General features: G+C 33.2%; 51 protein-coding genes, 1 riboswitch and 2 other annotated features (1 of these 54 cut by a window edge). Of the genes, 37 read left to right on the top strand and 14 right to left on the bottom strand.

Going from position 1 to position 57,671, the window contains the following annotated elements; translation table 11 throughout:
• Positions 1-36, bottom strand: the 5' end (the start) of a protein-coding gene (argS, locus tag J0J69_RS09185) for an arginine--tRNA ligase (RefSeq protein ID WP_237252580.1). Its footprint begins 1,626 nt before the window's first position; the window shows 36 of its 1,662 coding nt (coding positions 1-36); the start codon lies at positions 34-36; its stop codon lies off the left edge, out of view.
• Positions 37-41: 5 nt separating this feature from the next.
• Positions 42-476, bottom strand: coding sequence for a YwiB family protein (locus J0J69_RS09180; protein ID WP_237252582.1), 435 nt, complete (start codon positions 474-476; stop codon positions 42-44).
• Between the two features lie 428 nt (positions 477-904).
• Here J0J69_RS09180 and pulA point away from each other — a divergent pair, with 428 nt between their 5' ends.
• Together pulA and J0J69_RS09170 are read left to right on the top strand one after the other, a co-directional pair.
• Complete coding sequence (gene pulA / locus J0J69_RS09175; RefSeq protein WP_212725873.1) at positions 905-3,970, top strand: type I pullulanase; 3,066 nt, start codon at positions 905-907, stop codon at positions 3,968-3,970.
• Between the two features lie 160 nt (positions 3,971-4,130).
• Entirely contained in the window at positions 4,131-6,047 is a 1,917-nt protein-coding gene (locus J0J69_RS09170; protein WP_212725228.1) for a YgiQ family radical SAM protein, read from the top strand.
• A gap of 194 nt (positions 6,048-6,241) precedes the next feature.
• On the opposite strand, the gene asnS is transcribed toward J0J69_RS09170, so the two are convergent.
• Entirely contained in the window at positions 6,242-7,633 is a 1,392-nt protein-coding gene (gene asnS, locus J0J69_RS09165) for an asparagine--tRNA ligase (protein WP_055241362.1), read from the bottom strand.
• A 235-nt stretch (positions 7,634-7,868) separates the two neighbouring features.
• Positions 7,869-8,092 (bottom strand) — a binding site (T-box leader).
• A 583-nt stretch (positions 8,093-8,675) separates the two neighbouring features.
• Between asnS and J0J69_RS09160 the strand changes: the two genes are divergently transcribed.
• The gene (locus J0J69_RS09160; RefSeq protein WP_212725874.1) at positions 8,676-9,242 is read left to right on the top strand and encodes a Maf family protein; all 567 of its coding nucleotides are present in this window, start codon (positions 8,676-8,678) and stop codon (positions 9,240-9,242) included.
• Positions 9,243-10,140: 898 nt separating this feature from the next.
• On the opposite strand, the gene mnmE is transcribed toward J0J69_RS09160, so the two are convergent.
• The 4 genes from mnmE to rpmH all read right to left on the bottom strand — a co-directional run bounded on the left by mnmE (position 10,141) and on the right by rpmH (position 12,871).
• Positions 10,141-11,499: a tRNA uridine-5-carboxymethylaminomethyl(34) synthesis GTPase MnmE gene (gene mnmE / locus J0J69_RS09155; protein ID WP_055243406.1), complete on the bottom strand. Its 1,359-nt coding sequence runs from the start codon at positions 11,497-11,499 to the stop codon at positions 10,141-10,143.
• Between the two features lie 111 nt (positions 11,500-11,610).
• The gene (gene jag / locus J0J69_RS09150; RefSeq protein ID WP_055243405.1) at positions 11,611-12,222 is read right to left on the bottom strand and encodes an RNA-binding cell elongation regulator Jag/EloR; all 612 of its coding nucleotides are present in this window, start codon (positions 12,220-12,222) and stop codon (positions 11,611-11,613) included.
• A gap of 117 nt (positions 12,223-12,339) precedes the next feature.
• Complete coding sequence (gene rnpA / locus J0J69_RS09145; RefSeq protein WP_055243404.1) at positions 12,340-12,681, bottom strand: ribonuclease P protein component; 342 nt, start codon at positions 12,679-12,681, stop codon at positions 12,340-12,342.
• A 55-nt stretch (positions 12,682-12,736) separates the two neighbouring features.
• Positions 12,737-12,871: a 50S ribosomal protein L34 gene (gene rpmH / locus J0J69_RS09140; protein ID WP_006784010.1), complete on the bottom strand. Its 135-nt coding sequence runs from the start codon at positions 12,869-12,871 to the stop codon at positions 12,737-12,739.
• 429 nt (positions 12,872-13,300) lie between these two features.
• Here rpmH and dnaA point away from each other — a divergent pair, with 429 nt between their 5' ends.
• Complete coding sequence (gene dnaA, locus J0J69_RS09135) at positions 13,301-14,647, top strand: chromosomal replication initiator protein DnaA (protein WP_212725875.1); 1,347 nt, start codon at positions 13,301-13,303, stop codon at positions 14,645-14,647.
• A gap of 180 nt (positions 14,648-14,827) precedes the next feature.
• Positions 14,828-15,964, top strand: coding sequence for a DNA polymerase III subunit beta (gene dnaN / locus J0J69_RS09130; RefSeq protein ID WP_055243402.1), 1,137 nt, complete (start codon positions 14,828-14,830; stop codon positions 15,962-15,964).
• A 588-nt stretch (positions 15,965-16,552) separates the two neighbouring features.
• Here the strand turns inward: dnaN and J0J69_RS09125 are convergent.
• Both J0J69_RS09125 and J0J69_RS09120 read right to left on the bottom strand, forming a co-directional pair.
• Entirely contained in the window at positions 16,553-17,812 is a 1,260-nt protein-coding gene (locus tag J0J69_RS09125) for an ABC transporter permease (RefSeq protein ID WP_055243401.1), read from the bottom strand.
• Complete coding sequence (locus J0J69_RS09120; RefSeq protein WP_055304572.1) at positions 17,802-18,701, bottom strand: ABC transporter ATP-binding protein; 900 nt, start codon at positions 18,699-18,701, stop codon at positions 17,802-17,804. The genes J0J69_RS09125 and J0J69_RS09120 overlap by 11 nt, the downstream gene beginning before the upstream one ends.
• Before the next feature lie 315 nt (positions 18,702-19,016).
• On the opposite strand from J0J69_RS09120, the gene mnmG reads away from it, so the two are divergent.
• The 17 genes from mnmG to J0J69_RS09035 all read left to right on the top strand — a co-directional run bounded on the left by mnmG (position 19,017) and on the right by J0J69_RS09035 (position 36,145).
• Positions 19,017-20,897 carry a tRNA uridine-5-carboxymethylaminomethyl(34) synthesis enzyme MnmG gene (gene mnmG, locus J0J69_RS09115; protein WP_212725876.1) on the top strand — a complete coding sequence of 627 codons (1,881 nt, stop codon included), beginning with the start codon at positions 19,017-19,019 and terminating at the stop codon, positions 20,895-20,897.
• A 59-nt stretch (positions 20,898-20,956) separates the two neighbouring features.
• The gene (gene rsmG, locus J0J69_RS09110; protein ID WP_212723671.1) at positions 20,957-21,670 is read left to right on the top strand and encodes a 16S rRNA (guanine(527)-N(7))-methyltransferase RsmG; all 714 of its coding nucleotides are present in this window, start codon (positions 20,957-20,959) and stop codon (positions 21,668-21,670) included.
• A gap of 116 nt (positions 21,671-21,786) precedes the next feature.
• Positions 21,787-22,608 (top strand): nucleoid occlusion protein, encoded by an 822-nt coding sequence (gene noc / locus J0J69_RS09105; RefSeq protein ID WP_055243397.1) that lies wholly within the window; start codon positions 21,787-21,789, stop codon positions 22,606-22,608.
• Positions 22,609-22,682: 74 nt separating this feature from the next.
• A complete protein-coding gene (locus J0J69_RS09100; protein ID WP_201023086.1) occupies positions 22,683-22,853 on the top strand; it encodes a 2-thiouracil desulfurase family protein in 171 nt (56 codons plus the stop codon).
• Between the two features lie 447 nt (positions 22,854-23,300).
• A complete protein-coding gene (locus J0J69_RS09095; RefSeq protein WP_055243396.1) occupies positions 23,301-24,068 on the top strand; it encodes a ParA family protein in 768 nt (255 codons plus the stop codon).
• Positions 24,058-24,933, top strand: a complete 876-nt coding sequence (locus tag J0J69_RS09090) for a ParB/RepB/Spo0J family partition protein (RefSeq protein WP_055304570.1) — start codon at positions 24,058-24,060, stop codon at positions 24,931-24,933. Before J0J69_RS09095 ends, J0J69_RS09090 begins: the two co-directional genes overlap by 11 nt.
• Before the next feature lie 19 nt (positions 24,934-24,952).
• On the top strand, positions 24,953-25,855 hold the full coding sequence (locus J0J69_RS09085) for a mechanosensitive ion channel family protein (RefSeq protein WP_055243394.1): 903 nt from the start codon (positions 24,953-24,955) through the stop codon (positions 25,853-25,855).
• A complete protein-coding gene (locus tag J0J69_RS09080; protein WP_055243393.1) occupies positions 25,848-26,057 on the top strand; it encodes a DUF951 domain-containing protein in 210 nt (69 codons plus the stop codon). Before J0J69_RS09085 ends, J0J69_RS09080 begins: the two co-directional genes overlap by 8 nt.
• A gap of 120 nt (positions 26,058-26,177) precedes the next feature.
• On the top strand, positions 26,178-26,396 hold the full coding sequence (yaaA, locus tag J0J69_RS09075) for a S4 domain-containing protein YaaA (protein ID WP_055243392.1): 219 nt from the start codon (positions 26,178-26,180) through the stop codon (positions 26,394-26,396).
• 15 nt (positions 26,397-26,411) lie between these two features.
• Positions 26,412-27,548, top strand: coding sequence for a DNA replication/repair protein RecF (gene recF / locus J0J69_RS09070; RefSeq protein ID WP_055276619.1), 1,137 nt, complete (start codon positions 26,412-26,414; stop codon positions 27,546-27,548).
• The gene (gene gyrB, locus J0J69_RS09065; protein WP_055243390.1) at positions 27,514-29,436 is read left to right on the top strand and encodes a DNA topoisomerase (ATP-hydrolyzing) subunit B; all 1,923 of its coding nucleotides are present in this window, start codon (positions 27,514-27,516) and stop codon (positions 29,434-29,436) included. The genes recF and gyrB overlap by 35 nt, the downstream gene beginning before the upstream one ends.
• 34 nt (positions 29,437-29,470) lie before the next feature.
• The gene (gene gyrA, locus J0J69_RS09060; protein ID WP_212724741.1) at positions 29,471-31,930 is read left to right on the top strand and encodes a DNA gyrase subunit A; all 2,460 of its coding nucleotides are present in this window, start codon (positions 29,471-29,473) and stop codon (positions 31,928-31,930) included.
• 103 nt (positions 31,931-32,033) lie between these two features.
• Positions 32,034-32,269: a binding site (T-box leader), on the top strand.
• Positions 32,270-32,335: 66 nt separating this feature from the next.
• Positions 32,336-33,610: a serine--tRNA ligase gene (gene serS / locus J0J69_RS09055; protein WP_055243388.1), complete on the top strand. Its 1,275-nt coding sequence runs from the start codon at positions 32,336-32,338 to the stop codon at positions 33,608-33,610.
• A 442-nt stretch (positions 33,611-34,052) separates the two neighbouring features.
• Positions 34,053-34,841: an MBL fold metallo-hydrolase gene (locus J0J69_RS09050; protein ID WP_212724742.1), complete on the top strand. Its 789-nt coding sequence runs from the start codon at positions 34,053-34,055 to the stop codon at positions 34,839-34,841.
• Positions 34,842-34,852: 11 nt separating this feature from the next.
• Entirely contained in the window at positions 34,853-35,026 is a 174-nt protein-coding gene (locus tag J0J69_RS09045) for a CxxH/CxxC protein (RefSeq protein WP_070099762.1), read from the top strand.
• Positions 35,027-35,179: 153 nt separating this feature from the next.
• Positions 35,180-35,659: a 23S rRNA (pseudouridine(1915)-N(3))-methyltransferase RlmH gene (rlmH, locus tag J0J69_RS09040; protein ID WP_055243386.1), complete on the top strand. Its 480-nt coding sequence runs from the start codon at positions 35,180-35,182 to the stop codon at positions 35,657-35,659.
• 228 nt (positions 35,660-35,887) lie between these two features.
• Positions 35,888-36,145, top strand: coding sequence for a hypothetical protein (locus tag J0J69_RS09035; RefSeq protein WP_202966252.1), 258 nt, complete (start codon positions 35,888-35,890; stop codon positions 36,143-36,145).
• A 312-nt stretch (positions 36,146-36,457) separates the two neighbouring features.
• On the opposite strand, the gene J0J69_RS09030 is transcribed toward J0J69_RS09035, so the two are convergent.
• Positions 36,458-36,832 (bottom strand): transposase, encoded by a 375-nt coding sequence (locus J0J69_RS09030; protein WP_212724743.1) that lies wholly within the window; start codon positions 36,830-36,832, stop codon positions 36,458-36,460.
• A 300-nt stretch (positions 36,833-37,132) separates the two neighbouring features.
• Positions 37,133-38,236 (bottom strand): sodium/glutamate symporter, encoded by a 1,104-nt coding sequence (gene gltS / locus J0J69_RS09025; RefSeq protein WP_212724744.1) that lies wholly within the window; start codon positions 38,234-38,236, stop codon positions 37,133-37,135.
• Positions 38,237-38,739: 503 nt separating this feature from the next.
• On the opposite strand from gltS, the gene J0J69_RS09020 reads away from it, so the two are divergent.
• Positions 38,740-39,558, top strand: coding sequence for a pentapeptide repeat-containing protein (locus J0J69_RS09020; RefSeq protein WP_212724745.1), 819 nt, complete (start codon positions 38,740-38,742; stop codon positions 39,556-39,558).
• A gap of 347 nt (positions 39,559-39,905) precedes the next feature.
• Here J0J69_RS09020 and J0J69_RS09015 read toward each other — a convergent pair whose 3' ends face one another.
• The gene (locus tag J0J69_RS09015; protein ID WP_055245133.1) at positions 39,906-40,340 is read right to left on the bottom strand and encodes a hypothetical protein; all 435 of its coding nucleotides are present in this window, start codon (positions 40,338-40,340) and stop codon (positions 39,906-39,908) included.
• Between the two features lie 245 nt (positions 40,341-40,585).
• Between J0J69_RS09015 and J0J69_RS09010 the strand changes: the two genes are divergently transcribed.
• The 7 genes from J0J69_RS09010 to J0J69_RS08980 all read left to right on the top strand — a co-directional run bounded on the left by J0J69_RS09010 (position 40,586) and on the right by J0J69_RS08980 (position 47,793).
• On the top strand, positions 40,586-40,924 hold the full coding sequence (locus J0J69_RS09010; RefSeq protein ID WP_212724746.1) for a hypothetical protein: 339 nt from the start codon (positions 40,586-40,588) through the stop codon (positions 40,922-40,924).
• Between the two features lie 112 nt (positions 40,925-41,036).
• On the top strand, positions 41,037-42,029 hold the full coding sequence (gene bsh / locus J0J69_RS09005) for a choloylglycine hydrolase (RefSeq protein ID WP_212724747.1): 993 nt from the start codon (positions 41,037-41,039) through the stop codon (positions 42,027-42,029).
• A 576-nt stretch (positions 42,030-42,605) separates the two neighbouring features.
• Positions 42,606-43,049 carry a metallophosphoesterase family protein gene (locus J0J69_RS09000; protein ID WP_055245140.1) on the top strand — a complete coding sequence of 148 codons (444 nt, stop codon included), beginning with the start codon at positions 42,606-42,608 and terminating at the stop codon, positions 43,047-43,049.
• Between the two features lie 197 nt (positions 43,050-43,246).
• On the top strand, positions 43,247-43,594 hold the full coding sequence (locus J0J69_RS08995) for a zinc ribbon domain-containing protein YjdM (RefSeq protein ID WP_055245279.1): 348 nt from the start codon (positions 43,247-43,249) through the stop codon (positions 43,592-43,594).
• A gap of 446 nt (positions 43,595-44,040) precedes the next feature.
• The gene (locus J0J69_RS08990) at positions 44,041-45,411 is read left to right on the top strand and encodes an RsmF rRNA methyltransferase first C-terminal domain-containing protein (protein WP_055304557.1); all 1,371 of its coding nucleotides are present in this window, start codon (positions 44,041-44,043) and stop codon (positions 45,409-45,411) included.
• Between the two features lie 133 nt (positions 45,412-45,544).
• Positions 45,545-45,646, top strand: a riboswitch (purine riboswitch).
• A 218-nt stretch (positions 45,647-45,864) separates the two neighbouring features.
• Positions 45,865-47,217 carry a uracil-xanthine permease family protein gene (locus tag J0J69_RS08985; RefSeq protein ID WP_237252584.1) on the top strand — a complete coding sequence of 451 codons (1,353 nt, stop codon included), beginning with the start codon at positions 45,865-45,867 and terminating at the stop codon, positions 47,215-47,217.
• Entirely contained in the window at positions 47,218-47,793 is a 576-nt protein-coding gene (locus J0J69_RS08980; RefSeq protein ID WP_212725877.1) for a xanthine phosphoribosyltransferase, read from the top strand.
• Positions 47,794-47,840: 47 nt separating this feature from the next.
• Here J0J69_RS08980 and J0J69_RS08975 read toward each other — a convergent pair whose 3' ends face one another.
• Positions 47,841-49,022, bottom strand: a complete 1,182-nt coding sequence (locus J0J69_RS08975) for a class I SAM-dependent methyltransferase (RefSeq protein WP_212725878.1) — start codon at positions 49,020-49,022, stop codon at positions 47,841-47,843.
• Positions 49,023-49,358: 336 nt separating this feature from the next.
• Between J0J69_RS08975 and J0J69_RS08970 the strand changes: the two genes are divergently transcribed.
• From J0J69_RS08970 to gpmA, 7 genes are all read left to right on the top strand, one after another.
• Positions 49,359-50,291 carry a carbohydrate ABC transporter permease gene (locus tag J0J69_RS08970; RefSeq protein WP_212724749.1) on the top strand — a complete coding sequence of 311 codons (933 nt, stop codon included), beginning with the start codon at positions 49,359-49,361 and terminating at the stop codon, positions 50,289-50,291.
• Positions 50,291-51,115 (top strand): carbohydrate ABC transporter permease, encoded by an 825-nt coding sequence (locus J0J69_RS08965; RefSeq protein ID WP_212724750.1) that lies wholly within the window; start codon positions 50,291-50,293, stop codon positions 51,113-51,115. The genes J0J69_RS08970 and J0J69_RS08965 overlap by 1 nt, the downstream gene beginning before the upstream one ends.
• Before the next feature lie 20 nt (positions 51,116-51,135).
• On the top strand, positions 51,136-52,446 hold the full coding sequence (locus J0J69_RS08960; RefSeq protein WP_055244431.1) for an ABC transporter substrate-binding protein: 1,311 nt from the start codon (positions 51,136-51,138) through the stop codon (positions 52,444-52,446).
• A gap of 16 nt (positions 52,447-52,462) precedes the next feature.
• A complete protein-coding gene (locus J0J69_RS08955; RefSeq protein WP_055244432.1) occupies positions 52,463-53,248 on the top strand; it encodes an HAD family hydrolase in 786 nt (261 codons plus the stop codon).
• A gap of 10 nt (positions 53,249-53,258) precedes the next feature.
• Positions 53,259-53,984, top strand: coding sequence for a glycerophosphodiester phosphodiesterase (locus tag J0J69_RS08950; RefSeq protein ID WP_055244434.1), 726 nt, complete (start codon positions 53,259-53,261; stop codon positions 53,982-53,984).
• 26 nt (positions 53,985-54,010) lie between these two features.
• Positions 54,011-55,111 (top strand): ABC transporter ATP-binding protein, encoded by a 1,101-nt coding sequence (locus J0J69_RS08945; RefSeq protein ID WP_212724751.1) that lies wholly within the window; start codon positions 54,011-54,013, stop codon positions 55,109-55,111.
• Positions 55,112-55,943: 832 nt separating this feature from the next.
• Positions 55,944-56,690 carry a 2,3-diphosphoglycerate-dependent phosphoglycerate mutase gene (gene gpmA, locus J0J69_RS08940; RefSeq protein ID WP_212724752.1) on the top strand — a complete coding sequence of 249 codons (747 nt, stop codon included), beginning with the start codon at positions 55,944-55,946 and terminating at the stop codon, positions 56,688-56,690.
• 167 nt (positions 56,691-56,857) lie between these two features.
• Here the strand turns inward: gpmA and J0J69_RS08935 are convergent, their stop codons facing one another.
• The gene (locus tag J0J69_RS08935; RefSeq protein WP_212724753.1) at positions 56,858-57,046 is read right to left on the bottom strand and encodes a hypothetical protein; all 189 of its coding nucleotides are present in this window, start codon (positions 57,044-57,046) and stop codon (positions 56,858-56,860) included.
• Between the last annotated feature and the right edge of the window lie 625 nt (positions 57,047-57,671).

The raw sequence follows: 57,671 nt of genomic DNA, 5'->3' as shown, positions 1-57,671 counted from the left end.
TTCTTTTCTTAAATTATTTTTTAATGTTTGGATCATATATATTAAATATCCTCCTTATTAAATTGAATTATTAATTTATAATTCCCTGATCTTTCACCTGATACAAATAGATCATAGTCCAATGTTAACCGGATAGATGTATCATTTTCTTCTAACATATAGCAGTGTGTTTTAACTTCACTATCTAACTGACCATAAACTGTTTTAATATAACCTTGTACAGTTTCAGTAGTTCTATATGTTTGATCTATAATGACTTGACCATCACGACGCACACGAATTTGATCATGATTAAACTCAATCCTACACTTTGTAGTTGAATTATCATAAAAGTTTGTTTCATCGAAAAATAGATAATATTTATCACTTTTTTTATAAAGAATCCCTGAAGTCTCATAATTAGTCTCAGTTACATCTAATCCTTGTATAACTTTCATACAAAAACTAACTAATCCAGATATTTTATTCATACTCATTTTACCATCATCCATAATGTGTAAGTTTATCTATTAATTATAGCACAATTTATTTTATCGATTCTATATGATTATTGCAATAACTTTATAAATATATACAATACAAACTATCATTTAACAGTTATCTAGATTAATCTATTTTTTCTTTAAGAGCTGTATTGTAAAGAATCATTAATTTTTTTCTCCTATTCACATAAGAAATAAGTCTTAAATTTATAAGATTATCTGATATGTAAAGTAGTTTTAATTTACAAAAATTTATTTTTGAAAAAGGAATATTTTTAATAGGTTATAATCTTTGAAATGCTATTAAAGTCAGACATCTCTTTTATTTTCAAAGTAATCGTTTACACACTACTGTAAGCGTATACTTTGATTGACCAAAAAATGGTACAATTTAAAATGTAATTTAATATAGGGGGGATAATATGAAGCGTTTAATTTCATTACTACTAGCAATAGCGATTGTAGTAACATCACTTTTACCAAATGGGAGGATTTATGCAACAGATAATGCAAAACTAACAATCCATTATCAACGAACTGATGGAGTATATGATGATTGGAATATCTGGGCTTGGGATACGGGAACGGAAGATATGGAACAAATTGACTTTACTGCTAGAGATGACTTTGGTTACATTGCAGAAATCGAAGTAGCTGTAGGTAATGAATCGGGATTCATTATTCGTAAAGGGGATTGGGTAGCTAAAAACTGTGATGAAGATCAACGTATCTTAGTTGAACAAGATACTGAAATTTGGGTAACAGAAGGACAATGTGGATATTTAACTGAAGCACCAGAAGGTGCAGGTGGTGAAGTTGTACAATTACCAACTGCTGCAAATGCTAATGAATCTACAGTAAGTGATGAAGAAGCTGAGATGCAAGTATTTGTACACTATCGCCGATATGATGATAAATATAAGAAGTGGAATATTTGGGGATGGATTGGAGATAAAGAGGGATTATCTTATGCATTTAACGATGAAGATGATTACGGAAAGATTTTTAAAATGAATTTAAAAGATTTAAATGGGGCTCAACAACTTGGAATTATTATGAGAAAGGGAGATTGGGACTCCAGAGATATTGATCAAGATCGTTTTATTGATTTAACAAAAGCGAAAGATGAGGTATTACATGTTTATTTATTAGAAGGAGATCCTAATATTTACTATAATGAGGATGATGTAGATTTAAGACCTCGTTTATCTTCAGCTACTTTTACGTCATTAAAAAAGGTTATTCTAACAGCACCAATTCCATTCACTTCAACAGATGGAATCGAAATAAAAGATAATTCAGGAAATATACTTGAATTAGATCAAGTGTTGGTAGATCAAACAGGTTCTACGATTGTAGTATTATTAAAAGAAGATATTAACTTAGAAAACTCTTATACAATTTCAAAAGAAGGATTTAAAGATGCAATCGAGGTATCTTATACAGGACTTTTTGATTCAGAAGAATTTCATGATGCATTTTATTATGATGGTGATGATTTAGGATTTACTTATTCTAAAGATAATACATCATTTAGAGTATGGGCACCCACTGCTAGTAAAGTCATTTTAAATTTATATGAAGCGGGTAGTGGGGATAACTTAATTGAAAAAATCGATATGACTCGCGATGTTAAAGGAACATGGGTAGCAGAAGTTTCTGGTGATTTAAATCTTACATATTATACATATGAAGTAACAGTTGGAAATCAAACAAACGAAGCTGTTGATCCTTATGCACGTGCAGTTGGAGTCAATGGAAATCGTGCGATGGTTGTAGATTTAGATTTAACAGACCCTGAAAATTGGGCTGAAGATGTAGCTCCTGAATTTAGCGGAAATCCAACAGATGCTATTATCTATGAGTTACATATGCGTGACTGGTCAACTCATGAATCGTCAGGATTAGAAAATGTCGGGAAGTTTTTACGATTTACTGAAGAAGGTGGAACAGATCACTTAACAGATTTAGGAATTACACACCTTCACTTACTTCCAGCATTTGATCATCGTTCAATTGATGAAACGAATTTAGATGAAGCACAATTTAACTGGGGTTATGATCCTCAAAATTATAATGTTCCTGAAGGTTCTTATTCAACAGATCCTGAAAATGGTGAAGTTCGTATTAATGAGTTTAAACAAATGGTTCAATCATTACATCAAAATGGAGTTCGTGTTGTAATGGATGTTGTTTATAATCATACAGGTGCAACCGCCGATTCAGATTTTAATAAAATTGTTCCAGGATATTATTATCGTCAAACAACAGATGGTGGATTCTCAAATGGTTCTGGTTGTGGTAATGAAACAGCTTCTGATCGTTCAATGATGCGTAAGTTCATGATTGATTCAGTTACATACTGGGCAACAGAATATAATATTGATGGATTCCGTTTCGATTTAATGGCTTTACATGATATTGACACAATAAATGAAATTCGTAATGCTTTAACTGAAATTGATCCAACAATCATTACTTATGGTGAAGGTTGGGATGCAGGTGGTTCAGCATTAAAACCAACTGAAGCTGCATTAAAAATCTATGCTTCTCAAATGCCAGGAGTTGCGATGTTTAGTGATGATATTCGTGATGGTATAAAAGGTAGCGTGTTTAATGCTGAAGAGCCTGGTTTTGTAAATGGGCAATTTACTTTTGATGAGCGTGTTAAATTTGGTATTGTTGGTGCAACAGAACATTCTCAAATCGATTATAATCGCGTAGCTTTAGCAGGTGGAGCAAGTGGTCCTTGGGCAACTGAGGCAGCTCAATCAATTAACTATGTCTCAGCACACGATAACAACACGCTTTATGATAAATTAATCGCAACTCTTCCAGATGCGGATGAAGAAACAATTAAATTAATGCAAAAGCAAGCAAATGCTATCATATTAACTGCACAAGGTGTTCCTTTCTTACATGCAGGTGTTGAAATGATGCGTACAAAAGATGGAGATCATAATAGTTACAATGCTTCGGATGAAGTTAATCAAATTAATTGGAATTGGAAAAACGAAAATCAAGATGTTTATAATTACTATAAAGGATTAATTTCACTTCGTAGGGCACATCCGGCCTTCCGTATGTCTGCACAAGAAGATATTCAAAATAATTTAACATTCATGGAAGATATTCCTCTTGGAGTTGTTGCTTTCAATTTAGAAAATAATGCAAACGGGGATTCAGCATCAGATATTACAGTTATCCACAATGCTACAGATAGCGAACAAGTCATTTCTTTACCGAAATCTGCAGACTGGCAATTAGTTGTAAATGGTGAGACAGCTGGAACTGAAGTAATTGAAGTTATTAAAGGTGATTCAATAACAGTAACGCCACATTCTTCTTATGTATTAATGATTGATGATTCAATGAATACAACAGAAAACTTTAACCAATTATTATTAATTGCTGGAGCAGCATTACTTGTTATTGCTGGAACAGCTGGTTATATTATTTACGATAAAAAAAAGAAAGCTTCTAAATAATTTCTAAAAGAGACTAGTCGATGAGATTAGTCTCTTTTAATTTTCCTTAAATTTTAATAGATACCTAGACTTTTTTATAACTATTGCTAATAAATGTGTTTCATGTTTTAAGAAGAAACCTGTTATAATGTCGATAGACTGAATTTGACGAGGTGATAATATGTCAGAATTTTTACCAGTAACACACGAGGAAATGAAGGCTCGTGGTTGGGAACAGGCTGACTTCGTTTATATTACGGGTGATGCTTATGTGGATCATCCTTCATTTGGTGCTGCGATTATTACAAGAACACTTGAAGCATATGGTTATAAGGTTTGTATTATTTCACAACCAAATTGGAAAGAGGTTGAAGAGTTTAGACGTTTTGGAAAGCCTCGTTTAGGTTTTTTAATTTCTTCTGGAAATATTGATTCGATGGTCAATCATTATTCGGTATCTAAACGCCGTCGTAAAAAAGATTCTTATACTCCTAATGGGGAAATGGGAAAACGTCCTGACCGTGCAACTATTGTTTATTCTCATATGGCACGTCAAGCTTATCCAGATGTTCCGATTATTGTAGGTGGAATTGAGGCATCTTTACGTCGTCTGGCTCACTATGATTATTGGGATGATAAAGTTCGTCATTCTTTATTATTAGATGCTAAAGCTGATTTATTACTTTATGGGATGGGCGAAAAAATTATTATTGAGGTTGCTGATGCTTTAAATGCTGGAATTGCAGTTGAAGACTTAGTTTATATTCGTGGATCTGTTTGGAAAACTAAAGATTTAAGTCGTGCTTATGATTACATCATGCTTCCAAGCTACGAAGAAATTGTAGCGGATAAAATGACTTATGCAAAAAGTTTTAATATCCAATATGAGAATACGGATTCAATTGTCGCAAAAACATTAGTTGAGCCTTGCCAAGGTTGGTATGTAGTTCAAAATCCACCAGGTGAACGTTTAACTCAAGAAGAAATGGATTATACGTACGCTCTTCCTTATACAAGAGAATATCACCCAATGTATAAAGAATTAGGACATATTCCAGCAATTGATGAAGTGAAATTTAGTTTAATTTCTAATCGCGGATGTTATGGTGGGTGTAATTTCTGTGCTCTAACCTTCCATCAAGGACGTACCATTCAAACACGTTCTAAAGAATCAATTATTGAGGAAGCTAAGAAGATCACGGAAGATGTTAATTTTAAAGGATATATTCATGATGTTGGAGGACCAACAGCTAATTTCTATGCCCCAAGTTGTGATAAACAAATAACAAAAGGTGTTTGTAAGAAAAAGCAATGTTTACATCCTAATCCATGTAAACAATTAAAAGTAGATCATAGTGAGTATCTTGATCTTCTTCGACAATTAAGAACTTTACCAAATGTGAAGAAAGTATTTGTTCGTTCAGGAATTCGTTATGATTATGTGATGTATGATAAAAATGATGAATTTTTCCATGAATTAGTTGAACATCATGTCAGCGGACAATTAAAAGTGGCCCCTGAGCATGTTTCAGATAAGGTGTTACATTATATGGGGAAACCAACACGTTCTTTATATGATCGATTTGTAAGAAAATATTATGCAATTAATAAAAAGTTAAATAAGGATCAGTACTTAGTGCCATATTTAATGAGTTCACATCCAGGTTGTGATTTACATGGTGCCATTGAATTAGCTGAGTATTTACGTGATATTAATCATCAGCCAGAACAGGTACAAGATTTCTATCCAACACCAGGTACGTTATCCACAACGATGTTCTATACAGGCGTCGATCCTCGTACAATGACACCAGTTTATGTTCCAAAAAATCCTAATGAGAAGGCAATGCAACGTGCCTTAATTCAATATAAAAATCCAAAGAATTATGATTTAGTTTATGAAGCCTTACAAAAAGCCGGACGTTTAGATTTAGTTGGCTATGAACCTGAATGTTTAATTAGACCAGTAAAACCAAAATTACCAGTAAAATCAAGTAAACTAACGACTAAATCAAATCAAAAACAACAAAAAAATTATCAAAAGCCAAGTCATAAAAAGGCTTATGAAGGTGGAAAGAAAAAAAGAAAATCTCGCTAAATTATAAATAACATAAAAGCTTATTAATTTATTAGTTAAAAAACACGTCAATTAAGCCGACGTGTTTTTTTGTCTCTTTTATACTTTAGTAATTGATATACTTTTGGACAAGGATTCTTTATAATGCCCACTATATATGCTATTACACATTTTACAAAATTAAAACTCTCGTTTGCACGAGAGTTTTTAGTATTTTAGAATTCTGCATTTTTAGGTGTACGTGGGAATGGGACTACATCACGGATATTTTCTACTCCTGTGATGTACATGATCATACGTTCAAACCCTAAACCGAATCCAGCATGTTTGACTCCACCATAACGGCGTAAATCTAAATACCAATCTAATTCTTCTTTTGGTACTCCGATTTCGTCCATACGTTGTTCTAGGATTTCTAAACGTTCTTCACGTTGTGAACCACCGATTAATTCACCAACACCTGGTACTAAAAGGTCCATCGCAGCAACAGTTTTTTGATCATCATTTAAACGCATGTAGAAGGCTTTGATATCTTTTGGATAGTCTGTTACGAAAACTGGTGCTTTAAATACTTCATCAGTTAAGTAACGTTCATGTTCTGTTGATAAGTCAATTCCCCAAGATACTGGGTTTTCGAATTTTTTATCAGCTTGTAATAAGATTTCGATTGCTTCTGTATATGGAAGGCGTTTGAAATCAGATGCTGCTACTGCTTTAACACGCTCTAAAACTCCTTTGCTTACGAATTGATCAAAGAATGCCATTTCTTCTGGAGCATGCTCTAATACGTAGTTGATAATATATTTAACCATACCTTCTGCTAAATCCATATCATCTTGTAAGTCAGCAAATGCAATTTCTGGTTCAATCATCCAGAATTCAGCGGCATGGCGTTGAGTATTAGAGTTTTCTGCACGGAATGTTGGTCCGAATGTGTATACATCACGTAAAGCCAATGCGAATGTTTCAGCTTCTAATTGTCCTGATACTGTTAAATTTGTTGATTTAGCGAAGAAGTCTTGTTTGAAATCAACTGCTCCTTCTTCAGTACGTGGAACGTTGTTAAAATCTAATGTTGTCACTTGGAACATTTCTCCCGCACCTTCAGCATCAGATCCCGTGATAATTGGTGTATGAACATAAACGAAATTTTGCTCTTGGAAGTAGCTGTGGATAGCATGAGCAACTAAAGAGCGAACACGGAATACTGCAGCGAATAAGTTTGTGCGTGGGCGTAAGTGTGCAACTTCACGCAAGAATTCACGTGTGTGGCGTTTTGGTTGGATTGGGTAATCTTCAGGACAATCGCCTTCTAAAATTACCTCCTGTGCTTTGATTTCAAATGGTTGTTTAGCATCTGGTGTTGGCACTACTAATCCACGAACTGTGACTGCTGAACCAACACGGAACTTTTGAACTTCTTTAAAGTTTTCTAAGTTTTCCTCATAAACAACTTGGATTGTCTCGAAGAATGAACCATCATTCACCATTAAGAATCCAAATGATTTTTGAGCACGGTTATTACGAACCCATCCGTTTAATTCAACGATTTGGTTAGCATAACGATCTAAGTTTCTAAATAATTGACGTACAACGATTTTTTCCATTAAGAGGTCCTCCTTTTATAATAAATCAATATTTTGTTGCTTGGATATTTCAAAGATATGCACAAATCAAATTAAACTTTAAACTTCTCTAATAAGTATTTTGTCAAGGAAAAACATACATAATCTAGATTGTCTAATGTTTAAATTCCTATAGATGAAATTTCAAATGCTTTTTTTGAATTTGTGGATAAGTTATTGAGAATCACCTCGGGCAACAAAAAAACAGTCTTCGCCCAAAAGGGACGAATGACTGTTGATCCGCGGTACCACCCTAGTTTAAGAACTAATCTGTTCTTACCCTTTACCTTTAACGCAGGATCTACGACTTAGTCTACTCACAATTTTGCTTTCGGTAAGTAACTCCAAGGTGTTCTTCACTTTCAACGCCATATCAGGCTTCCACCGTCCCTGATTCGCTATAACTTAATTAAAAGCTACTCTCCTTTTCAACGTAAGTATTTACTTAATTAAGATATTATACTGTAAGTCATTATTAGTCAATAATTATCCCCAGAATTATCAAAAAATATATTCTGTCATTTTAGTTTAATTTTTTGAAGTAAAAAATATTCTCGTAAATAGAAAAATTATTCTTTTCATAAAAGAGTTGTGCTTTTTTATTTTGTCATATTGTTTCCAAACAAATTGTATCATTTTGTTCTAAATATTTAAAAAATTTTGTGCTAATTCACTTACTACGATATGACTCTTTAACAAATAATTCGTCAACATATACTATGTCTCCTCCATATTCATTACTCCAATAATTTATAAGTAAGGCATACCTAATTATTTCGGGATATTGTTAAAAAAATAGAATTTTGTCGAGTTGTAGACGAATAGGACAATGTTTAATATTTTTTGAATTTTGTCTAATGATATAGATTATTGTTGAATCTTATCTTTGTATAATTTTATCATCATATGAAGTAATTCGTTATAATTTGAGTGTATATAAGGGATTATTTTAAAGTTCATTAATAGGGGAACTTTACTTGTGTTATAATAACTCATTATATTTTGAATAAAAGGAGTTTTTATAATGGGAATTATATTAGCCTCTCAGTCTCCAAGACGAAAAGAATTATTAGAGTTAGCGGGAATTAAACATCGTGTGATTGTGAGCCAAGTGGATGAGATGTTAGATGAGGATTTAGATGTAGCGGGACAAGTTCAAGATCTTGCGATTCAAAAAGCTTGTGCAGTTGCTGAGTTATTTCCTCAAGAGACAATTATCGGTGCTGATACGATTGTTGTATTTGGTGGAAAGATTTTAGGGAAACCTAAAAATGAAGAAGATGCATTTAATATGCTAAAATCATTATCAGGACGTAAACATCAAGTAATGACTGGAGTCAGTATTATTAATAAAGATAAAGAGTTATTAACAAGTTTCGTTAATATTACCGAAGTAGAATTTTATAATGTAACTGATGAATGGATTTTAAATTATATTCAAAGCGGAGAACCTATGGATAAAGCAGGTTCATATGGAATTCAAGGAAAAGGGTTTGAATTAGTTAAATCTATTTCTGGAGATTATTATAGTGTGATGGGATTACCTATTGCTTCATTAAAACGTACATTAACACATTTAGGTTTAATTTAGGAGTCGGATCGATTTGATCCGTTTTTTTTATAGTTAATATATTATTTATTTAATAATAACTTTAATAATAATGTTTGGGGATAGTGGGGATAAGTGTCTGAAAATGTCGGTTTTCCTATGTTTTTGACTGTGTAAATCTTGTGAATAAGTTGTAGATAAGTGTCGATTATTGTCCATATAGGTGTGAATTTGTTGTAGATAGTTGTTTTCATTTGTCGGTTTTTAGTAATCTAAATTTCAGTGATTTTCCCTGTTATATTTTTAAAATTCGTAGATTTATGATGAAAAATAAGAGATTTTTAATAAAAATGGAATGAGGAAATTTCGACATTTTTTTAAAATATAATGATTTTATACATTTTAAGATTATTCAGCAAATTTAGAGTTAAAAAGATAGAAAGTAACTAATTTTTTATATAAGATGTGAATTAATACATATTTTAAAGGAATTTGTTTTAATATCTGGGGGTTAAATTTTAATTGAGAAATTTATATTAAGATAAATTTAATTTAATTCAGATAGCTGGCCATATTCTTTATTAAAGAATATGGATGAATTTTTTTATTTACGACAAAGTTTGATATTATATTATATATTTTTATTTATAATAATAACAATAATAATAAATGTTGTGAATAATGTGGATAAACGTCTGAAAATGTCGATTTTACCATGTTTATACCTGTGTGTATCTTGTGAATAAGTTGTAGATAAGTGTCGATTATTGTCCACAGAGTTGTTTACAGTGTGTAGATAACTTATTTTATTGTCGAAATTTTAGAATAGAAGCAAGCGGAATTATAACACGAAAATAAGATGCATTTTATTTTAATTTTGAGATATTTTTCCTGTATTAGTGCATAAAAAAAGATTAGAGATAAAACTCTCTAATCTTTTTTATTTACCTAAACAGAATTTACTGAAGAGTTCATCTAGTAACGAATCTCCAATTTCTTCTCCTAGAATTTCTCCAAGTGAATACCAGGCATTTTTTATATCGATTTCTACCATATCCACAAGCATTCCCATTTGCATAGCATTGATGGCATCTTCAATTGAAGTAATGGCTTGTTTTAATTTTGCAATATGGCGTGCATTTGATAAGTAAGTCATATCAGATGAACCAATGTCCCCGATTTCAAACATTTTTTTGATACTATTTTCTAAGACTTCGATTCCTTGCTCAAGTACCATTGATGTTTCTACATACGATGGTAATTCAGAACGTTCAATGTTAGTTTCTAAGTCAGTTTTATTTAAGATGATGATACGATTTTTATCGGCAGTTAATTGTAATAATTCACGATCATCAGCAGTTAATGCTTCATTATTATTTAAAACAAGTAAGACTAATTCGGCTTCATTGATTAATTTCTTAGATTTTTCGACACCAATCGCCTCAACGATATCTTTCGTTTCACGAATTCCAGCTGTATCAATTAAGTTTAAGGTTAATCCCCCGATATTGATATATCCTTCTACTGTGTCGCGTGTTGTTCCAGCAATGTTGGTTACGATAGCTTTTTCTTCGCGCATTAATTGATTGAGAAGGCTCGATTTTCCGACGTTAGGACGCCCGATAATTGCAGTTTTAATTCCATCTCGTAGGATTTTCCCTGTTTTAGCTGTGTCGAGTAGTTTTAACATTTTTTCGTGAATCTCGATTGAACGAGGAAGTAAAATGTCATTCGTCATTTCTTCCACATCATCGTACTCTGGATAGTCGATGTTAACTTCGATGTTAGCAACAATATTTAAAATTTCTTCGCGCATTTCTTTGATTAGGCGAGATACACGTCCATCTAATCCATTTAAAGCAAGTGATAAGGATTGTTCACTTTTGGCGTGAATAATGTCCATGATTGATTCAGCTTGTGCTAAGTCGATACGTCCATTTAAGAACGCACGTTTTGTAAATTCTCCTGGTTCAGCGATTCGTGCACCAGCCACCAATAATAATTCAAGAATTTTATTTGTGACTAAGATTCCACCGTGACAGTTAATTTCAACGACGTCTTCGACTGTGAATGTTTTAGGTGCTCGCATAACAGAGACTAATACTTCATCGACTTTTTTATTTGTTTCAGGATCATATATAAAACCATAGTTAATGGTATGGCTCGGTACTGTTGTTAAATCTTTACCACGGAATAGTTTATTAGCAATTGGTAAAGCGTCATCTCCACTAACACGAATAATTGAAATGGCACCTTCACCCATTGCGGTTGCAATTCCCGCAATTGTATCTTGTAACATGTGGACACCTCCATTACAGTTATGTTAATTTTATTTAAATTTTATTCTAGATGTATTTATTTTAACACTTTCTCTAAAAAAACGTCAAAATAGACCTCTTTGGAGGTCTATTTATCGTTTATATTTAATCATAATGTATCGGTTCGGATCGGCACCTTCAGACACGGTCTGGATGTGTTTCCAATCAGATAAAGCTTGATGGATTAATCGGCGATCGTATGCATTCATCGGATCAAGTTTAGCATCGATTTTTGTTTGAGTGACTTCTTTAGCAATTTTGCGTGCGAAGTACTCAATTTTTTGGTTGTGTTGTTGTTTATAGCCGTTAATATCCACAAGTACTTTTAAATGAGATTTGGTATATTGATTCACGACTTGGCTAGTTAAGGTTTGAATGGCTTGAAGTGTTTTTCCTTCACGGCCAATAATCATTCCATTGTTATTGCTGTCTATGTTAAATGTGACAGAATGTTGTGCCGAATCTACTTCGACAGTTCCTTCTAAACATAAATCACTAAGTAGTTGAAGAAGATATTTTTTTCCTTCTTCGATTGGATCAAGATTTAATGTGACCTTTGCTTTAACATAGGCTCCAATTCCGAAGATCCCTTTTTTCTCTTCCAATACATGAATCGTCAAATGTTGTTGGTCGTGATGAAAATGATTCTGTGCTGCCACAATGATATCATCCATAACTTTTCCTTCGAATATTTTGGATTTCATCTAAATCACTTCTTTCTTTGAAATATTTCCGACCAACGTTTGAATCCATGCTATGAATGTCTGCCAGTTTTTATTTCAACAGATGGTCGACACGTCCTAATACAATTGTAATCCTTTTTATTTTGGAATAATATCCATTTTTTTATATAGTTGTTCTAATTTTTCTTTAAAAGTTGCATAGTCTAAATCTTTTACGCCTTTACGAGCGATTACGAAGTAATCATAATCTGGATTCATTTCATGCTTATGTTCAGTTGTGACGTTACGGATGTAGCGTTTGATTTTATTACGTTCAAAGGCTTTTCCGATTTTTTTCCCAACTGAGATTGCAATTCTGAAGTTGTCAGTCTCTTTATTGGCATACTTATATACAATAAAGTAAGGATTCGCTTTTGAACGTCCTCGTTTCATGACTTGTTCAATTTCTTGACTTTTTTTAATTCGATAACTTTTTTGCATGTTCTCACCCGCTATATTTTTTTAGCTAGTAAAAAGACCACTTTAAAGAGTGGTCTTATGCACATAACACTTTTCTACCTTTTTTACGACGACGAGCTAAAACATTGCGTCCTCCTGGTGTTGCCATACGAGCGCGGAAACCATGAGTTTTTGCACGTTTACGTTTGTTTGGTTGCCAAGTACGTTTCATCTATAACACCTCCTAAGAGTTTTATACCATAGCATAGTTCAATATTATAGTGAATCATCACTATAAAGTCAATCATTACTTTTTGGATATATGTGTATCCAAAAGTTATCCATTGTGGATATGTGAATATAGATGAGTTATACACCACTTAACTTTTTTATTCCACAATATTATTCACAATTCGACATGGTGTTTATACCTTACTCTGTGGATATTGGGGATAAATGTGAAAAACGTTGATATTATCAATAAAATTGCTGTGAGTTATCCACTGTCGATTGTCGAAAAGTGTAGGAGTTTGTTAAATGATATCACATATCCACAAGCATGTTTATAACTTTTTGTTGATTTTTTGAACATTGTGGACTTTTTTAATATTTTGTTATGCTATAATGTTGATAGAAGAGACTTTAGGATGAGGTGTATGCGGTGGAAAAATATCAACGAATATGGGATGATGCTATTGATCGATTAAAATCGAATATTTCTCAACAATCTTTTGATATGTTCTTTAGCACTCCAAAGAAAGTGTATAAAGTTAAAAATAATAAAATGTATGTTGTGGTTCAAAATAATCACGAACAATTTATGCTAGATAAATTTTATTTAAAAGAAGTTGTTGAAATGATTGCTGAAGTATCAGGTTTCAACTACGATGTTAAATTTATTACGAATGATTATGTAAAAAATGATCAGCAAGCATTTGATTTAACCAAACCCGATCCTAATCTTCCAAAATATTATCGTGGAAACTTAAATACGACGTATACGTTTGATCGCTTTGTTGCGGGGAAAAGCAATCGTTTAGCGTATATGATTGCTTTACAGGTTGCAGAACGTCCAGGAGAAGTTGCCAATCCACTTTATATTTTCGGTGGGGTAGGTCTAGGAAAGACACATTTAATGCAAGCAATTGGAAATTTCATTTTAGATGATAATCCTTCATCTCGAATTTTATATTGTACATCAGAGAAGTTTATTGATGATTATCGTCATGCGACGCTAGATAATAATTTTGAAGCATTTAAAGAAAAGTATCGTAATATTGATGTTTTATTAATTGATGATATTCAGTTTTTATCTAAAAAAGAACAAACACAAACTGAGTTTTTCAATACGTTCAATGAACTTTATAATAATAATAAGCAAATTGTTATTACATCAGATCGTCCAGCATCTGATTTAAAAGATATCATGGATCGTTTAACTTCACGTTTTGAATGGGGATTGCAAGCTGATATTCAAATTCCAGATACGCAAACGCGCATCGAGATCATGAAGAAAAAATTGGCCGGAGAAAATATTAATCTAGAAGAATTCCCAGAGGAAGTTTTAGAATTTATCGCAAGTAAGTTTAATAGTAATGTTCGTACATTAGAAGGGGCATTGAAACGATTGATTTTTTATGCGACAATTAATAATTCAGACTTTACGATTGAACTGGCAAATGAAGCGTTAAGAGATCTATTTAAAGCAGAGCAAAAAAATTCAAAAGTAGATGTGAATAACATTATTAAAGAAGTCGGAGCGTACTACGATGTGTCGGTTGCTGACATTTTATCGAAAAAACGTAAGAAAAATATTGCGTTTGCTCGACAAGTTGCGATGTTTTTAACACGTGAATTAACGGGAAGCTCGTTCCCAAAAATCGGGGAAGCCTTTAGCGGACGAGATCACACAACGATTATGCATGGTTGTGAAAAGATTGAAAAAGAGCTTAAAGAAAGTGATGAACTTAAAAAAGCAATTAGCGATTTAAAACAAGTTCTATCTTAACTTATAAACAGGTAAGTGGAGAGAAAATGACGGTTTATCTACACACTATCCACAAGTTATCCACAAGGCTAAAACCTCAATTTTATGATGTTTTTAGTCATTATCCCCTATATCCACAAAATTTATTACTAAAAAGATTATTAAAAAGCTATAATATATAATTATATAGGAGTGATTAAGTTGAAAATTAAAGTTGATCGTCAATTGTTACTAACCCAGCTGTCGTATATTAGCAAGGCAATTCCTACAAAGACACCACTTCCAGTGTTAACAGGGATTAAGTTTGTTGTTGCAGAAGAAGGTCTTTACTTAACAACGAGTGATTCAGATATTACGATTAATACTTTTTTACCGTTAGAGGTAAACGATACGCAAGTGATTCAAATTGATTCTGTCGGATCAATCATTATTCCAGGGAAATATTTTATTGAAATTATTAAAAAATTAAATGGTGACAATATCGAAATCAGTACATTTGAAGGAAATTATGTCACAATTAAATGTGGACGAAGTGAGTATACGTTAAATGGATTTGATGTGACTCAATATCCAAATATTGAGTTAATCAAACATGATAATCCAATTCATTTAGAAAAACAATTATTAAAAACGATTATTCGTCAAACGGTATTCTCAACAGCAAATAGTGAAAACCGTCCAGTGTTAACAGGGGTTAATTTCCGTTATGATGCAGATGAGTTAATGTGTGTAGCAACAGATAGCTTCCGTTTATCGAAAAAGCTTGTTCCGTTAAACAAGTTACATGAACCATTTAACATTGTTATTCCAGGACGTAGTTTAATCGAGTTATCAAAAATTTTAGATGATTCTCATGAATCAGTGGATGTCTATTTAGCAAATAATCAAATTTTATTCCAAATTGGAAATATTTCATTCCAATCTCGTTTATTAGATGGGATTTATCCAGAAACAAAAGAATTCGTTCCAACGACATTCGGGATTGAAATCAAAGCAAATTATCATGAATTATATAATGCATTTGATCGTGCTGCTTTAATTGCACGTGATCAAGTTTCAAATGTTGTTAAATTAAATATTTTACCTGAAGAAGGTAAGTTATTAATTACAGCAAATTCTCCAGAGGTTGGAAAAGTTGAAGAAGAAGTTCAAGTTGAAATGATTTCAGGTGGAGAATTACGTATTGCATGTAGTGCTTTATTTATCATCGATGCTTTAAAGGCAATCAATAATTCAGATGTAATTATGAGTTTCAATGGTGATATGCGTCCATTTATTTTACGTGATCAATACGATGAAACAACAATTCAATTAATTGTTCCAGTTCGTATGGAGTAGTTAAGAGCCGCTAGGCTCTTTTTTTTGTGTGGATAAATGAACAGTTATACACAGGCTAGTGGAATACATTTGATAAGTTTCGACAAACTATGCAAAAGTTCGCTAATGATTAATCATAAAATTAGTTCAAATTAGAAGAAAGAGCTTGTGGATAAGATGGATAACTTTTGGTGAATCTCCCCTACAAGGAAATATCTCGTTAAAAAGAGGTCAATTGTAAGGAGGATTTCTATGCTCATATATGGGAATTAGTGCGGATCATTGCCCTTGAAAAATCAGGTAAAACTTGATACGCCAGACTCAACAATTGAAGTGATTCATCATGTTTTATTGTCTATTTTAGACGTAGGATTTAATGGAATTTTTGTGGTGATTTTAACTTGAGTAGAAGTGGTGCGAACTATATCCACAAGATATTTGTTTTTTTTACATAAGGTGATTGGAGATATAACTTGAATGTATTGTTTCAGAAGAAATTGGTATGGTTAGTCATTGGAGCGTTCGAGTTTAAATGAAAGAAAATCTCCAGTTCAGGGGATTTTTTTGTTAAAAAAAGACCAACTACAAGAGTTGGTCGGAGTAATCAAGTTATGATTTTTTTGTTGCCTGAATAAATTTTTTGATGACTGAATCACCTGAGTAGTTCAAGACTCCATTTTTGTAAACACGTGCTCCAAATGTTAGAATCACGACGATCACAACAATGTTTAAGGCAATTGAAAGCCAAATCATTGGGGTTGATACGGTCATTGTAGCGACGCGAAGTGGCATGATATAAGGTGAAATGAATGGAATCATGGACATGATTTTGATAAAGGGTGCCTCAGGTGCAGTCATTCCAAAGATTCCGATGTAGAATGAAACGAGTCCAATGACCATGATAGGTGAAATGGCGATTTGATATTCTTCCACAGAACTGATAATTGAGCTTAAAATGAGTACACTTACGAGATAGACTAGGTAAGCAACGATAGCAAAAATAATGATGTAAATAACGATTTTTGCTTGTTCGGGAGAAATCATGACTGAGACCGTATCAAGTACTTCGGTAGGCAAACTCTTTAGCATGTATTGAATTGAAATAGTGAATAAGACCATGAAAATGGTAAGTTGCGTTAAGGCGTATAAGCTGTTATACACAATTTTTCCGTAAAGTTGTTTGATTGGCGAAATGGAAGTAATAATAATTTCCATGACTCTTGATGTTTTCTCTTCCATGATTTCTTGACCGGCATAGACCGAGTAAAGATATGAAAATAAGAAGATGAGGATAATGGCAATATAAGCTATGGCTAAGTTGCCCATTGATTCCTCAGCGGTTTGTGCATTTTCATCTAATGAGATTTTTTCCATTGAGAAGTTTTGATTGAGTAAATTAACTTGCTCTTGAGTCAGCTTCGCCGATTTCATAGCAATTTGCTTGTTATAACCTGAAAGAACTTGCTCTCCAATGGTGTAGTAAGAGCTGTTAGAAAAATCTTTGGCCACATAGGTTGCACTAAGGAGATTTTGTTCATTGTAGTTGATGATGAAATAGGCTGAGATATCCCCATCTTCGACTTTTTGGTTAAGAACGTCTTCTGACTCAGTCCCTTGTTCTAAGATCACTTCAGGTAATAAATTATTAAAATCTTTTTGAAATTGTGAATAGAGTTGATTTGTTTCATCCACAATATAAATTGTTTCAGAGTAATCAAAAGTTTCATTAAAAAATTTAACGATGGATCCGAGTTGGCTGATGAGTAATCCAACAATGATTAGAAAGATATTAAATCCAATAAAAGCTTTACTTTTAATTTTACGTAAATAGTTATACAAAACATAATTCCAAAACTTACTACTCTTCATAGGCTTGTCCCACCTTTTCAATAAAAATTTCATGTAGTGATGGCTCACACACGAGGAATTTTTCAATGGAATGTTCAGGTTTTAAAGCATTGAAGATGGTTGAGGTATGCTGTTTATGATCAATTCGGACGCACCAATCGTCTTGCTGGCGAGTCACCTCAACGACATGAGGAATTGATTTTAAGTAATCGGCATCAAGCTTTCCTTGAATTAAAATCGTTCTTGCATTGTAACTTTGTTTAATTTCTTTGAGTTGGCCTTGTAAAACGGTGCGTCCTTTGCGAAGAATTGTTAGACGATCGCAGAGGGTTTCAATATGTTCCATTCTATGAGAAGAGAAGATAATTGTTTTTCCTTGGTTTTTAAAGTTAATAATTTCTTCTTTCATCATTTCCAGATTAATAGGATCAAGACCAGTGAAGGGTTCATCTAAAATAATGAGTTCGGGATTGTGGATAACGGCGCAAATAAATTGAACTTTTTGTTGATTACCTTTTGATAATTCTTTAATTTTTTTGTTTTTATAGTCGGAGATATTAAATTTTTCAAGCCACGCATCTAGTTCTTTTTCAGTTTTATCTTCAGACATTCCTTTTAGCATGGCTAAATAGCTAACTTGTGTTTTAACCGTTAATTTTTGAAGTAGTGCTCGTTCTTCAGGTAAATAACCGAGAAGATCATTAATTGATTCATTCATCTTCTGACCGTCCCACGTAATTTCACCAGACGTCTGCTCATAAAGACCTAAAATCATACGAAAGGTTGTGGTTTTTCCAGCTCCATTCGCGCCAAGTAAACCATAAATTTCTCCTTTTTGAAGACTAAGATTTAAATCCACGACGGCATGTGTATCATGAAAAATCTTATTCACATTCTTTAAAACTAGCATGCAAGTCTCCCCCCTGTTGTCATAATAAAAGTTCAAATCGAATGAGTATACGACATTGATATGTCTATTATGATATATACCGTTTTGAATAACAACTTTTTTCTGTTACAAAAACTGGATATTGAATAATGATTTTCATTTTTAATTTAAAAATGTAGGAAAAAAGCTAAAAAGTTGTTTTATATTATCGATTTTTGTTTACTATTTTATACACAGATGTTATTTTTATTGTTTATTGTCGAGTTTTAGATGTAAAATAAGAATAGTCTTTTGATAGAGTTGAAGTTTATTTGTTTACTGTAAGGAGTGAGCTTTATGATATATGATGTAATCGTCGTAGGTGGAGGGCATGCCGGAATTGAAGCAGCTCTTGCTCCAGCACGAATGGGTTGCAAAACGTTAATGGTAACTGGAGATATTAATCGTATTGGACATATGCCATGTAATCCAGCCATCGGTGGACCAGCGAAAGGAATCGTAGTTCGTGAGATTGATGCTTTAGGTGGAGAAATGGGTGTTAATACAGATAAAACGCATATTCAAATGCGTATGTTAAACACAGGGAAAGGTCCAGCGGTTCGTGCACTTCGTGCTCAAGCAGATAAAGTGGAATACCCTCGTGAGATGCAAAAAACAGTTTTAGCACAAGAAAATTTAGACGTTAAAGAAGCAATTGTGGATAAGTTAATTGTTGAAGACGCAGAAGTGAAGGGAATTCAGTTAGAAACTGGGGAACAAATTTTCTCAAAAACGGTTATTTTAACAACAGGAACTTACATGCATTCAAAAGTTATGATTAGTGATGAGATTACGTTAAGTGGCCCAGATGGTGCGAAGACCTCATTAGGATTATCTCAACACTTAAAAGATTTAGGGTTTGAATTATTCCGTTTAAAAACAGGAACACCACCTCGTGTTGCAGCGGATAGTGTTGATTTCTCTAAAACAGAAATTCAACCTGGGGATGACGTCATTCGTGCGTTTAGTTTTGACACTAAAGATCATTTACCACTTGAAGATCAAGTGCCATGTTATTTAACTTATACAGGTGAAGAAACACATCGTATTATTATGGATAACTTAGAGTGTTCGTCAATGTATTCTGGAGTGGTTGAAGGGGTTGGGCCACGTTATTGTCCATCAATTGAGGATAAAATTGTTCGTTTTAATGATAAGCCTCGTCATCAAATCTTTTTAGAGCCAGAAAGTAAACACATCCCTGAAATTTATGTTCAAGGGTTCTCAAGTAGTTTACCACGCGATGTTCAAGAGCAAATGATTCGTACGATTCCAGGTCTTGAAAATTGCCGCATTGTTAAATATGCGTACGCTATTGAGTATGATGCGATTAAGCCTGTCCAATTATGGCCATCATTAGAAACTAAATTAGTTAAAAACTTATATAGTGCTGGACAAATTAACGGAACAAGTGGATATGAAGAAGCAGCGGGTCAAGGAATCATGGCTGGAATTAATGCTGCCCTTCGTGTTCAAGGAAAAGATCCATTAATTTTAAAACGTAGTGAAGCTTATATTGGGGTATTAATTGATGATCTAGTTACAAAAGGAACATTAGAACCTTATCGTTTATTAACTTCTCGTGCGGAGTATCGTTTATTATTACGTCATGATAATGCTGATTTGCGTTTACGTGAATATGGTCGTCAAGTAGGGTTAATTAATGATGAAAAATACGCAGCATTCTTAGATAAAAAAGCTGAGATTGCAGCAGAAAAAGAACGTTTATCTGAAATTAAAATTACACCTAAAGGAAATACTAATGAGTATTTAGCGACAATTCCATCATCACCATTAAAGGATGGAATTACGGCATTAGAATTATTAAAACGTCCAGAGATTACTTATGAACATATCCACAACTTAATTGAAGAGAAAAATGAATCAATTTCTGCTGAAGCAATTGAGCAATTAGAAATTCAAGTTAAGTATGAAGGATATATTAATAAGGCTCTTCAACAAGTAGAAAAAGTTCAAAAAGTTGAAGAGAAAAAAATCCCGGATCATATCGATTACGATGATGTGCCAAACTTAGCGATTGAAGCAAAACAAAAGTTAAAAGACATTCGACCATTAACGATTGGTCAAGCAAGTCGTATTTCAGGGGTAAATCCAGCGGATATTTCAATTTTAATGGTTTACATTGAATCAGGACGTGCAAATAAAGTAAGTGAATAATAAATCAGAGTTAAGAGAGGAGACTTTCTTAACTCTTTATGTAGTAAGGAGTGGAAGATATGACACCGGAACAATTTTATGACAAGGTAAAAGAATTTGGAATTGAGTTAACTGAAGAACAAAAATGGCAGTTACATCGTTATTATGAATTATTAGTTGAGTGGAACGAGAAAATGAACTTAACTGGAATTACAGAAGTAAATGAAGTTTATTTAAAGCATTTCTATGATTCGTTACTTGGCTTTTTAATGTTTGAAGATATCCACAACTGCAAAACATTATGTGATGTTGGATCAGGAGCTGGATTCCCAGCTTTACCTGTTAAAATCGTTTTTCCACATTTAAAGATGGATTTAGTCGATTCCCTAGGAAAACGCGTTAATTTCTTAAATCATGTCATTACAGAAACGAAGCTTGAAAATATTAAAGCGTATCATTCACGTGCGGAAGAATATGCATCGAAGCATCGTGAATCATTTGATATCGTCACAGCTCGTGCGGTTGCTCGTTTAAATATTTTATCTGAGTTATGTGTCCCATTAGTTAAAGAAGGTGGATATTTCATTGCGTTAAAAGGACAAACAGGTGATGAAGAATTAGTAGAGTCAAAACGTGCCTTAGATACATTTGGTGTAGAAATCATTGATGTGAAGCATGTTGAGTTACCGGAAGAAGCGGGATCACGCACTAATATTTATACAAAAAAATACAAGAAGACGCCGAATAAGTATCCTCGAGCTTATGGTCAAATCAAAAATAAACCATTAAAATAGCATTAAATGTCACCGGCAGGGACATTACTATAGAAATTCTAGAAAAAAGAAGAAAAATACGCTATAATTTAAACATTAAGATTGATTTTCGATTTTTATTATAAGGGGGATATAGGGTGTTTAACATTTTTTCACGAGATGATTCACGTAATCAGCCAAAAGATGAAGTAACTCAATTGCCTATCTCAAAAATCGTTCCGAATAAATATCAACCACGAAATATTTTTAATGATGAAAAAATTTTGGAATTATCAGAATCTATCAAAGAACATGGTGTGATTCAACCGATTGTTGTTCGTAAGTTTAAAGAGGGTTATGAAATTATTGCGGGAGAAAGACGTTATCGTGCATCTAAGTTAATTGGACTAGATAAAGTTCCTGCGATTGTCCGAGACTATGATGATAAGCAATCAGCTTCTATTGCAATTGTTGAGAATATTCAGCGAGAGGATTTAACTGCAATCGAAGAAGCATTAGCTTATAAACAGTTGATTGATTTACATGGGATTACTCAAGCTGCATTAGCAAAGCAAATGGGAAAATCTCAATCAACAGTCGCAAATAAAATTCGTTTATTAAATTTATCTGAGCATGTTCAACAAGCAGTTTTAGAGCGTAAAGTGACAGAACGTCATGCGCGTGCATTATTATTAGTTAAAGATGAAGAACTGCAATTCCAACTTTTAGAGAAGATTATTGAGAAGGATTTAAATGTTTCAGAAACTGAGCGTTTAATTGATGAAACGTTAAATCCAAAAGAGAAAGCAGTAAAACCACAAACGATTTCTCGTATGCCAAGAGATTGTCGTATTGCCATGAATACTTTTAAACAAGCCATTATGATGGTTGAAAAAACAGGTATGAGAGTCGAACATGAAACTGAAGAGTTAGATGACTCATATGTGATTAAAATTTCATTACCCAAACATAAACATTAATAAAAAGAGAAAAGACAGGCGATTGAATGCCTGTCGTTTTTCTTTGTTGTGGATAAATTAGAGGAGATCAGAAAATGAGAGTTACAGTTAGTTCGTGTTTGTTAGGGATAGACTGCAGATATTGTGGAGATGGTTATCCACAAGAAGGAATTTTGAAATTAATTAAGGACCATCAAGTGATTCCATTATGTCCTGAACAATTAGGGGGTTACCTATTATTCTACGGCAATCAGTTGAATTGGTGAATGGGCGTGCTGTGGATAAGTTTAGATGTGATATGACGGAGTAGTTTTTAAAAGGGGCAGAAGAGGTTGATAAGATTGCTCATTTATTTGAAGTTAAGGTTGGAATTTTAAAAAGTAATAGTTCATCGTGTGGTTGTGGATAAGTTTATGATGGAACATTTAGTGGTCAATTAACGAGTGGCGATGGAATGACAGCCCGTTTATTGAAGAAATCGGATATTAAAATTTATAATGAGGATAATTTCAAGAAAGCTTTCTAATATTAAGTTTTCTACGACATTTTTCACCACCTATTTAATAAAAAAATCGAAGTTTGTAAATAATAATCACTAATAAGATTAGTCGTTTCAAAAAGTTCAAAATTTACTGATCAAGCGCCAAATTTATTTTTCATAACCTATCATTTCGTGGTAAAATATTAACAAGTATGACTTTAGGAGGGTTAATATGGGGAAAATTATCGCTATAACGAACCAAAAAGGTGGAGTTGGTAAGACGACATCTAGTATTAACTTATCAGCATCCTTGGCTTACTTGGGTCATAAAGTATTACTTGTTGATATGGATCCCCAAGCTAACGCCTCTACTGGTATTGGTGTTTATAAAGGCGATGCTGAGTTAACTGTTTTTGATTTATTGGTGGATGAAATTCCAACTAATCAAGTAATTTTAAAAACGAATGAAGAAAATTTATTTTTAATTCCATCGTCTCAAGAATTAGCAGGATTTGAGTCGATGATTGTCATGGAAAAAGACCGTGAGTTTAAGTTATTACCAAAACTTGAACAAGTCAAAGAATATTTTGATTATATTATTATCGATTGTCCACCATCACTTGGACTTTTGACAATTAATGCGTTATCTGCAGCAGATTCGACATTGATTCCAGTACAATGTGAGTATTATGCATTAGAGGGATTAACACAATTATTAAATACAATTCGTATTGTTCAACGCCGTTTAAATCGAAATTTATCGATTGAAGGGGTGTTATTAACAATGCTTGATCGCCGTACTCGTTTAGGATTAGATGTAATCAATGAAGTTAAATTATATTTCAAAGAGAAAGTGTTTAATACTATTATTCCACGTTTAGTTCGTTTAAGTGAGGCGCCATCATTCGGAAAGTCAATTATTGCTTATGATCAAAAATCGTCAGCTGCTCAATTTTACATTGATTTAGCTAAAGAGGTGGTTAAAAATAATGTCGACTAATAGATTAGGAAGAGGTTTAGGTGCACTATTTCAAGAGCATGATATTGAGAGTCTTGAATCGTTTGAGCAAGTCAAAGAAGGGGAAGTGATTCACCAATTAGAGGTGAAGAGTTTAAGACCTAACCCATATCAACCACGAAAGTATTTTGATGAGAATAAGATTAAAGAATTAGCGATGTCAATTAAAGAACATGGTGTGTTCCAACCTATTATCGTTAAAAAAGATATTAAAGGTTATATTATTATTGCAGGGGAGCGCCGATTTAGAGCTGCTCAAAAAGCGGGATTACCAACTATTCCAGCAATCATTCGTGAGTTTAATGATCATTTAATGATGGAATATGCATTAATTGAAAATTTACAACGTGAAGATTTAACAGCCATTGAGGAAGCCGAAGCTTATCGTCTGTTAATGCAAAAATTAGATTTAACTCAAGAGCGCTTAGGTGAACGTCTTGGAAAGAGTCGTGCCTACATTGCCAATACGATGCGTTTATTACAGTTACCACGCTCTGTGCAAGATGATATTGAAAATGGTGTCATTTCAGTTGGACATGGAAAAGTATTAGCTGGGTTAAAAGATGAAGAATTAATTTTAAAGTTTACGAATATTATTAAAGAAAAACAAATTTCAGTGCGTGAGTTAGAAGATTTAGTAAAACAAGTTGGAACGGCTCAAGCTGAAGAAGATAAAAAGACGAAAAGAGAAGTAAACCCCCATTTAGAGTACGTGGAGTCGAATTTGAAATCGTATTTTGGAACGAAAGTCAAACTTAAAGAAAAGAATGGGAAAGGTCAAATCATTATTGATTATATGACTATGGATGATTTAAATCGTTTACTCGAGAAGATGGGTTTAGAATAAAAACTAAGGAGTGAGCTATTTGAATTTATTATTTTTATCAAATGTATTAGCTGATAAAATTCAGAACTTTTTGGCAACAGATCAGTTAAATACTTTTTTAATCAATGCTGGATTTAAAATTGTTAGTGTTATTTTAATCCTTGTAATTATGTCAATCGTCAGAAAACTCGGTAAGAATATGATTAAAAAAGCATTTGCCGTGAATATTGAACGTATTCAAAAAGTAACGGGAGGAACGGAAAGACGAAAAGAGACGTTTGAAAGTTTAGCTCTTAATATTTGGCGTTATGCGGTGAATATTGTTTTAATTTTATGGTTATTATCGGTTTTTGTCTCATTAGATAAGTTATTAGTCGCTTCAAGTGCACTTGTTGTGGTCATTGGATTTGCGGCAAAGAGTATGCTTGATGATATCACCATGGGATTCTTTATTATTTTTGAAGATTTATTTTCAGTTGGAGATTTTATCGAAATTGATGGAAATACCGGAACAGTTACAGAAATCGGATTACGTTCAGTTAAAATTCGTGTTTTAACGGGTGAAATCGTGATTATTCCAAATGGGAATATTGGAAAAGTTATTAACCATTCGGTCTCAAATGGTCAAGCGGTATTAGATATCGGAATCGCCTATGAGGCGGATCTTGATAAGGCGATTTCAGTTTTACAGAAGGTTGCGTCAGAAGCTTTTAATCAATATGACGATATCCTTCAAGTTCCTCAAGTTTTAGGGGTACAGGAATTAGCAGATTCAGCTGTGGTGATTCGTATGATAGCTGAAGTCTCACCACTTCAACAGTGGCACATTCAACGTGAATTACGTCGCTTAATCAAGTTGACGTTTGACCGAGAGAATATTGAAATCCCTTACTCTAAAATGATGGTTTATCAAAAGAATGAAGGGAGTCCATCTCATGAATAATGTGACATTTGGTTTAAATGATATTGTTGAGATGAAAAAGCCACATCCTTGTGGCACAAATCGTTGGCAAGTGGTCCGTTTAGGCGCAGATATCAAGATTAAATGTTGTCATTGTGAGCGTATGTTAATGATGCCACGACCTGAATTTAAGAAAAAGATGAAGAAGGTTTTAGAGTCAGCACAAGAGAGTGAAAATATCTAATTTTAAAACTGGAAAAAAAGCGTTGAAATCAATGGATTTCAACGCTTTTTATTTGGGATTAACGTATTAAAAAAATGTAAATTATGCTATAATATATATAGAAAGAAAAAGGTGATTAGCATGCGAACTGAAGTATTTATTACAAGTGAATTTATTACTCTTGGACAGTTTTTAAAGTTCGAGAATCTTATTGAAAGTGGTGGAAGTGTAAAGTTCTTCTTAGAAGAAATTCCTGTCTTTATTAACAACGAGCAAGATAACCGCCGTGGTCGTAAACTTTATCCTGGAGATGTGGTTTCGATTGAAGAATTTGGTGAGTTTATCATTGTAGCTGAGTAGTAAAGGAGATTATCATTGTTTATCAATCGATTGTCACTTAAACAGTTTAGAAATTATCAAGATGCTTGTGTAGAGTTTAAGAAGAATATCAATATCATCATCGGAAATAATGCACAAGGAAAGACGAGCTTGATTGAATCAATTTACGTGTTATCGACGACAAAGTCGCATCGAACAAGTAAAGATTCACAGCTGATTTTATTTAATGAAGACTTTGCCCGTATTGAGGCAGATATTACGCGAGAACGGGATGATTTGCATTTATCTTTAGTTATTTCTAAAAAAGGTAAGAAGGCAAGTTATAATGGAATCGATCAAAAGAAATTAAGTGAGTATGTCGGTAAGCTTATTGTGGTGATGTTTGCACCTGAGGATTTATCGCTAGTTAAAGGTGGACCACAGTATCGTCGACGCTTTATGGATATGGAGATTGGACAGTTATCCCCAACTTACTTATTTCATTTAGGACAGTATTCGAAATTGTTAAAGCAACGTAATGAGTTATTGAAACAGCTTCGTATGAATCGCTCGAATGATTTGCTTTTAGATGTCATTACAGAGCAATTAGTGCCTCATGCGGTTTATGTGCTAAATAGTCGGATTGAGTTCTTAAAGAAGCTTGAGAGTTTTTCGAAAAAAGTTCATGGTGAGATTTCAAATCAATTAGAAGAAATAGGTTTAGATTATATCAATTCATTTAAGAACCTTGAGTTAAATGAAGAAACAATTTTACAGAAATATAAAGATTTATATGATCAGGATATTCAATTAGGATCAACTAGTTTAGGCCCTCATCGAGATGACTTTAGTGTTTCAATTAATGGTGTGAATACACATCAGTTTGGCTCACAAGGTCAACAACGAACAGCTTCGTTATCGATGAAGTTAGCTGAAATCGAGTTGATTTATTCTGTTTTAAATGAGTATCCCATTTTATTGTTAGACGATGTTTTAAGTGAATTAGATGATGCACGTCAAACACAGCTATTAAATACGATAAAAAATAAAGTTCAAACCTTTATAACGACAACGAATATTGATGGAATCGATGAAAATGTCATTGAACTGGCTGATATTTTTACCATTAATAACGCGAAGATTAGGATAGGTGATAAGAATGACGCAAGAAGTATCGAAAACACAACAGTATGATGCTAGTAATATTCAAGTATTAGAGGGTCTTGAAGCGGTTCGTAAGCGCCCTGGGATGTATATCGGTTCAACAAGTGGCCGTGGATTACACCATTTAGTTTGGGAAATTGTTGATAACTCAATCGATGAGGCATTAGCTGGATACTGTACAGAAATTAATGTTGCAATTACTGAAGATAATGAAATCATCGTTAAAGATAATGGACGTGGGATTCCAGTTGATATTCATAAACAAACTGGAAAATCAACAGTTGAGACAGTTTATACGGTTTTACATGCCGGAGGAAAATTCGGTGGTGGCGGATATAAAGTTTCTGGGGGATTACATGGTGTAGGTGCCTCTGTAGTAAATGCCTTATCTGAACACTTAGAAGTAACAGTAAGTCGTAATGGTAAAAAGTATTTCCAACAGTTTGAAAAAGGAAATCCAATTGATGAATTACACATCATTGGTGAATCTGATTCTACTGGTACTGAGGTTAAGTTTAAACCGGATCCAACTATTTTCACAGAAACGACAGTTTATGACTATGATATTTTACGCAACCGTATTCGTGAGTTAGCCTTTTTAAACAAAGGATTAAAAATTACATTAGAAGATCTTCGTTCAGATAAACCACAACGCCATGAGTTCCATTATGAAGGTGGAATTAGTGAGTATGTACGCTTCTTAAATAAGAATAAAGAAGTCATTCATGAAGAAGTGATTCATGTTGAAGGTGAGCGCGATGGAATTAGTGTTGAAATCGCGATGCAATATAATACAGGTGTAGCTGGAAATATTTATTCGTTTGCGAATAACATTAATACGCACGAGGGTGGAACGCATGAAGCGGGATTCCGTGCCGCATTAACTCGTATTATTAACAGTTATGCGAAAAAATTAAATTTATTAAAAGGTGACGATGCATTAATCGGGGAAGATATTCGTGAAGGATTAACAGCGATTATTTCTGCGAAGCATCCAGATCCACAGTTTGAGGGACAAACAAAAACGAAGTTAGGAAATAGCGAAGTTCGTCGTATTGCGGATAATATTTTCTCTGAAGGATTTGAACGTTTCTTGATGGAGAATCCACAAGCAGCTAAAATCATTATTGATAAAGCATTAATGGCGGCTCGTGCTCGTATGGCTGCAAAACGTGCGCGTGAGATGGTACGTCGTAAGTCTCCACTTGAATCATTAGGATTTAAGAGCAAGTTAGCCGATTGTCAGTCACGTGATGCGAATATTTCTGAATTATTTATCGTCGAGGGAGATTCTGCCGGAGGATCAGCAAAACAAGGTCGAGATAATAAATTCCAAGCAATTTTACCTCTTCGTGGTAAGGTTTTAAATGTTGAAAAAGCTCGTATTGATAAAGTTTATGCGAATAACGAAATTAAAAGTATGATCCATGCGATTGGAACAGGTGTTGGAGATGAATTTGATATCGAGAAAGCTCGTTATCATAAAGTGGTTATCATGACCGATGCCGATGTCGATGGAGCACATATTCGTACGTTATTATTAACATTCTTCTACCGTTATATGAGACCTTTAGTAGAGCATGGGTATGTCTATATTGCGCAACCTCCTTTATATAAAGTTTCTCAAGGAAAAAAGGTAGAATATGCTTATGATGAAAAACAATTAGAAGAGATTATGTCTAGTTTAGCAGCAACGCCTCGTCCAAATGTTCAACGTTACAAAGGGCTTGGAGAGATGAATGCTGAGCAGTTATGGGAAACAACAATGGATCCAGAAGTACGTACATTATTACAGGTTACTCTTGAGGATGCTGTTGAAGCTGATGAAATTTTTGATATTTTAATGGGTGATCGCGTAGAGCCACGTCGAGAATTTATAGATGCTAATGCTAAATACGTTAAAAACCTAGACTACTAATTTGAAGCAATCACATCTATAAGGAGGAACGAAAATGTCTGCATATGATCAAATTAAACCGCATAATATTGCTAAAGAGATGAGAACTTCATTCATCGATTATGCGATGAGTGTTATCGTATCACGTGCCTTACCAGATGTTCGTGACGGGTTAAAGCCTGTTCACCGTCGTATTTTGTATTCGATGAATGATTTAGGGATGCACAGTGATAAGCCATATAAGAAGTCTGCTCGTATCGTCGGGGACGTTATTGCCAAATATCACCCTCATGGGGATTCATCAGTTTATGATGCAATGGTACGTATGGCACAGGATTTTAGTTATCGCTATCCATTAGTAGATGGACATGGAAACTTCGGTTCAATTGACGGTGATGGAGCGGCCGCTATGCGTTATACTGAAGCAAGAATGTCTAAGCTTGCGATGGAAATGATGCGTGATATCAATAAAAATACGATTGATTTCCAACCAAACTTTGATGGTGAAGAACAAGAACCTATCGTTTTACCTGCTCGTTTTCCAAGCTTATTAGTCAACGGGACAACAGGGATTGCTGTTGGGATGGCGACTAATATTCCACCACATAACTTATCTGAAGTTATTGATGGATGTTTAGCTTATATGGATAATCCTGAAATTGATGTTTTAGGATTAATGCAATTTATTAAAGGACCAGATTTACCAACAGGTGCTTTAATTTTAGGAACAAAAGGAATCCGTTCGGCGTATGAAACGGGGAATGGATCAATCATGATGCGTTCAAAATGTGAAATTGTTGAAGGTCATGGTGGAAAATATTCAATTTTAGTCACTGAAATTCCTTATCAAGTAAACCGTGAGCGTTTAATTGAAAAAATCGCGGAATTAGTTAAGGAAAAACGTTTAGATGGAATTACAGACTTACGTAATGAGTCAAACCGTGAAGGAACACGTATTGTTATTGAATTGCGTAAAGATGTTAATCCACAAGTGATGTTAAATAATTTATTTAAATTAACTCAATTACAAGTGTCTTATGGAATTAATATGTTAGCACTTGTAGATGGACAACCTAAAGTTTTAAACTTAAAAGAAATTATTGCCGCATATATCAAACACCAAGTTGAGGTTATTGTCCGTCGTACGCAATTTGATTTAAATAAAGCAGAAGATCGTGCTCATATCTTAGAAGGGCTTCGTATTGCCTTAGATCATATTGATCGTATTATTGCGATTATCCGTGGTTCATCTACAGATGAAGAGGCATTAAATTCATTAATGTCTGAATTCTCGTTATCTGAACGCCAAGGGAAAGCTATTTTAGAGATGCGTTTACGCCGTTTAACAGGATTAGAGCGCGGTAAAATCGAAGAAGAATATCAAGGGTTAGTCGCATTAATTGCTGATTTAAAAGATATTTTAGCGAACGAAGACCGTGTTCATGCGATTATCCGTGAAGAGTTGTTAGAAGTAAAACACAAACATGGAGATGAGCGTCGTACAGAAATCGTCCGTGGATCTGACTTTGATATTGAAGATGAAGATTTAATTCCAGAAGAACAAGTCATCATTACATTAACAAATAATGGTTATATTAAGCGTCAGCCAATCTCAACATATCGTTCACAAAACCGTGGTGGACGTGGTGTGCAAGGAATGGGAACACATGATGATGATTATGTTAAGGAATTATTATCAACATCTACTCATGATCATTTATTATTCTTTACAAGTAAAGGAAAAGTTTATCAGAAGAAAGCTTATACAATTCCTGAGTACGGTCGTACAGCTAAGGGATTACCAATTGTTAATATTATTGAGATTGCCCAAGATGAGTACATTAGTGCAATCATTCCTGTTAAAGAGTTTAATGATGAAGAATTCTTATTCTTCGCGACTCGTTCAGGGGTTGTAAAACGTACCACATTATCAGCATTTGGTCATATTCGTACTAATGGTTTAATTGCTCTTTCTTTACGTGAAGATGATGAGCTAATTGGTGTAAGAAAAACATCTGGTAACGATGACATTATTATTGCATCAAGTGGTGGAAAAGCAGTTTGGTTTGAGGAAACTGAAGTTCGTCCGATGGGACGTACAGCTGCCGGAGTCCGTGGTATCTTCTTAGAAGAGGGAGAAGTAGCAGTAGGAATGGAAATGGTCACAATGAATCAGGAGATTTTAGTTGTTACAGAAAACGGGTTCGGTAAACGTACTTCAATTCAAGAATATCGTAAAACAAAACGCGGTGGAAAAGGTGTTAAAACATTAACAATTACAGAGAAAAATGGGACATTAGTAGCCATGAAGGCTGTAAATGGTGATGAAGATTTATTAATCGTGACAAATAAAGGTGTTATTATCCGTACACCAATTCATCAGATTTCTCAAACGGGACGTGCAACACAAGGGGTTAAATTAATTCGTTTAACAGATGATCAATTAGTATCAAGTGTAGCAGTTGTTGAACATGAAGAGGCTGAGGAAACTGAAACAACTTCAACAGAAGAATAGAATGGTTACATACAAATAATTAGGTCTTATGCGCATATAATTAGAAACACGATATATACTAATATTGACAAAAAAAATAGTTAATGCTATATTACAATTAAATAAAAAAGCATTGATTAGGAGTAGTACTTTTTACTTGATAGCATAGAGAGTCAGTGGTTGGTGGAAACTGATGTATGAGTAACTAGAAATCAACCTAGGAGTGGAATGAAGAACACAATGGTTAGTATTCATTCACGGTCTAACCGTTATCTTTGTAAGTGGTCTCACTGAAATGTTCCACGTGGAACGCTTAGTGAACAACTAGGGTGGCAACGCGGGTTAAATCTCGTCCCTAATTTAGGGACGGGATTTTTTTGTTTTCTAGAACGACTAATCAAAATCAACTAATAGGAGGAAACACACATGTTAGATTTAAAACGAGTACGTGAAGATTTACAAGGTACAATTAATCGCTTAGAAACACGTGGTGGAGATTTCAGTTATTTAAATAAAATTACTGAGTTAGATGAACAACGTAAAAACATCATTTTAGAAGTAGAGCAATTAAAATCAAATCGTAATGAAGTATCTAAATTAATCGGACAATATAAACGTGAGAAAAAAGATGCTTCTGAATTATTAGCTCAAATGAATGGTGTTGGAGAAAAAGTTAAAGAATTAGATGAACAATTACGCAACATCGATGAAGAAATCAAAAATCTTTTATTAGGTACTCCAAATGTTCCATGTGGAACAATTGCAGTTGGTAAAGATGAAAATGATAATGTTGAAATTCGTAAATTTGGAGAACCAACTAAGTTTGACTTCGAACCAAAAGCACACTGGGATTTAGTAACTGATTTAGATATTATTGATTTTGAACGTGCTGGAAAAATTACAGGAAGCCGTTTTGCTGTATATAAAGGGTTAGGAGCTCGTTTAGAGCGTGCTTTAATTAGCTTTATGTTAGATTTACATACAGGAGATCATGGCTATACTGAGATTTTACCTCCAGTTATCGTTAATCGTGCAAGTATGACAGGGACTGGACAATTACCTAAGTTTGAAGAGGATGCATTTAAATTAGTGGATACTGACTACTTCTTAATTCCAACAGCTGAGGTTCCAGTTACAAACTTACACCGTGATGAGATTTTAAACGCTGAACAATTACCAATTAAATATACAGCATATAGTCCATGTTTCCGTGCAGAAGCTGGTTCAGCTGGTCGGGATACTCGTGGTATTATCCGTCAACATCAATTCAATAAAGTTGAATTAGTTAAGTTCGTTAAACCAGAAGATTCTTATGAAGAATTAGAAACTTTAACAGCAAATGCTGAAAAAGTATTACAATTATTAGGATTACCATACCGTGTCATCGAATTATGTACAGGAGATATCGGATTCTCTGCTGCTAAAACATACGATATCGAAGTGTGGTTACCATCTTATAATGAATATAAAGAGATTTCTTCTTGTTCAAACTTTGAAGATTTCCAAGCACGTCGTGCAAATATTAAATTCCGTCGTGATGCAAAAGCTAAACCTGAATTCGTTCATACATTAAATGGTTCAGGGCTTGCAATTGGACGTACAGTAGCTGCTATTATTGAAAACTACCAACAAGCTGATGGAAGCATTGTTATTCCAGAAGTATTACGTCCATACATGCGTAATTTAGAAGTTATTAAATAAGCATTCCATAAGAAAAAGAGTACCTTAGGTACTCTTTTTCTTATGGAATGCACTAGGATACTCTATCTTTAATTAAAATATTAGGATAATAGATCATCTAAATTGAGTAATCAGGTATATTATCTTCTCGTTTGCTACATTTGCCAGTATTCCTATGTAATGTGGACATAACAGACAAAGAAGTGATATGATTTAACCGTGTGTATGTTTATAATCAAATGATTAGAGTTTTAAGTGATGAGTATCGAATCCCTTAAGTTTTTATTAATCATCATAAGTGGTTATCTTTTATGAGATAGTCTTTCTTTTTTTATCAAATTGATGCTTAATAGGGGTTTGTACTGGATTCATCATGATAAAAATGTTAAAATGAATAATCGAAATAAAAAAGGCTTATTTGGAGTATAAAAAAAGTTTTTTGAATAGAAGAACAGGTGATAGAATGAGAATCTGTGTATTGTCGAGTGGAAGTGTCGGAAATGCAACGATTATTGAAACGGAACAGACAGCAATTTTAATTGATAATGGGTTATCGTTAAAAAAATTACAGGAATTGATTAAAAAAAGTGGATTTGATGAAAATAGAATAGAACATATTTTAATTACTCATGAGCATGGTGACCATATTAAGGGTGTAGGGGTTTGTACTCGTAAGTGGAAATTAAATGTTTGTGCAACGGCAAAAACGATTGATGAGATGTATCGTAAAAATATTATCAAACCAGGTTTTGAACAGACGACAGCGGTTGAAAAAAATGTTTGGTTCGATCTAGGGGATTTATCGATTATGCCATTTAGAATTTCTCATGATGCGGTTGATCCGGTAGGTTATATGATTAAGCAAGGTGAAAAGACGCTTGTTTATGTGACAGATACCGGATATATTACGGGTGATATTTTAAAAACATTAGGAAATGCAGATGCCTATATTATGGAGGCGAATCATAATGTAGAGATGCTTCAGATGTGTAATAGGCCATGGTCGTTAAAACAACGTATTTTAGATGATTGTGGTCATTTATCAAATGAAGATTCAGCGTATGCGATGAGTCAGTTAATTGGGGAAAAGACGAAACATATTTATTTAGCTCATTTAAGTCAGGATGCTAATTTACCTGATTTAGCAGAAATGACAGTTCGTCATATTTTAAAAGAAGAAAATGTTGATTTAAGTAAGTTAAATTTACATATGACGTATGCGATGCATCCATCGAAAGTGATTACGTTATAGGAGGAATAGGTATGTACAGTTGTTTAGAACATATTGAAGAGTCAATGGATCGTTTTTTAGATGAGTATGGAAAGTTACCAATTTTAGTTGAAGTAGAAATTGAACATAAATGTGAGCACTGCGATCAAGTAGCCGTTTATAAAGTGATTGAAGGTATGATGGTCGAAGATGAGGATGAGCTATAAAATCTAGAAAAGTTAGACTAATCATACTGAATAATAGGTTCTAATCTTCGCAGAGATTCTAGTATAATCTCTGCGAAGATTTTATAATAGATAACAATAAAAAATTCCCTGATTAAATGAGGGAATTTCTTTTCATGTATTGGAGGTTTTTTAATGAATATTACAATTATTTCAGTCGGAAAGATTAAGGAAAAGTATATTAAGCTAGGGATTGAGGAGTTTTCTAAACGTTTATCTCGTTATTGTAAGTTAACAATGGTTGAAGTTCCGGACGAAAAAACGCCTGATAATGCGTCAGAACGTGAAATGGAACTGATTAAAGATAAAGAGGGAAAACAAATTTTAAATAAAATTAAAGATAATATGTATGTGATTGCGATGGATTTACAAGGTGATATGAAGACATCTGAGCAATTTGCTAAACAGTTAAGTCAATTAGCTTTAAGTGGAGATAGTAATGTGGCTTTCATTATCGGTGGTTCACTTGGTTTATCTGACGAAGTGAAAAAACGTGCGAATTATAAATTATGTTTTTCTAAAATGACATTCCCTCATCAATTATTTAAGTTAATTTTATTAGAACAAGTCTATCGTGCCTATCGAATCAATAATAACGAACCGTATCATAAATAGAATAAATTAAAAAATACTTCAATTGATTATGTTAAATTTTAAACGAATTTATTCATCCATTGAAGTATTTTTTTGAATTTTTATAAGAGAATCAAAGAGGATTGAAATAAAGGATAAACTAAAATTTTGTTTTAAAAATGTTGAGTCCTAAGATAAAAACTTTCAATAGGAAGTTTATTATCGTATTCTATTAGAGACGGAACATATTGTGGATTGGGTTTATGAGGTGTGAATCAGTTAATAGAAGATTTAACGTGGAAAGATAACCATAAAAGTTTTAGAGCTGCTCAACTTCTTTCTAATTTAGCTATAAGTGATCATGAGAAAAGAATGTTAGTTGATTTTGCTAAACTATATGACGTGGCTAAAAATCCTAAATTTGTGATGGCAAGACATAGTTTGCAAAGAATTTGGCAAGTTGTATTAGCCGGTGAAGAGCAAAAAGATATGATTATGAATCATTTGATTGAGGGTTTTAAAAGTTGAACAGATGAAAAAAATTATACTTTAATTCGATTTGATATCGTGAATGGCTTCAAAAATCTATCTGTTCATTTGAATGACGAAGAAATAAAACTAAAGGCATTAAAATTAATTAAATTAGAGGAAGAGATTAAGTATAGAAAGAAATATACAAGGATATGAAATGAAAAGAGACGTTAATTTCGATAAAAATGAAGCATAAGAGAGTGTATCTATTCTGATACAGTCTCTTTTTTATTTGGAACTTTGTCAAATAGTGTTGCTGATTAAATGGTGACTTGCTTACAATGAATAATTAAATGGAAATCCTAGTGGCTAATCTGCTAGGATTTTTCTTTTTGGTTTGGTTAAGTTTTGAATCATGAGAATACGGAATTTAAAATGATAGAAACTACGATAGCCAAAGGCAATACGCTTAATCACTTTAATTTTGTTATTGATTCCTTCAATCGGACCATTGGTGTATGGCGTTGTGAGCGTATTTTTAATGTAAGATTGATACATTTTAAAGGTTTGAAAAGCGGTTTGAAGTTCAGGAGAGATAAGAGGGTGTTCTATTTCAAGTAAGTGATTGAATCGATCTAAGTTTTTTGTTTGAAGAGCGAAAAGTAAGTCTTGATAAAGATCATAAGTCGATTTTAGCTCAGGAGATAGATCGAGTAGAAAGTTTAAGATATCAATTTCTCGCATCGGTTGTTTGAAACAGTAAACCGATCGATAAGTGGTGGTATTGAGCAGTGTTCACAATGAGTGGGGTGATAAGATAAAATTCCTTTAAAAATAAAGCTAGTCACACCATTTAATTTCACTTCCTCAAGATAATCTTCCGGGAATGTAATGTTTTTATCTTTAATATTTAAGAGTTTTCTAGTAAAATATGAGTTAGACATCAAATTCAATCCTTTCAATATTGTTTTAGCCGATAACATTGTAACAGGATAGAGACGTGATGTCTTTTTTTTTTATGCCATGAAAAAAGGCGTTGCTTAGTCAGCAACACCAAATATTATAGAACTCCATATTAGCAATAGCATTTGGTGTGGCTCCCATTCCAAACCCACAGGTTGCAGAGGCAAAGACAGCTCCTTCGTAATTTTTTCCCATGATACGGTAGGTAATAAAGTAGGCAAATAGTCCAACTAATACAACTTGAGCGATAAGCATCACAAGTAGTGGTAAAGCTAAATCGAGTAGTTGCCATAGTTTAAGTCCCATTAATGCCATCGTTAAGAAAAAGGATAGTGAAAGACCACCAATTGTCTCGATTTCTTTTTCATCAATTGATCGTCCTCTGAAATCAAAGAAGTTTCTGATAGTAGCTGCGACTAACATTGCACCAATGTAAGATGGGAAGGTGAATCCTGATTTTTGAATCAGGTCTGAGACAATTGAACCGCTTCCCATTGCGATAAATAAGAAACAAGATGCATTCATTAATTTTTTAAATGATAAAAGATTATGATTCTCTTCATTATAGTCTCCCATTTCTGTTGGAGGTGTTGATGATGATTCATGACGAACTGTTTTTAATTGATGTCTAATAATTAGGTTACGGGCAACTAATCCACCAATAATGCTTCCCATAATTAACCCAAAAGTTGCGGGGGCGACAGCGACCGTTGTTGCTCTAGCAACCCCCATCCCTTCAAGCATCGGTCCAAATGATCCAGCTGTCCCATGTCCACCAATCATAGGAATGGATCCCGTACAAAGACCGAGTAAAGGATTTAAATTGAAGAGTGAAGTTAGTATGACACCGATTGTATTTTGTAAAGTGACTAGTAATGCAGCAAGACCAAGGAAGATTATAACCTGTTTACCTCCTTGTTTTAAAATTTTAAAGCTAGCGGTGAATCCAATACTAGTAAAGAAAGCAGTCATAAATAAATTTTGTAAACTCATATCTAGATTAATCGTTGCTAAATTCGTTTCATGTAGTAATAAAATGAATAAGGCAAAAATAAATCCTCCAACAACTGCAGGTGGAACGCAATATTTTGATAAAATTGAGAATCTATTTCTCGTATATCGACCAAGATAGAAGACGATAGAAACTAATGCCATCGTTTCATAGATGTTTAAATTAAGCTCCATATAGCATAGTATTCTTTCTATTAGATATAAATTTTATCTACTATTAGTATAGTCATCTTTTATTATATCAAATGTTTATCTCAGATAATATGAAGGATGAGCTTATGAATTCTTCAGGGTATTTTTCATTTTTCAAAACTATATTAAAATGATTTTAATCAATCGGATGTATAATCGTAGAATATTTTCTTTAGAACGGATAAAGGTGATGTAATTATATAAGTCCAGATAAGTTTTTCATATCGGAAAACTTTTAGCTGGACTATAGTCTGCCTTAGTATTAAAGCAATTGCTCAACTAAGATTGATGTACAATAATGAAATACATTTCTGTTTCTATATAGAATTAAAATTACTCAAAAATCAAAACAGTGAATCGATGATACTGTATTGCCAAGTTAAGCTTAAAATTGATAACTTGTACGATGCGTACAGGGTATTTTTTATGTTTACGAAAAATAAGGTGTCTGATAAGCTAGTAATTATAGATAGGAGTGGAGTTGGATGTTACGTGAAAAAGGATATGATGAGGCGTTATTTAATCATTTAAGGATTGATTGTTCGAAGTGTTTTGGTCTTTGTTGTGTGGCGTTGTTTTTTTCGAAGTGCGATGGGTTTCCAACAGATAAGGTAGCAGGAAAACCCTGTTTAAATTTAAAGGATGATTTTAGTTGTTACATTCATCAAAACCTTCGTAATCAAGGGCTTAAAGGTTGTACGACGTATGACTGTTTTGGAGCAGGTCAGAAGGTGGCGCAAGTTAATTATGAAGGTGTGAGTTGGAAGGAAAATTCAAATGTTGCACAACAGATGTATGATGATTTTCTAGTCGTTAGACAGCTCCATGAGATGATGTGGTATTTAACAGATGCTTCGACGTTCATTTTACCTAAAGAATTAAAAGAAAAGTTACATCTGCTGATAAAAGAAACAGAAAAATTAACGGAGGAGCCTATGATTGTAGAGGTGGATGCTTATCGTTTGAAAGTTAATACATGTTTAAAAGAAGTACAGGCGTATGTCAGTCAAAAAGTAGCAGGAAATCAAGTCATTTCAGGATTTGATTTTATCGGAAAAAATTTAACGAAAAAATCTTTGAGAGGGGCTAATCTTGCGGGTTCACTATTAATTGCAGCTAATTTAAGACATACGGATTTATCGGGCGCTAATTTAATTGGAGCTGATTTACGTGATGTAGATATTCGTGATGCGAATTTATCAGACTGTTTATTTTTAACGCAAATTCAGGTGAATTCAGCAAAAGGAAACGCAGCAACAAAATTACCTAGATGGATTGTTCGGCCGAGTTATTGGGAAAAATAGTAACATTTTATTAAATGCTACTATTTTTTTAGGACTATTATTTTATTTAAGTACTTTTTTATTGAAAATGTATAGTGTCACTGGTGAAGCTATTCCAATTGGAGATGGACGAAATCATTTTGATGCCGTATGTGGGTAAATGACTGTTGTTGATGGACACCGTCATGATTTCTTATTCAAAACTGAAATGGATGCCTCTTTAGTTTAATTTTATCAGCCCTTTGTAGGTAGGAAGCATAGTATTTTAATTTTTGAAACTGAAAACTACGTTGAATGAAAAGAACCTATTATTCTTAAAATAATAGGTTCTTTTTAAGTTATTTCATCAGTTAATAGGTATTTTTTTATTATAGATAATATCTTAGCTCATGAACTAAGTTGTCTTCAATTTTAATTAATTGGTGAACGATTTCTTTTACATCATCTTGTGAATTAGGGTATTGATTTAAATATCTAGAGATAGATTTAATTCCCATATTACAACCTTCTGTTATAATATCAGCTATCTTTTCATCAACATCACCCGTAAGTAGTTTTAGATTGGTACTCATCCAAGACATAGCTTTAGCGATAGTACTTGGTTCCTTATCTTTATCATGAAATTCATTTAGTTTTTGATGTGTTAAATTTCCTAATTTTTTGTGTTCTTCAAGAGAATTTTTTAAAAGTGTTATTAATTTTTCATTTTTAGCTTTATTGATGACTTCATCTAAGCTCTCAACTGCCATTTTGATTCCTGCATTACATTCGTTCAAAAGTTTAATAGTATCTTGTGTTGGCATGATGTCACCTTCCTTTAAATATAAAATTATTGTTTGGAATTTCATTAACTTTTATTCTATAGGTTGGATAAGGGGGATCATAAAAAAGTGGGACAAATAATTTGTCTCACCTTTTTTGGTTCTTCATTTAAATTTTTATTAACATCTATTTAAAACACAGCGTTAAATTAAAAAGATTGGTTAGGAATAAGTACCCTTTTATATCCATTCGAATACTATGTTACTAGAAAGGAGTAGGATAAAGCATGAATTTAGAAGAGAATAGCTATCAGCAAGATTCTAAGCAATGGCAGGATAAGTGCAATCGTTTATTATATTATCATGTTGTCTTAACCTTGAAAGATGGAAATACTGTTGATGGAATTATTGGACGTGTTGACGATGATCAAGTCATTGTGTTAGTAGGTGAAAATGTCATAGAAGATGAGAGCCGCTTTGGGAGACCTCTAGGTGGTGGAGGAGGAAGATTCCGACGCTTTGGACCAAGAGGATTTCCTTTTGCTAGCATAGCAGCCTTATCATTACTAGCTTATCCATTCTTTTTCCCGCCATATCCTTACTATTATCCATATTATCCTTATTAATAAGTGTAATGAAGTAGATGTCTATTTAGGAGTTAGAGCTAGTATTTTATGACTATAATATTGGCTCTTTTTTAATGTAGTTTATTCTAAATAAGAGAAAGGGTGAAATAAGGTGTGTACAGCCATTACATTAAAAACAAGCGAAAATCATCATCTTGTTGGACGGAATTTTGATATTCACCCAATGAATGATTTATCAGTTGCTTTAGTTCCACGAGAATTTGAATATGTAAATCGTGTGACGAATGAAGAAATGAAAACGAAATATGCAGTTTTAGGAATGGGATTATTTTATGAAAATCATATTCTTTTTTGTGATGGAGTAAATGAAAAAGGATTATCTTGTCTGATGTTACAATTATCTAAGTTTTCTACTTGGAGTCATAAAATCAGGAAGGATAAGGTCAATATAGCCCCATATGATGTAGCTTTTTGGGTTTTATCTAATTTTTCAACGATTTCTGAATTAATGGAAGGTCTTAAACAGTTAAATATTGTGGCTCTTCCTGATGATCAAACGGCATTATCGACAGAAATTCATTGGCTTGTTAGTGATACGAGTGGCCAATCAATCGTCATTGAGAGAACAAGAGATAAGTTAACGGTTTATAATAATAAGGTAGGCGTTTTAGCAAATTCGCCAACCTTTGATTGGCATTTAAATAACTTGGATCGTTATATTAATGTCAAATCAGATCAGCCAGAGGAAATCAAATGGGGACAACAAATGTTATCAACTTATTCTAATGGCTTTGGTACGATTGGACTTCCTGGCGATTTTTCATCTCCGTCAAGATTTGTAAAAGCTGCTTTTTTACGAAATCATGTGAATGTTGGGGATAGTGAAGAATCAGCAATTAGTGAATGCTTTCATATACTAGATAACGTTGCTATACCACGTGGAGTGGTTGATAATTCAACAGGAAAAGAGTGTTTTTTGACTCAGTATAGTGCATGTCTTTGTTTAGAGACTCAATTATATTATTATAAGACCAGCAGTAATCAGCAAATTCAAGTCATTGATTTAAACAAAGAAAATTTAGATGCTAAAGGATTAAAACTATTTCCTTATCCAACAAGATTAACAGTCCAGGATCAGAATTAGAAAAATCATATCAAAAGATATGATTTTTTTTGCTATAAATTAAACTTTTATATACCAAAGGGGGAACAGCTATATTGATGAATGATTTTCTGTCTTTTGTAAAAGTGCCATACTGAGTTAAATAAGAAGGAAGATGTTAGAGGGACACTTGTCCATAATTTTTCATGATAAGAGAATAAATAGATAGAATATTGAGTCTTTAAGAATTGCTTATGAGGGGGATGTTGTTATGTTAGGTTGTGGAAAACGGGCAAATTTTAATTGTTATAAAGGTCTTGGAAGGATGAAAATTTTTATTTATACTAGATGATAAAGAAATGATGATGAGTGATTATTATGTTATTGATGAAGTTATCCACAACTTAGATTGTTTCATCGAGTGGTTTGGAAAAGTTTCAACTGAGGATTATTTTGTCTTATATCTATATATAAACAGATAAGTATTCTACATCTTGAGTAGCAAATAAAAAATACTGATATGTTTTATCTATCAAGGCAGCCTATAGTCCAGTTAAAAATTTTCTCTGAAGAAAATTTATCTGGACTTATATAGTTATTTCAGAAAGGATGATTTTAATGAAAATTGGAGTGATTTCAGATACGCATAATGTTTTAAGAGATGATGTGTTAATCTATTTAAAAGAATGTGATTATATTATTCATGCTGGAGATGTTTGTAAAGAAGAGATCATTGAACGATTAAACGAGATCGCAAACACGTTTGTCGTACGTGGAAATAATGATAAATTTGAGGGCTTGCCTGATTATTTAGAGCTTGAGATGAATGAGTTGTTAATTTACGTGGTTCATGATAAAAAAGATATTCCTAAACATGTGGATAACTTTGATTTAGTGATTTATGGGCATTCTCATAAATATGAATATGAAGTGAAGGATGGGGTGGTCTATTTAAATCCAGGTGGTTGTGGACGACGACGCTTTTCCTTGTCATTGACGATGGCTATTGTTACGATAGAAGATAAGGAAATAAAGGTGACACGAATTAATCTTGAAGATTAATAAAAATTTAGATTTATCATACAATCAAAAATTTTATTAATGAATTAAGGATTTAACGATGATTAAGATTCATTAAGGTCGTATATTCTAATAAAGGATTAAGATTTAATGATTCAACTGTAGAGGCAACTTTGAAAAAAGTTGTTTTTTATGATATGATAATGACTTATGAGAGTCGTTAGAATGGAGGAATAAAGATGTCAGCTTTACCAAATTGCCCTAAATGTAATTCAGAATATACATATGAAGATGGAAGCATGTTAGTTTGCCCAATGTGTGCTCATGAATGGAGCCCTGCTGCTGAGGCAGAAGCTGCAGAAGCAAACGTAATCCGTGATGCTAATGGAAACATCTTAGCTGATGGAGATACTGTTACAGTTATCAAAGATTTAAAAGTTAAAGGAAGTTCTTCAGCTATTAAGCAAGGAACTAAAGTTAAAGGAATCCGTTTAGTTCATGATTCAGCAAATGGTCATGATATCGATTGTAAAATTGATGGATTCGGAGCAATGAGCTTAAAATCTGAATTTGTTAAAAAAATCTAGCTAAAAAGACGTTCAAAATGAACGTCTTTTTAATTTGTAAGATAGAACTTATTTAAAGGAGATGCTAACTAGTCATTAAAATCGCTGAAGTAACTAATAATAGAATAGCTTATTTAACGGGATGGGATTGACGGGGAAATCGAAAAGATCTGACTCATATCGACTGAGTGCTATAAATGAATTTGTGGATAACCATTTTTAGAGCAGTTCAGTATTATCCACAAGGTACAAGCGTATCACATAGGAAGAGATTATGATTTTAGTTTTCTTATCCACAGCAGGAGAGCGGTCATAGGGGAGATAACTATCCAGGATAATAATCTGTTTTTATAATGCAGAAAAAAATGCATTAAATCTCGATAAATTTATAAAGAGTAGTTGTTTAAAGACTTCGTCTTTTGTACTATAATCCATAGATAGAGTTAAAGATGAAAGGATGAATCAAAATGTCGTTACCAAAAGACTTTTTAGATAAAATGCAGACGTTACTTAAAGAGGAGTATGAAGCGTTTATTAATAGCTATGAACAAGAGAAGTCTCTTGGGCTACGTGTTAATACATTAAAAACAACATTAGACCAGTTTGAAACATTAAATAAGTTTGATTTAAAATCAATTCCATGGGTCCCTGAAGGTTATTTTTATCAGCAAGCTGACCGTCCAGGCAAACATCCTTATCATGAAGCAGGTGTTTATTATATTCAAGAACCGAGTGCGATGTCAGTTGGGACTTTTGTTGAAGCTGTACCAGGTGAAAAAGTACTAGATTTATGTGCAGCTCCAGGTGGAAAAAGTACACATGTGGCTTCTCAGTTGCAGCAAGAAGGATTGTTAATCACGAATGAAATTTATCCACAGCGTGCTAAAATTCTTTCGCAAAACATTGAGCGCATGGGAATTAAAAATGCAGTTGTGGTTAACGAAAGCCCACAGAAATTAGCAAAGCATTTCCCTTCATATTTCGATCGTATCGTTGTTGACGCGCCATGTTCAGGAGAAGGAATGTTTAGAAAAGATGAAGTGGCACAAGAAGAATGGAGTTTAGAAAACGTTCGAATTTGTGCAGATCGTCAAGCTGATATTTTAGAAGAGGCTGCTACGATGTTAAAACCAGGCGGACGTATTGTTTATTCAACTTGTACGTTTGCACCAGAAGAAAATGAGCAAGCAATTGGCGCGTTTATTGAATCACATCCCGAATTTAAAATTGAATCGATGAAAGCTTATGAGGGCTTTAAACCGGGACGTCGTGAATGGTCAAATAGTGAGGCTGAAGGCATTGAAGAAACTTACCGTTTATGGCCACACTATATCCATGGGGAAGGACACTATGTTGCTGTATTAAGAAAAACAGAAGATGCTGAGTTTAAAGAGCCAAAACGTCAGTATGTGAAGCCATTAAATGATAAGAAGAAGATTCAAGAATTTTTAATGTTCGCGAAAGTTGCATTAGTTGAAGTTCCTAAAGGGGATTACGTGTTATTCGGTGATCAATTATATATTGTTCCAGAGGAGATGCTAACCTTTGATAAATTAAAAGTGGTTCGTGCTGGGTGGCATTTAGGAACAATGAAGAAAAATCGTTTTGAACCTTCACATGCCTTGGCGTTATCATTAAGTCCACAAGACGTGAAGCATTCTATCTCATTTGCAGCAGATAGTGATGAAATTCGTGCTTATTTACGCGGTGAGACAATTCCCTTTGAAGGAGAAAAGGGATGGTATTTAATTTGTGTCGATGGTTACTCACTAGGATGGGCTAAACTTGCAAACAATATGTTAAAGAATCATTATCCAAAAGGATTACGTTGGAATTAATCATATTTAAAAGCCGCCTTAATGATAGAGGTGGCTTTTCATTTTTCTATGAAAATTGAGATAGCTATTTACAAAAAAAATTAATAAATATGGAAATTCATTGTAATTTTAAGAACAACATAATATAATAAAGTGGTAAAAATGAATATAGACTCGTATATACCTGGTAATATGGACTGGGCGTTTCTACCTGCAAACCGTAAAAGTGCGGACTACGAGGCGTTGTTGGATGATTTTTTGATATATAATTTTTTATTATATATCTATTCGCGCAGCACCTCGTTTTAAAATGGGGTGCTGCTTTTTTTATAACTACTTGGCCATAAGTAGGTAAGTCCAGATAAATTTTATCTGGACTATAGTTAGCCTTGAATTAAAAAAGGCCTAGGAACTGAGGATAATTTTTCATAATGTAGACTATTTCTCTGTTTCTATTAGAAAAAGGAGTGTATGATGAAGATGAGTAACAAAGAACAAATTGGGAGTCAAACAAATTTAATTTATGGAGTCGATGATAATCCGACGGTTGGAAAGAAAGTTTTATTTGGATTGCAACATATTTTTGCAGCTTTTTCAGGAATTGTCGTCGTCCCACTTGTTATTTCAGGAGCATTAGGATTTGATAGTGCCATGACCACGTCACTAATTAGTGCTTCAATTTTAGCAGCCGGTCTAGCAACTATTATTCAAGCTTATGGAGTAGGGCCTGTTGGGGCTCGCGTGGCTTGTATTATGGGAACAGATTTTACGTTTGTGTCTCCTGCGATTTCAGTAGGATCAACGTTAGGAATGGCTGGTATTGTTGGAGCAACGATTTTAGGTTCATTATTTGAAATTATTTTAAGTTTCTTTATTAAACCGTTAATGAAGTTATTCCCACCAATTGTAACAGGAACAGTAGTTTGTTTAATTGGATTAACGTTATTACCCGTGTCTATTGACTGGGCAGCTGGTGGAACGGGTTCAGCTGATTATGGAAGTTTATTAAATATCTCTATTGCGATGTTAGTTTTAGTTGTTACACTATTATTAAATCGTTATGGTAAAGGAATGATTAGTAGTGCTTCTATCTTAATTGGGATGATTGTTGGTTATGTGGTTTGTATTCCATTTGGGATGGTTGACTTTACAGCAGTAACAGAGGCAAGTTGGTTTACGATTCCTAACATTTTGGAGTATGGAATCATTTTTGATTGGAAGGCTGTTTTAGCATTTATTCCTGCTTATTTCGTAACGACGATTGAAACAGTCGGATGTTTAAAAGCCATTGGAGAAACATCTGATGTTGAAATGACAGATAAAAAAATTGGGGCTGGAATTTTAGCTGATGGTTTTGGTAGTATTTGTGGTGGATTAGTAGGGTCATTCTCTAATACATCATTTAGCCAAAATGTTGGTTTAATTTCTTTAACGAAAGTTGCAAGTAAGCATGTAGCAGTAATGGCAGGTATTTTACTTGTTTGTTTAGGGCTATTCCCTAAGTTAGCAGGTGTCATTAATGGAATTCCACAACCTGTTTTAGGCGGGGTTGGACTTGTGATGTTTGGTATGGTGGCTGCAGCTGGAATTAAGACATTAAGTCGTGTTGAGTTAACAGACCGTAATCTTTTAATTATTGCAACTTCAATGGCATTAGGTTTAGGTGTAACGTTCCGCCCAGAGTTTATTTCGGGATTACCTGAAGCGTTACAAATGATTTTTTCATCAGGAATTTCAACAGGAACGATTGTTGCATTAGTTTTAAATTTAGTATTAAAAGAGACTCAAGTGAGTGCAGAAAAGTTAAAAAAAGTGGAGGTTGCTTAGGTGGAAGCTTTAAAACAACGAATTTTAAATGATGGAATGGCATTAAATGAGACAGTTCTAAAGGTAGATTCTTTTTTAAATCATGGGGTTGATGCTCATTTAATGTATAACATCGGAACTGAGTTTAAGAAATATTTCGAAAATCATGGAGTGACTAAAATCTTTACGATTGAAAGTTCTGGAATTGCACCGACGGTTATGACAGCAATGCAAATGAACTTACCGATGGTGACATTAAAAAAACAAGCATCTAAAATTTTAAAAGGTGACGTGTATCAAACAACTGTTCATTCCTTTACAAAAGCAACAGATTATGAATTAACATTATCTAAGAAATACATCTCAGAAGATGATCATATTTTAATTATTGATGATTTCTTAGCCAATGGTGAAGCGGCTTTAGGTGCGATTCGCTTAGTTGAAGAAGCAGGAGCAAAAGTAGCGGGAATTGGAATTGTTATTGAAAAATCATTCCAACCAGGACGTCAATTATTAATCGATAAAGGATATGACGTGTATTCCCTAGCACGTGTAAGTAAATTAGGTGAAGGAATCATTGAATTTATAGAAGAATAAAAGCAAAAGCGAGACTCTTTGAGTTCTCGCTTTTCTTATTTATAAGATTACTTCTCATATAAGTAATCGCGTGTGAGTGGAAGATGATTATTTACTCCTTTAGTGAACACAATTTGGTGAAGATCAATGACACCATTATTAAATGATGCCGCACAAGAGCATAAGTACATTCGCCACATTCGAATAAAGCGTTCATCGAATTTTTTGCTAATTTCATAAATATGGTCTTCGAAGTTTTTGTACCAATGAAGAAGTGTCATGCGATAGTGAGGACGTAAGTTTTCAACATCTATGACATGGAAGTTATAGTTAGCAGACAAAGAGATGATTTCCCGTAAAGAAGGGATGGTTCCACCAGGGAAGATATATTTTCGAATCCATGCATCTCCCTCACCTTCTTTAACGCCACTAATGTAGTGAAGAACGAAAATCCCTTCTGGTTTTAAAACGGCATTGACATTTTTTAAGAATAGATCGTAATTTGTACGTCCGACATGCTCAAGCATCCCAACACTAACGACTTTATCAAATTGTAAATTAGAATGTTCAAGATCGCGATAATCCATTAATTTGACTGTTAAGTAATCCTCAAGTTGTTCGTTTTTAATACGTTTAGAGAATTCATCGAATTGCTCTTGGCTCAGCGTAATTCCAACACCTTTAACTTTATATTTTTTGGCTGCTGTAATTAAAAGACATCCCCAACCGCAACCGATATCGAGTAGGGATTCACCTTCTTTTAATTGAAGCTTAGCAAGAAGATGATCAATTTTATTAAGTTGTGCTTGATGCAATGATTCATTTTCGTGTTTGAAATAAGCACATGAGTAACAAAGTGTATCATCGAGCCAGAGTTTATAGAAATCATTTCCAATATCATAGTGTGAGGAAACCTCTTCTTTTTGCTTAGCTTTCGCTGTACTATTATGAAATAGTTTAGGAAGTGCCTTAAAATCGGTTGTGAAGTGATCAATATGCCTTAAGATGGCATCTAGTGCTGTATAAAGATCACCTTCAATCTCAATTTTTTTATCCATATAGGCTTCACCAAGGGCTAAAGAGGTACTTGTTAATAGATCTTTTTGATTAATTGGTTCACGAATAAAAACTTTAAAGACTGGTGCTCCCTCACCAATTGTAAAAAACTCATCATCCCAAAATTGAACAGTGAAGGGGACGCTATTGAAGTTTTTAAGTAAGTTTTTAAGAATAATTTTATCGAATGCCATTAACTCCATCCTTTCATTTATCATAAAATATTCAATTATTTTTATTATTTGCCAGAAAATTAATTTTTATAATAAATATGGAATATTTATAAAGAATTGATGATTTAAAATTTAATGAAAGAAGAAATCATAGCAATTAATTTGAGAGACTTATCAATAAATATAGTCTCTCTTTTTATGCTTTTCTAATAATTTTAACGGTGAATTAATATTTTTATCCGAATATTAACAATAAACACGATTTATTAACAATTTTTAACAGTAAATTCATTATCGCTTAAAATAAGGATGCTATAGTTGACCTTGTAGTTCGAATTGTATTTAGGAGGAGCCCACATGGAACAACAATCTATGATTTCTACAAAAATAAAGTTTGTAGACAAGGAACAAGTGAGTAAAAAGAAAAAAGTAAAGTTAATAAGCAAAGTGGAGCCATTTCTTTATTTAACCCCCGCTTTTGCAGTCTTTATGGTTTTCGTATTTTATCCATTTGTTAAAACGATTATTTTGAGTTTATCTCAAACGAATTTAAGAGGAGAAATTAAATCATTTGTAGGATTAGAAAATTTTATTGAGTTATTTCAATCGCCCGAATTTTATAGCTCAATTATTGTGACATTTAAGTTTGTTTTTTTAGTCGCTACACCATCAGTGATCATTGGTTTCGTCTTAGCCCTATTAGCTAATAACAAATTAAAAGGAAATAGAATCTATGAATTAATGTTCTCGTTACCTATGGCCATTGCATCAGCACCAGCAGCAGCTATTTGGACAATGATTTTTCATCCAACGAATGGAGTTTTAAACTTCGTATTAGGTCAAGAAATTGGATGGTTAACTGATCCTAGATATGCGTTAATCTCTGTAGCTGTTGTAACCACTTGGTTAAATCTAGGTCTTAATTTTATCTTTTTAACGACAGGACTTCGCAATATTCCAACTGAGTTATTAGAAAGTTCAGCGATTGATGGAGCGAATTTCTTTCATAAATTAAAAAATATTATCATTCCGATGGTCTCACCCCAAATGTTCTTAGTCATTTTTATGAATTTAATTAATGCTTTCCAAGCATTTGGTCAAATCAAATTATTAACACAAGGTGGACCTGGAGATTCAACGAATGTACTCGTTCACTCAATTTATCGTGAAGCTTTCTTCAATGGACGATTTGAAACAGCTTGTACACAAGCTCTTGTTTTATTTGTCATCATGATGATTGTGACATTATTACAATTTAAATTTGAGAAGAAAGGAGTCCATTATCAATAATGAAAACATCTAAAAGAAATCGAGTTATTTTAACCATTGTTAATATTATCGTGGGCTTACTTATTATTTCACCGCTTTTATATGCTTTATCATTAAGTTTTATGTCTCAAGGTGAGATTTCTCAATATCCACCTAAGTTATTTCCAAGTCATTTTAATTTAGATAATTATAAAGAGGCATTAAGCGCAGTTCCATTATTTCGATTTATTATAAATAGTTTTATTGTTTCGATTTTTGTAACAATAGGTCAGGTGATTACCTCAAGCTTAGCTGCTTACGCTTTTGCATTTTATGATTTTAAATATAAGAAATTACTATTTTTATTGGTGTTATCGACCATGATGATTCCGGCAGAAACAACGATTATTTCAAACTTTTTAACAGTAAGTTCTTGGGGATGGACGGATAGCTTACACGTTTTGATTGTTCCGTTCTTAACATCAGCGATGGGGATATTCTTAATTCGTCAGTTTTATCTAACCATCCCTAAGGAATTATTAGAAGCTGCGAAGATTGATGGTTGTACAAATTTAAAATTCTTAATGAATATCTTATTACCAATTTCTAAACCAGCAATTGCTTCTTTATCAATTTATACGTTTATTGGAACATGGAATCAATATTTATGGCCATTATTAACGATTAATAATGGAAATAATCGCACGGTTCAAATTGGGATTAGTATGTTACAATTCGCTGAAGGAAGTAATTATGGGGTTGTCTTAGCAGGGGCTATTTTAATCTTAATCCCATCAATTTTAGTGTTTATCATTGGTCAAAAGTCATTAGTAGCAGGGATGACAGCAGGGTCAGTAAAAGGATAAAAAATAGGAGGAAAAAGAGGATGAAAAGAAATTTATTATCATTAGCAGGGGTTTTAGGAACATCTTTATTAGTTGGATGTAGTAGTGGAAATCAAGCAACAGGTGACGTAACAGAATTAACGTTTTGGCACTCAATGGGTGGAAAAGGTGGAGAGGCCATTGCTTCTTTAGTAGAAGAATTTAATAGCTCTCAAGAAGGCATTAAAGTTGTTGCAGAGTATCAGGGGGCATATGATGATGCGATTAACAAATTAAAAAGTTCGGCACTTGGAAATTCAGGTCCAGATGTTATGCAGGTCTATGATATCGGAACAAAGTGGATGATTGATAGTGGATATGCGATTCCAATGCAAGAGCTAATTGATGCAGATGGTTATGATGTATCAGGTTTAGAAGAAGCGATTGCTGATTATTACACGATTGATGGTAATTTATATTCAATGCCATTTAATACATCAACACCAATTCTTTACTATAATAAAACAGCATTTGAAGAGGCAGGGTTAGATAAAGAAGTAGCGCCAACTAACTTTGATGAAATTCTTGAATTCTCAGAAAAATTAGCGACAAATGGTCGTTATGGCTATTCAATGCAAATTTACGGATGGTTCTTTGAACAATTCTTAATTAAACAACAATTAGATTATGCAAATGAAGGAAATGGTCGTGAAGGAGTTGCAACAGAGGTTGTGTTTGACTCTAATGATGGTGCATTAAATATTATCGAAGGATGGAAAGAGCTAATTGATTCAGGATTAGTGGTGAACTTCGGACGTAATGGTGACTCAGTAATGGATGCATTCGCATCAGGTAAAGTGGCGATGACCATTGCTTCGACAGCCTCTTTAACAGATATTAAGAGTAAAATAGACGATTCATTTGAATTAGGAACAGCTTATTTACCATCAGTAACGACTACTGATAAAGGTGGAGTTTCAATTGGCGGAGGTTCTTTGTGGGTAATCGATAAAGGTGATGATGAAAAAGCCGAGGCTGCTTTTGAATTCATTAAGTTCATGGTTTGTGCAGAAAGCCAAGCAACATGGGCACAGGCGACAGGATACTTCCCAGTGACAAAAGATGCTTATGAAATTCCAAGTATGGTGGAACATTTAACTAATAATCCGGAATTCCAAACAGCGATTGATCAATTACGTGAATTAAACAATCAATCAGGTGCATTACTTGGAGTTTTCGCAGAAGCTCGTGCATCGGTTGAAGAAAATATTGAAAAAGTTTTAAATAATGAATTAACTGCTCAAGATGCTGTATCAAATATTGCTAAAACAATTAATACTGCTTTAGACAAATATAATAAAGCGAACAATTAATAGGATGGGGCACACAATGAATAAATCAATCTTTTTTGATGTTGATAATACATTAGTTTGTCGAGAAGAAAATACCATTTGCGAGAGTACGATTAAAGCCATTGAAAAATTAAAAAATAATAATGTAAAGGTAGCTATAGCGACGGGAAGATCCCTCGCTATGGTGAAACAAGAAGAGTTTTATAAAATGTTTAAAACAATCATTTCCGCTAATGGATCATTAATTACAGTGAATGATGAAGTCATTTATAAACGATATATGGATAAAACAAAAGTTCGCCAATTATTAACGTACTTTGAAGAAAAAGATATTCCTTATTGTATTCATTTATTAACCGAAAGTAAGGGAAAAATTGAAGATTCATGGGTTAAAAACTTTTCAGAGAAATATAATATGCCATTATCCGCTTTAGAAGAAAATGTCTTAGATCAAATAGATGAGTATGAAATCTTTCAAATTAATGCTCACATTAAAGACGAAGAAATTGAAGCGATGAAGGAAAGCTATGAATCATTTAGTTTTGTGAAATTAATTGATGTAGAAGAAGGCTATGACATCTTTAATAAGAGTTGTAGTAAAGGGAGCGCCATTAAATATATTAAAGAAAATGAGATAAACAAGGATATGATGTACTACGCCTTTGGAGATGGATTTAATGATTTAGAAATGTTTAATGAGGTAGATTATTCAATTGCTATGGGGAATGGCTGTGATCAATTAAAAGAACGCGCAAGTTATATTACGGATCATATTAATGAAAATGGAATTTATAATGCGTTAAAAAATTTAAATATCATTTAGGAGGCTCAGTATGATTAATTTTGCTCACCGAGGAGCTAGTGGGGATTATCCTGAGAATACATTGCTTGCTTTTAAGGAAGGGATTAAAGCAGGTGCAAATGGACTTGAGTTAGATGTCCACAAAACGAAAGATGGAAAATTAGTTGTCATTCATGATGAAGATGTTGAACGAACATTTCAAGCAAGAGGGCTTGTAAAAGATTTGACATTAGATGAATTAAGAGCATTAACATGTAGAAAGCAACTATTTAAGGATTCAAAAGAGTGCCGCGTTCCAACGCTTGAAGAAGTTTTAGAACTGGTGAAAAAACATCCAGTCACACTAAATATTGAGTTAAAAACAGATGTAATTCCATATAATAGGATTGAAGAAGATGTGATTCGATTAATCAAAGCGTATCAGGTACAAGATCAAATTTTAATTTCAAGTTTTAATCCTAAATCAATTAAACGATGCAAAGAAATTGCCCCATATATTAAGACTGGTTTTTTATATCATAAACCGATTGATCAAGTGATTCAGTATGCCAAATCATTACAAGCAGATGCGATTCATCCTGATTTAAAATTAGTATCAGAAGCGTTAATTAAAGAAGCTCATGAGAATCAATTAGAGGTGAATATTTATACCGTTAATTCACCTATTTATATGAGAAAATTAATTGCTGCCGGAGCAGATGGAATATTTACGGATTATCCAGCATTGTTAAATGAAATTATGGAAGAAGAAATGTAGGACTATATCTAGGAGGATAAAGAGTTATGTCGAGTTTAGCACTAAAAAATATTTATAAAATTTATGATGGAGATGTGACAGCAGTCAATAATTTTAATTTAGATATTGAAGATAAAGAATTCATTATTTTTGTTGGACCATCTGGATGTGGGAAATCAACGACGTTAAGAATGATTGCGGGTCTTGAAGAAATCTCAAAGGGAGACTTATTTATTGGCGATAAATTAGTCACAGATGTTGAACCTAAAGATCGTGATATTGCGATGGTATTCCAAAACTATGCTCTTTATCCACATATGTCAGTTTATGATAATATGGCATTTGCTTTAAAATTAAGAAAAGTTCCAAAAGAAGAAATTGATACAAAGATTAAAGAAGCAGCTAAAATTTTAGATATTGAGTCACTTTTAGATCGTAAACCGAAGGCCTTATCAGGAGGGCAACGACAAAGGGTAGCACTAGGACGAGCTATCGTGCGTCAACCGAAAGTTTTCTTAATGGATGAACCTTTATCGAATTTAGATGCTAAACTTCGAGTACAAATGAGGACAGAAATTACAAAGTTACATAAAAAGTTAGGAACAACATTTATTTACGTGACGCATGATCAAACAGAAGCAATGACAATGGGAACACGAATTGTTGTGATGAATAAAGGAGTCGTTCAACAAGTTGATACCCCTCAAAATATTTATAACTATCCTAAAAATAAATTTGTAGCAAGCTTCATTGGGAGTCCACAGATGAACTTTATGAATGGAACAGTAATGAAGCATAAAGATGGAGTAGTTGTTGCGATTGGACATGAACAAATTTTATTATCAGAAACAATGAGCCAAAAATTAATGAAATCTGGTTATATTGGAAAAGAAGTTATTTTAGGAATTAGACCAGAACATATGGATGAAATACCAATGACACAGGCAGATACTAAAATAAACGGAATCGTTGATGTCGTTGAATTAATGGGAGCAGAAAGTTATATCCATGTAAAACGTGAAGAAGAAACGGTTGTTGTACGTGTTAATGGAACAACTGATAAAAAGATGGGAGATGCAATCGATGTTTATCTGAATCTTGATCAGATGCACATCTTTGATATAGACACAGAAGAACGTATCTCATAACAAAATCAATCTTTTTACTTAATAAAACTGATTATTCAAACCTATAAGATAGGGGAACTTAATAAAAAGTTCCCCTTTTGTTTTGACAAATTTAGATAGAGTTTTAGGAAATTGGCTATAAAAAAACACTTATCCACAGAACCAAAAAGTTCCATGTGGAACATTTTTAGGAAATGTGGATAAATAATGCATAATAATTGAGAATTAGGGTAATAGGACGTGGTGTGAATATAAGGAACCATCCAATAAATAAGAAACAAATAGTTACGATGATAACCTGTCTTTTATTGAACACTCATCGTGCAATCGATTTCTGAATCATGGCGAATTTATCGCTAAATAAGAGCGAATATCTCCAATATAGCCAGAATAATAAAGATTAGCAGAAGTAAAAAGTTGTTGCTAGCAAAGTTGATCTACAGGAGATAAAAGATGACTAAGAATTCGTGATTTTATAAAATGTAGAATGATTTAATATTCCTAAAGTCGGTCTGAGTCACAGATATGTTATTAAACAGTCACTATATATAACGAAATGTAGTTCACATTTTTGAACTAGGCGTAGTTCTTAAGCCTTTTTAATACTGGGTCACCTAGCGATTTCTGAAAGAAATCTAATCTCTCACTACTAAGGCTAAAAGTTTTTACGTTATAAAAAACTTATCAGGATATATATATAAATCTGTTTAGAACAAGTTAATTGAAGTAAAACTGCTTGTTACTAATTAGTTTTAATTGGGATAGAATTTCACTAGAATTGGTTGAAAATTTAATGATAAAAGAAAGTTATTTCAAAAGTAGACATATACTTAGAAAGAAAGGAGGTTGTTTAATGATTAAATTAGTGTTAATTCGTCATGGTGAAAGTGTTTGGAATTTAGAAAATAAATTTACAGGATGGACAGATGTAGAATTATCTGAAAATGGATTAAGAGAGGCTAGAATGGCAGCTAAAGTTCTACTTGAAAATGGACTTGAGTTTGATATTGCCTACACGTCACGCCTTAAACGCGCCATTCGAACGCTGTGGATTATTCTTCATGAGATGGATTTAATGTGGATTCCCGTTCATAAGTCATGGAAATTAAATGAGCGTCATTATGGTGCCTTACAAGGGTTAAATAAGCAAAAAACAGCTGAAATTTATGGGGAAGAACAAGTCCATAAATGGCGTCGTTATGTTGAGGTCCGTCCACCAGAGTTAACAAAAGAGGATCCACGTTATCCAGGACATGAATTTAAGTATCATGATTTAAAAGAAGAAGAATTACCGTTAACTGAGAACCTCTCTGATACTGAAAAACGCGTTTTAGAAGAATGGCATGAACATATTGTGCCAGATTTATTAGCAGGAAAACGTGTGATTATTGCGGCTCATGGGAATACATTAAGAGCGCTGGTAAAGTATTTAGATAACATTTCAAGTGATGGAATTGCCAATTTAAATATCCCAACAGGAACACCATTGGTGTATGAATTGGATGATGAGTTAAAACCAATTCGACACTATTATTTATCGTTAGATGGAACGATTCCTGAAGGGGAAATACCTAAACATTTAGAATCATCCACAGATTAAGAAAAAGAATTGATGATCTTTATCCAGATGGAAGCCGGGATAGGAGATTTAGTGAAAGTGTGGATAAAAAGGGAGTTTAATTAGTGCGAAAATTGTTGAAATATGGGTTTTTATAGAAAAAAGAGCTAAAAAAACACCTCAACTGTTAACAACTGAGGTGTTTTTAATTATTCAAATAAGTCATCAAACTCTTCATCTTCAAGCTCTTTTAGACGTTTCATTTCATCAGCTTTAGCTTTTTGTTGAGCTACTTTTTTGATTACATGAGTAGTACCTACACCAATTCCAACAACGGCTCCTGTAATTAAAAGAGCAGCAAGACCACGTTTTTTCGTTTTTTTATTTTCCATCTCCATTTTTAATCACTCCTCTTAATTAAATTGAAGTAATACTATGCCTACATTATAACTGATTTTGTTGAATTTTGATATTATTTAGCTCATTTTATTAAAGATTTTTATATTTCAATTAAGGTAATCGATGGAGTAACAATAACATGGAAAAGAGAGACGCATTCTAATCAAATCTTTTAGACTTCTGTTTTATTTTTAAAATACTATTTATCCTTAGCTATTTAGTTTCTTCACTTTTATAAAGGGACGATAAAGAAATCAATTTTTGGACTGATTTTTATAAAATCAGTCTTTTTTATTAAGTCTTCTTTATTCTTGTTTTTAATATCCTCTTTCGTGTTCTCTATTTTATGTCCTCTTTTTTTCTCTACTGGGGCTATCTTTTTTATCAGATTTCCTATTTTCCTCTATTATTCTACCAATTCTTCATTTTCAAACACTATTATAAAACTATAAATTAAGTATTTTTAAACTTTTTAACCTCACTTTTTCCAGTTATCTCCCTATCTCGAAAATGGCTTATTGAATTTATTAATAGATACGCTCTATAAATTAAAATTAACATGTATTTAACTTGTATTGTCGGTTTGGGAAATAATTTGGTAGGATTTTTGTATCTTAAGCATAC

Source organism: Turicibacter bilis, from assembly GCF_024499055.1.
Classification (GTDB): Bacteria; Bacillota_I; Bacilli_A; order MOL361; family Turicibacteraceae; genus Turicibacter; species Turicibacter bilis.
Note: the sequence above shows the minus strand (reverse complement) of the source record. Positions and strands in the feature narration are given on the sequence as shown.

Coding starts and splice junctions, on each gene's coding strand:
- rnpA (WP_055243404.1), bottom strand. CDS start 12,681: ATGCAAAAAAGTTATCGAATTAAAAAAAGTCAAGAAATTGAACAAGTC.
- J0J69_RS09010 (WP_212724746.1), top strand. CDS start 40,586: ATGAATTTAGAAGAGAATAGCTATCAGCAAGATTCTAAGCAATGGCAG.
- J0J69_RS09080 (WP_055243393.1), top strand. CDS start 25,848: ATGAATAATGTGACATTTGGTTTAAATGATATTGTTGAGATGAAAAAG.
- J0J69_RS09180 (WP_237252582.1), bottom strand. CDS start 476: ATGAGTATGAATAAAATATCTGGATTAGTTAGTTTTTGTATGAAAGTT.
- J0J69_RS09125 (WP_055243401.1), bottom strand. CDS start 17,812: ATGAAGAGTAGTAAGTTTTGGAATTATGTTTTGTATAACTATTTACGT.
- J0J69_RS09015 (WP_055245133.1), bottom strand. CDS start 40,340: ATGCCAACACAAGATACTATTAAACTTTTGAACGAATGTAATGCAGGA.
- J0J69_RS09170 (WP_212725228.1), top strand. CDS start 4,131: ATGTCAGAATTTTTACCAGTAACACACGAGGAAATGAAGGCTCGTGGT.
- J0J69_RS09095 (WP_055243396.1), top strand. CDS start 23,301: ATGGGGAAAATTATCGCTATAACGAACCAAAAAGGTGGAGTTGGTAAG.
- J0J69_RS09000 (WP_055245140.1), top strand. CDS start 42,606: ATGAAAATTGGAGTGATTTCAGATACGCATAATGTTTTAAGAGATGAT.
- J0J69_RS08945 (WP_212724751.1), top strand. CDS start 54,011: ATGTCGAGTTTAGCACTAAAAAATATTTATAAAATTTATGATGGAGAT.
- J0J69_RS08960 (WP_055244431.1), top strand. CDS start 51,136: ATGAAAAGAAATTTATTATCATTAGCAGGGGTTTTAGGAACATCTTTA.
- J0J69_RS08955 (WP_055244432.1), top strand. CDS start 52,463: ATGAATAAATCAATCTTTTTTGATGTTGATAATACATTAGTTTGTCGA.
- J0J69_RS08985 (WP_237252584.1), top strand. CDS start 45,865: ATGAAGATGAGTAACAAAGAACAAATTGGGAGTCAAACAAATTTAATT.
- pulA (WP_212725873.1), top strand. CDS start 905: ATGAAGCGTTTAATTTCATTACTACTAGCAATAGCGATTGTAGTAACA.
- gltS (WP_212724744.1), bottom strand. CDS start 38,236: ATGGAGCTTAATTTAAACATCTATGAAACGATGGCATTAGTTTCTATC.
- J0J69_RS09160 (WP_212725874.1), top strand. CDS start 8,676: ATGGGAATTATATTAGCCTCTCAGTCTCCAAGACGAAAAGAATTATTA.
- rpmH (WP_006784010.1), bottom strand. CDS start 12,871: ATGAAACGTACTTGGCAACCAAACAAACGTAAACGTGCAAAAACTCAT.
- rsmG (WP_212723671.1), top strand. CDS start 20,957: ATGACACCGGAACAATTTTATGACAAGGTAAAAGAATTTGGAATTGAG.
- rlmH (WP_055243386.1), top strand. CDS start 35,180: ATGAATATTACAATTATTTCAGTCGGAAAGATTAAGGAAAAGTATATT.
- J0J69_RS09045 (WP_070099762.1), top strand. CDS start 34,853: ATGTACAGTTGTTTAGAACATATTGAAGAGTCAATGGATCGTTTTTTA.
- gyrB (WP_055243390.1), top strand. CDS start 27,514: ATGACGCAAGAAGTATCGAAAACACAACAGTATGATGCTAGTAATATT.
- gyrA (WP_212724741.1), top strand. CDS start 29,471: ATGTCTGCATATGATCAAATTAAACCGCATAATATTGCTAAAGAGATG.
- J0J69_RS09100 (WP_201023086.1), top strand. CDS start 22,683: ATGAGAGTTACAGTTAGTTCGTGTTTGTTAGGGATAGACTGCAGATAT.
- J0J69_RS08995 (WP_055245279.1), top strand. CDS start 43,247: ATGTCAGCTTTACCAAATTGCCCTAAATGTAATTCAGAATATACATAT.
- gpmA (WP_212724752.1), top strand. CDS start 55,944: ATGATTAAATTAGTGTTAATTCGTCATGGTGAAAGTGTTTGGAATTTA.
- J0J69_RS08965 (WP_212724750.1), top strand. CDS start 50,291: ATGAAAACATCTAAAAGAAATCGAGTTATTTTAACCATTGTTAATATT.
- J0J69_RS09120 (WP_055304572.1), bottom strand. CDS start 18,701: ATGCTAGTTTTAAAGAATGTGAATAAGATTTTTCATGATACACATGCC.
- jag (WP_055243405.1), bottom strand. CDS start 12,222: ATGAAATCCAAAATATTCGAAGGAAAAGTTATGGATGATATCATTGTG.
- J0J69_RS09030 (WP_212724743.1), bottom strand. CDS start 36,832: ATGCGAGAAATTGATATCTTAAACTTTCTACTCGATCTATCTCCTGAG.
- J0J69_RS09020 (WP_212724745.1), top strand. CDS start 38,740: ATGTTACGTGAAAAAGGATATGATGAGGCGTTATTTAATCATTTAAGG.
- J0J69_RS08990 (WP_055304557.1), top strand. CDS start 44,041: ATGTCGTTACCAAAAGACTTTTTAGATAAAATGCAGACGTTACTTAAA.
- J0J69_RS08975 (WP_212725878.1), bottom strand. CDS start 49,022: ATGGCATTCGATAAAATTATTCTTAAAAACTTACTTAAAAACTTCAAT.
- J0J69_RS08935 (WP_212724753.1), bottom strand. CDS start 57,046: ATGGAGATGGAAAATAAAAAAACGAAAAAACGTGGTCTTGCTGCTCTT.
- serS (WP_055243388.1), top strand. CDS start 32,336: ATGTTAGATTTAAAACGAGTACGTGAAGATTTACAAGGTACAATTAAT.
- yaaA (WP_055243392.1), top strand. CDS start 26,178: ATGCGAACTGAAGTATTTATTACAAGTGAATTTATTACTCTTGGACAG.
- asnS (WP_055241362.1), bottom strand. CDS start 7,633: ATGGAAAAAATCGTTGTACGTCAATTATTTAGAAACTTAGATCGTTAT.
- J0J69_RS08970 (WP_212724749.1), top strand. CDS start 49,359: ATGGAACAACAATCTATGATTTCTACAAAAATAAAGTTTGTAGACAAG.
- J0J69_RS09090 (WP_055304570.1), top strand. CDS start 24,058: ATGTCGACTAATAGATTAGGAAGAGGTTTAGGTGCACTATTTCAAGAG.
- J0J69_RS09050 (WP_212724742.1), top strand. CDS start 34,053: ATGAGAATCTGTGTATTGTCGAGTGGAAGTGTCGGAAATGCAACGATT.
- mnmE (WP_055243406.1), bottom strand. CDS start 11,499: ATGTTACAAGATACAATTGCGGGAATTGCAACCGCAATGGGTGAAGGT.
- J0J69_RS08950 (WP_055244434.1), top strand. CDS start 53,259: ATGATTAATTTTGCTCACCGAGGAGCTAGTGGGGATTATCCTGAGAAT.
- mnmG (WP_212725876.1), top strand. CDS start 19,017: ATGATATATGATGTAATCGTCGTAGGTGGAGGGCATGCCGGAATTGAA.